The organism is Desertimonas flava, assembly GCF_003426815.1.
GTDB lineage: Bacteria > Actinomycetota > Acidimicrobiia > Acidimicrobiales > Ilumatobacteraceae > Desertimonas > Desertimonas flava.
This window is the reverse complement of the sequence record NZ_QKYK01000007.1, coordinates 1-55956: the sequence shown is the minus strand read 5'-3', so window position 1 is coordinate 55956 and position 55956 is coordinate 1. Positions and strand designations below refer to the sequence as shown.

Below are 55956 nucleotides of genomic sequence, written 5' to 3'. Positions count from 1 at the left end.
GCGGGCGATGATGCGCTCGCCGCAGGTGTACCTGATGGACGAGCCGCTCTCGAACCTCGACGCCGCGCTGCGCGTGCAGGTGCGCGAAGACCTGATCCAGTTCCATCGCGACACCTCGGCCACGGTCATCTACGTCACCCACGACCAGGTCGAGGCGATGACGATGGGTCAGCGCGTCATCGTCATGCACGACGGCGTGATCCAACAGAGCGGGCCGCCCGACGAGATCTACAGCCGTCCGGCCAACCAGTTCGTCGCCGCCTTCGTGGGCAGCCCGCGCATGAACTTCGTCCCCGCCACGGTGAGCGACGACGGTAATGCACGCGTGTTCACCGCCGGCGACCTTTCCTGGGCGGACCGCACGGCTGGTGATCGCGCCGAGTTGCCGACCGACGTGGTCGTCGGGTTCCGGCCCGAGTCGGTGCACGCCGGACCGGGTGGCGACGACTCGGTGACGTTCCAGCGCGTCGTCGACCTCGTGGAGCGCCTCGGGCACGAGGCGATCGTCCGCCTCGGCGATCGCAACGACCGGGTGCTCGCCCGCGTCGGTCCCGACGCCATCCCCACACCGGGCACGATGACGACATGGCATGTCGACCGGCGGTCGATCCACGTGTTCGGCCCCGACGGCGCGGCGCTGATGCACGGCACCGAGCGGGAGGACCGCAAGCTGCCGGCGACGGTCGTCGAGCTCGGCGAGCTGGACGACATCGCCCCGGTCGCCGAGGTGGTGGGCGAGTGACCCGGCCCTCAGGACGAGCTGCGGATGCGCGGGTTGGTGAAGCGCTCGACCACCGGCACGTGGTCGGTGGCGACCACGAAGCGCACGGCGTGGATGGGCTGATTGGCCGCGGTCCAGTTGAGCCGTTCCATCACCAGCACCGGCGCGTCGTCGTCGACCTGCAGCTGCTCGGACACGCCGACGGCGGCCGCCCGCTCGGCCCGGGTGGCGACGTCGCAGTAGGCCGTGGCGTACCCGTAGCCCTCGTCGAGGACGACCGACGCCGAGCCCGACTGCTCGAACAGCTCGGCCGCGTCGGGACACCACTCGAGATTGAACGCATCGGTCTCCACGCACAGCGGCCGGGACTCGGCACCCGACAGCGTCCGCACCCGCTCGACGATCCACCACTCCGGATCGCTCACCGTCAGCGTGCTGAACGGGGGCGGCTCGTACGCCGAGCGCACGACCGTGTCGATCGGCTCGATGCCCTGGGCGCGCAGCGACGGGGTCAAGCCGTCGAAGCCGAGCAGGCTGACGCGCCGGTGACCGGCCGCCACGAACGTGCCCGAACCGCGTCGCGTCGCCACCAGCCCCTCGCGCCGCAACACGTCGATCGCTTGCCGCACGGTCGGGCGCCCCACGCCGTAGAGGCGGGCGAGCTCGGGCTCGGACTCCAGCCGGCCACCCGGGGCCAGCTCGCCGCCGTCGATCCGCGCCATGATGTCGTCGCGGATCTGCAGGTAGAGAGGCAGTTCGTTGTGTCGTCTCAGCGGTCGGCGACGCGCGCTCATCGTGATCCGGAGTGTAGGACGAGCCGCGCTCGGTTGGCGACCATTGGTCAGCATGACATGACAGGTCGGCCACTCGGATGACCGCCGACGGTCCGATCCCGCGACGGGTCATCGTCACCGGAGCCCTCGGCGGGATCGGCGGCGCCGTGGCCGAGGCGTTCGCCGACGCCGGCGCCGATGTGCGCGGAATCGACGTTCGGGTCGCCGACCCGGCGGGACCCGTCGCCTGCGTCGCCCCGGCCGACCTCGCCGACGCCGCCGCGGCCGCAGCGGCCGTCGCGCAAGCCGCCGACGAGCTCGGGGGAGTCGACGTCGTGGTGAACGCGGCGGGCGCGTCGGGACGCTCCCACGGCGACGGACCCGTCCATCTCGTCTCCGACGAGGGATGGCGCTGGACGCTCGGAGCCAACCTCGACTCGACGTTCCACGTCTGCCGCGCGGCCGTCCCTCTGCTCTCGGCCGCCGGCGGCGGGGCGATCGTCAACGTGTCGTCGGTGCTCGGGCTCGGCGGCGACCGCGACTTCACCACGCACGCCTACGCCGCCGCCAAGGGTGCGGTGATCGCCCTCACCCGGTCGATGGCCGTCACCTATGCGCCCGATCGCATCCGGGTGAACGTCGTGTGCCCGGGACTGATCGACACGCCGATGAGCGCGCGGGCAGGCGCCGATCCGGCGATCCGCGAGCGCCTCGGCGAGCTGCAGCCGCTCACCGGAACGCTCGGCACGCCCGCCGACGTGGCCGGCGCCGTGATGTACGTGGCGACCGCGCCGTTCGTCACCGGCGCCGTGCTGACGTGCGACGGCGGATGGACGGCGCGATGAATCCGGCCCACCGATGCGTGACCGAAGGAGGACGGTGGCGATGACCGACGACCGAGTGCTCGACCCAGCGATCGTGGAGCGCTTCCGGCGCGACGGCTTCGTGGTCGTCGACGACGTGTTCACCGACGCCGAGATGGACGCCATGACGGCTGCGGTCGCCGCCGCCGTCGAAGCCGACATGCGGGAGGACACCCGCGCCCTCGCCGAGAAGTCGCGCTACGAGCAGTCGTTCCAGCAGTGCCTCTACCTGTGGGCGCGCTACCCGGACGTCGCGCCGTGGACGGCGCATCCCCGCCTCGCCGCCACCGCCGCGGCGTTGCTCGGCGCAGAGCGCGTGCGGATCTGGCACGACCAGGCGCTGTTCAAGGAGCCCGGCGGCCGCCCGACCGACCCCCATCAGGACCATCCGTACTGGCCGATCGCCGAGCCCGATCAGGTGACGGCGTGGATCCCCCTCGACGGCTCGACGAGCGAGGCGGGGGCGATGTCGTACTGGCCCGGATCCCACCGCCTCGGCCTCGACCTCTTCGTGAACATCTTCGGCGACACGGATCCCGACGACATCGGGCACCATCCGGCCCTCGACGGGGTGGACGCGGTGACGCTGGAGGTGCCGCGTGGCTCGGTGGCCTTCCACCATGGCCTGACGGCGCACCGTGCCTCGGGCAACAGCACCGGGCGGACCCGCCGCGTCCACACCGTGATCTTCACGGCGGACGGCGTGCACCGCAAGGAAGGCCTCGGCCATCCGTCGGTCGACATCGACGGCATCGCGCCCGGCGAGCCCATCGCCGGCGACCTCACTCCGGTGGTGTGGCCGGCCCCGCCCGCGCCGCCGGTCGCCCCGCCGACCGTCGTCGCTCAGCTCGAGCAGGCGCGACGGGCGCGCCTCGCCCAGCGACTGGGCAAGTGACTGGTCAGGTTGTCTTGACATGTTGCCCGATGACCGCGACAATCGTGCCGCACCGATCGCGCGGCGACGCCACTGCCGGTCCACGTGAGGAGCCCAGCCGATGCCCGACACCACGACCCCGCCCTCCTCGTCCGGTGGCGATCGCGAGCGGCGCGTGAGTGACATCGCCGCCGACTACGCCGCCAACGGGTACACCGTCATCCGGGGGTTCGCCGACGCCGCGACGTGCCGTGAGCAGCTCGAGGCCGCGGTCGAACTCAGCCGCGCCGACGACGACACCAAGTACGTGATCGCCGAAGGCAATCCGGCCGCCGACGCGAGCAACCCCGAGGACTTCGTCGCCAAGCTCTTCAAGCTCCACCGGCGCCGGCCCTTCGATCGCTTCGCCCACGACGACCGTCTGCTCGAGATCCTCACGACGATCATCGGGCCCGACGTCGACGTGTTCCTCAGCCAGTTCATCTTCAAGGCCCCCGAGGCGTACGGCCAGCCGTGGCACCAGGACTCCTACTACTTCCCGTTCGAGGCGAGCCACCAGGTGGGCGTGTGGCTCGCCGTCACGCGGGCGACGCTGGAGAACGGCTGCCTCTGGGTCGTGCCCGGAACGCATCAGGAGGCGATCTACGAGCACGTGCCGGACGATCGGCCGCACGCCACGCAGGCCTACACCAAGATCGTCGATCGGGACATGTCGACGGCCGTCCCGATGCTCATGGATCCCGGCGACCTGCTGCTCTTCGACAGCCACGTGATCCACTCGTCGACGGACAACGAGTCGACCGAGCTGCGCGCCGCGTTCGTGTGCCACTACGGCACCGCGGGCATCGCCGACCACGTTCCGCCAGGGGTCAACGTGTTCGACGGGGCACCGGTCGTCCGACACGGTGAGCACGTGCCGGCGTGATCCGTCTCAGCCGATGCATCTCGCTCGGGACGGTGTGGATGTTGCCCGAGTGGTCGAAGGGTCCGGTCGGCGATGTCGGGCCGGCCACGTTCGCGGCCGTCGCCAGCGGCGGATACGTGGGGATCCAGGTGTTCTCGCCCGAGCAGGTGCCGCCGGCGCGGGAGGCCGGCCTCGACACGTTCGGCATCGGTCGCGCCGACGACGCCGCCGCCCTGCGCGACTACGTCACGCGCTGGGAGGACGCCGGCGTCTCCGCGGTGTCGACGCATCTCGGCACCGGGTTCGAGACCGACGCCGAGGCTCGCCAGCTGATCGCCACGTTCGTCGAGCTCACGTCGGGATCGCCCACGCTGTTCACCGTCGAAACCCATCGGGCGACGGTCACCCAGGACCCGGCGCGCACCCTCGCCCTGCTCGCCGACGCACCGTCGATCGGCGTCACCGCCGACCTCGCCCACTGGTATCTCGGCTGCGAGATGACCTACGGCGGCTTCGACTGGAAGGTGCCGCGGCTCGCCCCGGTGCTTGCCCGCACGAGGATCGTGCACGGTCGGACTGCGACGAACGGTTCGGCGCAGGTCCCGCTCCCGACGGGCGACGAACGCCCCCCGTTCGTCGACCACTTCGCCGCGCTGTGGCGGGCGATGTTCGAGGCCGTCGTCGGCAGCGACGACGCACCCGACGTGATCCCGTTCATCGCTGAGCTCCTGCCGCCTCACACCAACTACGGCAAGCTCGTGCCGGGACCCGACGGCAGCCCGACCGAAGAGACCGATCGCTGGCTCGAGGCCGAACGGCTCTACGCCTTCGCCGACGCCATCCTCCAGGACGTGATCGATGACCTCGCCGGCTGACGCCTTCGTCGCCGCGTTCCGGGACGACGGCTTCGTGGTCATCCCCGAGCTCGCCGACGCGGCCACCGTGGACGAGCTCCGCGGCGCCTACGACGATGTCCTCGCCGACGGCCGGCACCACGGTGACCGCCTGCTCGGCGGGCTGACGAGACAGGTGATGCTGCCGCACCTCGCCCACGAGACGTTCGCGTCCAACGCTGCGCTGCAACGGACCCGGCCGATCGCCGCCGCCCTCCTCGGCGGCGACGTCGAGTTCTACTTCGACATGCTGATCGACAAGCCCGCCGGTCACCCCCACACCACGCCGTGGCACCAGGACATGTCGTACTCGGCCGAGCCCTTCGCCCCCGTCGGCACGCCGCTGACGATGCGCAACGTCCAGTTCTGGCTCGCACTCGACGACGTCGACGCAAACGGGGGAGGGATGCAGTTCATCGCCGGACGCCATCGAGGCCCGATGCTCGCCCACCACGTGGCCGCGGGTGATCCGACCGACAACGGCCGGCTGCTGGCCATCGTCGACCCCGACGAGTCGCTCGACCTGTCGGCGGCGGTCACCCCGGCGTTGCGGCCCGGCGACGCCACCGCCCACGCCTACGGCACGCCACACTTCACCGGTCCCAACCGGTCCGGTCACCAGCGACGCGCCTACATCTTCAACTTCCGCCTCAGCGGAGGCGACTCGTGAGTCCGCGGTCAGTGCGGTCAGTGCGGCTGATGGGCGCCGGCCACTCGCCGGGCGTGCTCGTCGTACGCCGCGTCGAAGGCGGCGGCCGAGCGCTCCTCGCCGACCAGGACGGCGCTCGTCAGCACGCGAGGCGTCATTCCGCCGGCCACGAGCAGCTCGGCGATGCGAGCCTTGACCGCGTTGACGATCGCCGCGCCGGCCACCGTCGACGCGGGCGCGACCGGCTCGTCGAGCCCGGGGACGCGCACGGCGGCATCGCCGACCGGCGTGCAGGTGTCGATCACGATGTCCGCCACCTCGAACAACTTCCGTCCCGACGGCGTCCGGGCCGCGGCGCGGCGCGAGTGCGCCACGCTCGTGAGGGCGACGACCGTCAAGCCCTGGGCGGCGGCGATCTCGGCCATCTCGACGGTCACCACGCTGGTGCCTCCCGACGAGATGGCCAGCAGGACGTCGGCGGGGTCGAACCGGAAGTTCCGGGCGATCTGCTCGGCCAGACCGGGGACGTTCTCGAGGAACATCGCCTGCCGCTGGCCGTTCGATCCGCTCACCTGGTGGTAGTTGGTCAACGACAGCTCGACGATCGGATGGAACCCCGGGAAGGATCCGTAGCGCGGCCACGTCTCCTCGATGAGCATCCGCGAGTGCCCGGAGCCGAACACGTGCACGAGGTGATCGTCGGCGATGGCCGCTGCGCACGTCTGGGCAGCCGCCTCGATCGCCGCGCCTTGCGACTGGCCGACGCGGTCGAGGATGGCGTGAGCAGTGTGCAGGTAGTCAGCGGCGATCCCGGTGACCACCTCGGTGGTCGGCGGCGAGGACGGTGCGGCGCTCGGCTGGCTGGTCACGGCGCGTCGAACAGTACAGGACTCGTCCGTCGCGCCAGCAGGCGGTCCCCGAGTCGCCGACCTGGTGGGTGGGCCCGATGACGCCGATCGCATCGGACGTGCTGTCCGAGATCGACGTCGACGCCTTCCACCGCGACGGGTTCCTCGTCCGCCGCGGGTTCCTGTCGGCGGAGCAGGTCGCCGCCCTCGTCGGCACCCTCGAGCGCGATGCCGCCCTCCACGAGCGGGCGATGCCTCGCCTCGACGGCGACGGCGGTGCCGTCGAGCTGTCGGTGTGGAACGAGCCCGGCGACGACTCGTTCGGCGCCCTGGCCCGGTCGGACCGCCTGGTCGGGGCCGTGACGCAGCTGCTCGGCGACGAGGTGTACCACTACCACTCGAAGCTCAACAGCAAGCGGCCGCGCTCGGCGGGGATGTGGGTGTGGCACCAGGACTACGGCTACTGGTACGAGAATGGGTGCCTGACGCCCGACATGCTCACCGTCGCCGTGCCGCTCTCGCCGATGTCGCGGGACAACGGATGTCTCGAGCTGCTGCGCGGCAGTCACCGTTGCGGGCGTGTCGACCACGCGAGGGTCGGTGACCAGCACGGTGCCGATCCCGAACGCGTCGCCGAGATCGAGGCCCGCTTCGAGAAGGTCGCGTTCGAATCCGAACCCGGCGACGTGATGTTCTTCCACTGCAACGTGCTGCACACCTCGGCCGGCAACGACACCGACCGATCGCGCGAGCTGCTGCTGGTCGCCTACAACACGAAGTCGAACGACCCGACACGACCTCACCACCATGCCGCGTACACGCCGATCGACGTGCTCCCCGACAGCGACATCATGGCCCGGAGCGGGGTCGTGATGGGCGAGCGGCGAACGTTCGTGCCCCGCCGGTCCGCCCGCTGATGCGACCGCCCACTCCGTCGAGCGAGCCGGCCGCTCGCACGATCCGCACCGGGCGCTGGCTCGGGCTCGATCTCGGCGGGACGCACGTCAAAGCCGCCGTGCTTCATGTCGGCGACGGCGGCCATGCCGAGACGATCTTCACCAGCCGGCGCGACACGGCCGCGGAGCGAGGTCCCGAGCACGTCGTGGCCGATCTGGTCGCCACGGGACGCGAGCTCGACGCCGCCCACGGCCCGCTTGACGGCGTGGGTGTCGGTGTGCCCGGCCTCTTCGACGCCGACTTGGGCACGATCGAGTTCGTGCCCAACCTTCCCGGCGCGTGGAGGGGTGTCCCGCTGGTCAGCCGGCTCGCCGCCGGGCTCGATCGGCCCGTGAGCATCATCAACGACGCCAGGGCGTTCACGCTGGCCGAGGCGACGATGGGGGCGGCCGAGCACTGCCGAACCGTTGCCGCCTACGTGTTGGGCACCGGTGTCGGCGGCGGCCTGATGATCGACGGCCGGCTCCTGTTCGGCCCGCACGGCCGCGCCGGTGAGCTCGGCCACTGCGTGGTCGACCCCGATGGTCCCGGCTGTGGCTGCGGCGGGCGGGGATGCCTCGAGGCGTTCGCCGCCGCTCCCCGCATCGCCGCATCGGCGGGTCGCCCGACGGCCGAGGAGGCGTTCGCCGCAGCCGCGGCCGGCGACCGGCGCGCCGCCGAGACCATCGCGCTGGTCTGCGACCGCTTCGCCCGGGCGATCGTCGACATCGTCAACGTCGTGCGACCCGACCGCGTGGTGGTCGGTGGCGGCGTGGCGGCGGCTGGCGACGCGCTGTTCGTGCCGCTGCGGGCGGAGGTCGCCAAGCGGTTGACGCTCGCCGACCCGGCAGACTTCGACATCGTGCCCGCCCGGCTCGGCCCGTGGGCGGGGGTGATCGGGGCGGCGCTGTGGGCCGCGTGTCACTGACCGCGCCCTGTCGTGCCCCGTCGTCGGACCTGCTCGTGGATCACGTCGCCGCGGCTGCGCGCTGCACGAACACGCGGCGCTCGCCGAGCACCACGCCGGCCCGGGCCTCGATCTCGCCGTCGGGCAGGACGTCGATCGGCGAGTACCCGGGGTGGTGATGGGCCCACACGGGATCGTTGCGGCGCGTGTTGTAGGCGATCAGCAGGAGCTGCCGTTCTGCGTCAGACGTGTTGCCGGCCGACGTGTGCAGCACGTTGCAGTGGAAGAACAACACGTCGCCCGGCTCGGCCTCGAACGAGGCGCGCGGGCAGCGCCGTTCGATCTCGGCAACCCGATCGGGGTCGGCGCCGTGCTGGTCGCCGACCCGACCATGATCGATCCGACCGCAGCGGTGGCTTCCGGTCAGCAGCTGCAGGCAACCGTTGGCCGACGACATCGGCGTGAGCGGGATGGCCACGGTGAGCATCTCGGGCAGCAGGCATCCGTTGCCGTACCAGTAGCCGTAGTCCTGATGCCAGACCCACTCGCCGCTGGTGTGAGGTCGCTTGACGCTCAGTTTCGAGTGGTAGTGGTAGACCTCGCCGCCGAGCAACTCGCGGGCGGCGCCGACGATGCTCGCCGAGCGAGCCACGGCGCCGAACGGGTCGTCGCCGGGATCGTTCCAGATCGACAGCTCGGCCGCCCCGCCGCGCCCGTCCTCTCGGGCGACGGCGCGCCGTCGCAGGGCGTCGTCGTCGGCCAGCGTCCGTGTCAGCGCCTCGATCTGGCCGGCGGACAGGAGCCGTCGCTTGACGACGAAGCCGTCACGCTCGAACGCCACCTGATCGTCGCGGTCGAGCATCGAGTCACTGCATTCGGTCATGTCGTCGACGGTACGGATGCGGGCTTTGCTCCGACATGGAGCAGACCGTGAAGCACATGGACGATGCTGCGGGAGCCTCCGACCCCGGCCACCACGTCGTGGTCGTCGGTCGCTCCGACATGAACCGTCGCTACCAGATCGTCCGTCGCGGCGGCGCCCGCAGCTGGCTGTTGACCTGGACGATGAACGGTGCCGGCGAACTGGCCCACGACGACGTGCAGACGGTCTCCGGTCCTGGCGATCTGGTGGTGCTCGCCCCCGATGTGAACCAGCGGTACCGGACCGCTGGCGACCGATGGGACTTCCTGTGGGCCCACTTCCATGCCCACCCGGCGTGGCCGCCCCTGCTGCGAACGTTCGAGCTCGGCCGCGGCCTGTTCCGGATGCACATCGCCGGTCTCGAGGACCGGGCACGGGTGACGGCGGCGTTCGACCGAGCGTCGAGGGATGCCCGCCCCGACGCCGTCTCACTCGTCGAGCCGCTCACTCGTCTGGACGATCCGTCGGCCGACGGCACCGAGCGCGTCCGCGCCGGCGGCCCCGAGTCCGCGGATCTCCTGCTCAACGCGATCGAGGAGGTCGTGCTCGTCGCCGTGCGTGCCGGTCGGACGACCGGCGAGCGATCGGACGCCGACGGCATCCTCGCCGCGCGACGGGCGATCGCCAGCGATCCGGCGGCGCCGCACACCGTGGCCTCGCTGGCCGCCGTGGCGGCGATGTCGCCCTCGCACTTCGCCCATCAGTTCCGTCGGCGGATCGGGACCACGCCGATGGCCGCGCTGCGCGACGAGCGCCTCGCCCTCGCTGTGCAGTTGCTCCGGTCGACCGACATGTCGATCGCTCAGGTGGCGCGGGCGGTCGGCTACCGGGATCCGCTGTACTTCAGTCGGGTGGTGCACCGCACGCTCGGCGCGGCGCCGTCGGATCTGGCCGACGCCGAGCGCCGGACAAGATGTCAAGACAAGCTACGGTAGGGCCGATGTCAGACCAGGTGAGCAGCTTCGGTGAATGGGGGGTCGTCGACGGACTCCCGGTGTTCCACGAGACGGTCAGCCCGACCGATCCCGTGTGCACGTGGGATCCGGTGATCGAGCCGACGACCAATCGTCACTGGGCGGCGTTCGGCAACCGGCGCTTCCAGGCCATCGCCGACAACCACGGCACGCTCGCCATCTGGGACACGGCCACCTCGTTCCAGTGGCTCACCGGCGCCCTCGGCACCGGCGTGACCACCGTCGACACCGGCGGCGGTTCGTGGGCGACCGACCTGTCGCGCTGGCCCGACGCATGGTCCGCCGAACCGCCCACCCGCACGTGGGGACCGACGTGGTTCACGGTCCGCGGCACGTGCGACGGGATCGACATCGAACGGTCGACATTCGCTCCCGATGGCGATCTGCCGTGGCTGGTCGTGCGCGTCACGGTGGCAACCAGTCGTGCCGCGGTGCTGACGGTCGCCGAGGAGTGGACGGTGCGTCGGAGCGCGGTGGCGCCGTTCTTCGGCGATCGCAGCGAGCAGACCGGCGACTCCGTCGAATCGATCCGCTCGGTCGCCGCCGGCGATCGCGTGCGTTTCGTCGACGACACCGGCGCGCCGCAGCTGTCGTTGGTGTCCTATCAGCCGCTGACGCGGATCGACGGCGGGGAGCCGCGCGTGGAGCTCGATCTCGCCGCCGGCGAGTCACGGACGTTGTGGTTCGCCATCGGTCGCGAGGAAGAGGCTCCGCCGCCGACCGACCCGGAGGCGGAGTGGGTGCGGTCGCTCGACGCACTGCGGGCTCGGCTGCCGGTCGCATCCTCCGGTCGAGTTGCCGCCCTGCAGCGCGAGGTCCCGTGGCACGCGGCGATGCTGACGGGTGGCGCGTGCACGGACAAGGTGCTCGGCAACCACACGCTCGATCAGGCGTCTGCGTACAGCTTCCGGCTCGGCTTCAACGGCGCGGCACGTGATCCGCTGCAACACGCCCTGCCCCTCGTGTACAGCGAGCCCGACCTCGCCCTGTCCGTGCTGCGCAACACGTGCTCGTGGGCCACGCCGGACGGCGAGCTGCCCTACGCCCTCGACGCGCAGAAGCAGCGCATGACGCTGCGCTACCGGCCGTCGGATCAGGCCCTGTGGTCGATGTGGCTGGCGAGCGAATACCTCGCGGCGACGGGCGACGTCGCCGCCTTCACCGAGGCGCTCCCGTTCCATCCCTCGTGCGATGCCGAGCCGGCGCCCCTCGTCGACCACCTCTCGCGGCAGTACCGGCACCTGATCGACGTGGTCGGGGTCGGAGCTCACGGCCACATCCGCATCCTCAACGCCGATTGGAACGACTCGGCCCTCACGCTGTCGCCGCTCCCGCGCGACGTGATGATGAACGAGGGCGAGTCAGTCCTCAACTCTGCGATGGCGGCGTGGGTGCTGCCGCGATTCGCCGGCTGCCTGCGCCGAATCGCGTCCGCTGCCGAGGGCGACGCTTCGACGATGCTCGCCCTGGCCGACGACGCCGACCGCCGCGCCGACGACTGGCGCGACCTCGTCGCCGGGGAGTGGAACGGCCGCTGGTTCCACCGTGCCCTCGGACCCGGCGCGGTTATCGGTGCCGACGACTGCTGGCTCGAGGTGCAGCCGTGGGCGATCCTCTGCGGTGCGGCGACCGAGGACCAGGCCGAGCAGCTGCTGGCGACGATCGACGCCACCATGCGCGACGACTCGCCGGTGGGATGCCGCCTCCGCGGGCCGCGACCGATCAAGGTGCCGGCCGAGCGTCTACCGGGCCAGGGAACGTCCGGTGGCATCTGGTACTCGATCAACATGACACTGGCGTGGGCGGCGCGCGACGTCGCCCCGGACCTGGCGTGGGACGAGCTCGACCGGATGACCCTGCACGCTCACAGCAAGGCGTACCCCGATATCTGGGAAGGAACCATCTCGGGACCCGACTCCTACAACACGCCCGAATCGTCTCGACCCGGCGCCACATGGGCCTGGCCGTCGTCGCACGTGGCGATGCAGAGCTTCCCCGTGACGAACCTGCACGCCCACGCTCAGGTGCTGCTCACGTATCTCCGCCTGCTCGGCGTGGAGCCGACGGCGGCCGGGTCGCTACGGGTCGGCTCGGCCGACGACCGCTTCACCAGTTCGACGTTCTCGCTCGAGGGCGGCGGCCACGGCTGGCTCCAGAGCACGGGTCCAGTCACCGTCGCCACGCCCCACGGCGAGGTGAGCGGCTCCGGTCGCGTGACGTTCTGACCGCCGGAGCGCAATGCTCCGAAGTGGTCGCGGCGGAAGCGTTGCCAGCTTTCGCGATCAGCTCCAGAACGCCGAGATCGGAACGGCGAGCACTCGATCGGCGAGTTCGAACGCGTCCGGCCCGGTGTGGAGCACTGCGCCCGCCGCGAAGCGGTCGCCGATCTTCTCGCGAAGCCACAGGAGGTGCTTCGCATCGGATCTGGTTGGGGATGCCGTCGCCTTGATCTCCAGTCCGAAGACCCTGCGCCCCGCACGTTCGATGACGAGATCGACCTCCTCGCGGCCGCCCTTCGTGCGGGCGTGGAGCACCCGAGTCCGGCCTTCGAACGCGGCGACTTCGCTGCGCAGCTGCGCGGCAACAAAGGTGTCGAGTGTTCTTCCGAGCAAGTCGTCGTCGGCGATGACGGTCTCGGCCGACGCGTCCAGCGCAGCAGCCATCAGCGCGCTGTCGATGACATAGCGCTTGGGCGTGTGGGTCAGTGTCGACAGCTGGTTGCCGGACCACGCCGGCACGCGCTCGGTGATGTAGAGCGCCTCGAGGAGCGCGTCGTAGGTGTCGGCCGTTCGGCGATTGATTCCCGCCGCGTCGTAGAGGGTCTTGTGTTCGGGGAGGCCGGCGGAGCTCGCGGCCAGGACCTCGAAGTACCGGTCGAGCTTGAGTTCGTCGAGCCGGGCGATCTGGCGACTGTCACGTGTGATGAGCTGTTCGACGTAGCTGTCGATCCACTCGAACGTCGAACGTTGAGGGTTGATGGCCACGGCGGGAAACGCCCCGCGGACGGCAAGCGAGACGTAGTCGCGAAGGTCCAGCGGTACTGGCGGTCTGGCAAACTCGGCCGGGTCGGTGCGAAGCAGGCGGTCGAGAAACGTCGGTTGGTCACTCCGCGGTCCGCTGGCGTGGAGCTCCCGCTCGGTCAGTCCGTACATCCGCAGCCGGATGAGCCGACCAGTGCCCGGCCAGAGGTCCGCCTCCACCTCGGCGCGCACACTGCCGGTGAGGATGAAGCGTCCGGGGCGCGGGTCGTCGTCGACGGATCGTTTGACCGCGCCCAGTACACCGGGTACCTCCTGCCACTCGTCGAGCAGGATCGGCTCGGGTCGGTCTCGCAGCGCCGCGTCGGGGTCGGCCCGAAACGCTCCGGCCTGGGCCGGTTGATCCAGGCGCACGACCTCGACCGCATGCCGTCTCGCTGTCGTGGTCTTTCCCGCCGCCCTCGGCCCGTTCAGCATCACTGCGGGAAAGGCTGCGAGCAATTCGGCGAGTCGGCGATCAGCGAAGCGCTCCAGGTATGTCGGTGTGGTCACCACCGAGCACGACTCTACCGTTTTGGTACGTGGTCGAGTGCCTATTTGGCACAGCGTATACTGCCGCTCTGGTACCGAACGTCCGCCGTCAGGGGGCGGCGAGGATCCGTACCTCGACGGCGCCGACGTTGCCGCCGGTGGAGGTGTCGACGTCGAAGCGGAACGTCTGGCCGGTGGCGTCGATCGGGGCGACGTTGGGTTCCGCCGCGGTGGCGGCGGGGAATGGTCCGAACGTCTCGCCGTCATCGACCGTGACCGTGAACGTCTCGGTGATGGCGGTTCCGTCGAGCATCGACCGGGTGATGAACTCGACGCCGGCGACCTCGCGGGGTTCGGCGAGCTCGATCGTGATGAAGGCGTCGTCGCCGTCGCCGGCGCTCGACCACTCGGTGAGTCCCGAATCGTCGATGGCGTTGGTCGCTGCGTAGCTGTCGCTGAACTCCGAGCTGACGTCGACCACGGTGCCCTCGAGTGAGAGGTTGGGCCCGCGCTCGGCGGCGGTGTCGGCTGGTGCTGCGTCCGCTGCTTCAGGGATGGTGAACGTGTCCATGTCGGACCGGTAGATGGTGCCGTCAGCGGTGAAGCCCTCGACGACGAAGTAGTAGGTGGTTCCGGCGACGGCGCCCGGCAGGGCGACGTCGTGGTCGACGATGCCGGTGCCGTTCATCGACAGGCTGTTGTTGAAGTTGCCGAGCTCTTCGGTCGGGCCCCACACGATGGCGCAGATCATCGGCTCGGTGGTGGTGACGTGGAAGATCGCCCGCTCGGGGTTCGTCGGGTCGGCCTCGAACACGAACTCGCCCGCCTGCACCTCGGCGAACGGTCGAACCACCGTCACCGCCTCGGAGGTCGCCGTCGGGCCGTCGTCATCGCCAAGTGGCGTGAGAGTCAGCGCCAATGCGGCCATGGCCAGAGTCACCACCCGCCCTCCACCATGCCCGCGCCTCGCGGTCATTCTCATCGGACCAGTCTGCCGCTCAGCAGCGGCTCGACGTCACTCGCTGTCCGTAACGTCGACGCCGACCCGGCTGACCCGGTCGAGACGTGGCCGTACGAAGCGCTCGTGACCGCAATCGAGCGGGGCTCGGTGCACGAGTGGTCGCGGATCGTCGCGGCGATCCGACGCGACCCGTGGGGCGACGTCGCCCGCTCCGTCGACGACTATCTCCGCGACGCAGATCGATCGGGCGTCGCCGAGCTGCTACGGCGCGCCGTGTCGAACTCTCGGGCGGCCGCGGAGGACGCTGATCGCGCCGCCGTCGCCGCGAGGATCAGCGAACTGATCGGCGCATCGGGATTGACGGCTGCGCGGTTCGCCGCACAGCTGGGCACGTCGGCGTCGCGCTTGTCAACGTATGCGACCGGCAAGGTCATGCCGTCGGCGGCGTTGCTGATGCGCATGGAGCGGTTGGTGACCGCGATGAGCGATCGGCCCGCTGAGCGACCCTCCCGCTCATCGCGCTGACCGGCCGAGGCGGCCCGTCGAGTCACTGCGGGTGGGGTTTCGCCGCTGGGTGACGTTCGGGGTCGCGCCGGTTGATGCCGTCGGAGATCTCGCTGTCGTCGACTCGGTGCACGGTGCCGGGCGCGTCGTGTTGGTCAGTGGCAGACCGCGTCACTCTGTCGTTGTGCCGCCGAGCCTGTCGCTCGTCCAACGCGAGAGGGGGTCCGATTGCGGGGGTTCGTAGCCGGCGGGTACGGCCGACGGAACGTGTTGGGCGGCGACCGACAAGAGGGTGTGGACGTCGGGGTTGACGAGCATCACCGAGCCCACTGCGACGGTGGGAACGGTCTCGTTGCCGCCGGCGGCCGCGCGGACTTGGGCCGCCGCTGATGGGTCCTCCCAGATGTTCACGCGGCGATGAGGGACGGCTCGAGCATCGAGCTGGCTGAGCAGCGATGCGCAAAAGATGCACCCGGGCCGCCAGAACACGACGATCTCGTCCGACGTCATCGCGCCGCCCCCTCGATGCAGCAAGGGGTGGTGAGTACGGCATCGTCGATGACGAGGCGCAGGTGTTCGATGGTCACGGGCTCAGCATGGCATCGTGACCGGCCGCAGCCACGCCCGGCGCCGACGCCCGTGGCTGCGTTCATGTCATCCCACAGCGCCCGGATGGTCGCTGCTGGATGACGCGAACGCCCGTCCACGGCGGCGGCGACCGATCTCCCGGAACACGAGCTCGCGGGCGTTCAGTCGGCCGGCGCGAGGTTGAAGATGTAGGCCCGCCGGGGACGTGTCGCCGAGCGGTTGGGCGGCGTGTAGTGAGGCGTGCCGTAGGAGTGGATCGTGCAGCCGCCGGCTCGGAGTGGTGCGGCGACGGCGGTGGACAGGTCGAGCTGCGCCGCCGGGTCGTCGAGGGCGAGCAGGCGTCCGGGGTCGTCGGGATCGCCGGAGGCCACGTGGTGCTGCAACAGCGTGTGCTGCCGCCCGGGAACGAAGTGCATGCAGCCGTTCTCGGTGTCGACGTCGTCGAGCGCCACCCAGAACTGCAGCGCGCCGAGGGGCACGGCGGCGCCGGCGGGCGCGAACGGCAGCTCGGAGTACGACGCGTCCTGGTGCCAGGGCGTCTCGTGCGGATGTCCCGGCTGCTTGAAGATCAGCATGTCGAACTCGCGCCGGACCGGTCCGCCGACCAGCTGTCGGGCGATCTGCACGCCGAGCCGGAACGCCGGGTTGTCGGCGAAGACGGGGTGCGTGTCGGCCGGGCGCATCACCTGGCGCGTGAGGCCGCCGAGCAGCCGGTCGCCGGGCGCTCCGCCACCGTCGATCAGCTCGTCGTAGGCGGCGCGCAGGACCGGCAGCGCGTCGTCGGGCACCAGCCGGTCGACGACGGTGAAGCCGTCGCGGTGGAAGCGGTCGATCTGGGACTGGTCGAGCACCGGTGTCATCGGTCGGTCGCGCCTTCCTCGGCGGGGTACAGGTGGCAGGCCACCGTGCCACCGTGGGGGGCAGGGCGCATCACCGGACGGACGGTCTCGCACGTGTCGTGGGCCTGCGGGCAGCGGCCGCGGAACGGGCACCCGCCCGGGCCGACCGCACCGGCCGGCCCGGAGGCGATCAGCCGGGCGCGCTCCGTGCGGCGCTGGCGCTGCCGCGCGGGGTCGGGGACAGGCACGGCGGCGACCAGCGACCGGGTGTAGGGGTGCGCCGGCTCGCTGGCGACGGCGTCGGCGTCGCCGACCTCCATCAGCTGCCCGCGGAACATCACGGCGATGCGGTGACTGAGGTGGCGCACGATCGTCAGGTCGTGGGCGATGAAGAGGTACGCCATGGCGAACTCCTCGCGGAGGTCCTCGAGGAGATTGATGATCTGCCCCCGAGTCGAGACGTCGAGGGCGCTCACCGGCTCGTCGCACACGACGAGGCGGGGGTTGACGGCCAAGGCGCGGGCGATGGCGATGCGCTGGCGCTGCCCGCCGGAGAACTGGTGCGGGTAGCGGTCGGCGTGGGTGCGGTCGAGGCCGACGAGCTCGAGCAGCCTCTCCGCGTCGCGGCCGTCGGGCCCGTCCGCGGCGACCGAGACCGCCTCGTCGAGGATCGTCCGCACCGTGAGCGCCGGGTTCAGCGACGAGTACGGGTTCTGGAAGACGACCTGGAGGTTGCGGATGATCCGCCCCCGGTCGGTCGGCGCGATGCCGGCGATGTCGTGGCCCTCGAAGTCGATGCGGCCCGACGTCGGCGTCACGAGGCCGAGCACGGCGCGCCCCGTGGTCGTCTTGCCCGAGCCGGACTCGCCGACCAAACCGAGCGTCTCGCCGCGGTCGATCGTCAGCGACACGCCGTCGACGGCGCGGAACACCGGGCGCGGGCCGACGAACATGCGCCGTGGTCCGGTGAACTCGACGACGAGGTCGTCGATCGTCAGCAGCGGCTCGCTCACCGGTCCACCTCGGTGCCCGGCACGAGGATGCAGCGAGCGGCCCGGTCGTCCTTCCGGCGCAGCTCGATCGGCCCGGCGGAGCACTCGGGCATGGCGAAGGCGCAGCGCGGCGCGAAGCGGCACCCGGGCGGGCGCCGATCGGGCGCCGGCACCGTGCCGGCGATCGTGCCCAATCGGCCGCGGCCGCCCTCCTCGGGCAGCGAGGCCAGCAGCGCCTTCGTGTACGGGTGCTGCGGCGAGGCGAAGAGGTCGTCGACCGTGGCGTGCTCGGCGATCTCTCCGGCGTACATCACGATCGCCCGCTGGCACAGGTCGGCCACCACGCCAAGGTCGTGGGTGACGAGCAGGATCGTCAGCTGGCGCTCGACCTGGAGGCGGCGCAGCAGCTCGAGGATGTCGGCCTGGACGGTCACGTCGAGCGCGGTCGTCGGCTCGTCGGCGATCAGCACCTGCGGGTCGGCGGCGAGGGCGGCGGCGATCATCACCCGCTGGGCCATGCCGCCCGAGAACTCGTGGGGGTAGGCGCCGGCACGCCGCTCGGCGTCGGGGATGCCGACCTGCTCGAGCAGCTCGACGACGCGCCGTCGCACGTCGCGGCGGGACAGGTCGGTGTGCAGTTCGATCGCCTCGGCGATCTGGTCACCGATCGTGAACGCGGGGTCGAGGCTGCTCACGGGGTCCTGGAACACCAGCCCGACGACGCCGCCGCGCACCCGCTTGAGCTCCCGTTCGGGGGCGCCGACGATCTGTCGCCCGTCGATGCGGATCGAACCGGTGGCGCGTCCCGGTGCCGGGACCAGTCCGAGCAGCGACATGGCGGTGATCGTCTTGCCGCAGCCGGACTCTCCGACGAGGCCGACCACCTCGCCGCGCTCGAGTTGGAACGACACGTCGGTCACCACGTCGAGGGTCTCGCCTCCGGCATCGAGGAAGGAGATCGTCAGGCCGGCGACGTCGACGATCGCCGTGTCGCTACCGGCGGACGGGGCCGGGGTGTTCGGTCGGGCGGCGCGGCCGGGGCGGGGCGGGCGCCGGAGGCCGGCCCCGAGCTGGTCGCGGATGCCGTCGCCGAGCACGTTGAGGGTGAGCACGACGGCGCTGATGGCGAGGCCGGGCGGCAGGACGAGGAACGGCTGGCGGTGCACGTAGCTGCTCGCCTTGGACAGCATGCCGCCCCAGCTCGGCCGCGGCGGCTGGATGCCCACGCCGAGGAAGCTGAGCCCGGCCTCGGCGAGCAGGGCGATGCCCATGGTGAGCGAGATCTGCACGATCAGCGCCGGGAACACGTGGGGCAGCACGTGGCGGCGGGCGATCGTGCGTGTCGGCAGGCCGAGCGTGCGGGCGGCGTCGACGTACAGCTCGTGGCGCACGTCGACGCTCACGGCGCGCACGATGCGCAGGATGCCGGGGCTGAGCAGCACGCCCAGCGTGAGCATGGCGGCGACGAGGCTGTTGCCGAACACGGCGACGACGGCGATGATCACGATGAGCCCGGGCATCGACATCAGCCCGTCGGTGATGCCCATCGTCCAGCGCTCGAGGCGTCCGCCCCGCAGGCCGGCCATGAGGCCGAGCGGGAAGCCGAGGACGACGGCCACGCCGACGGCGAGTGCCGACGCGAGGAGCGACACCCGCGCCCCGTGCAACAGGCGCGACATCACATCGCGGCCGAGCTCGTCGGTGCCCAGCCAGTGGTCGCCGGTCGGCGACGAGAAGGCGTTGGAGAGGTCGTTCTTGATCGGGTCGTACGACGTCAGCAGAGGGGCGAGCACGGCGGCGAGGACGAGGAGGACGAGGAAGGCGAGCGGGATCGCCGTCGTCGGCCGGCGCCACATGCGGCGCCACCGCACGGACCGCCCGGCTGCGGGCGAGTCCGGCGTCGGGGTCGGCGTCGACGTGGGGGCCGGCTCGACGGCGACCGTCATCGGGCCCTCGCCTTCGGGTTGACCCAGCCGTAGAGCAGGTCGATCACGAGGTTGACGGCCACGACCACCACGGCTGAGAGCACGACGATGCCCTGGATCATCGACAGGTCGCGGCGTGACACCGCAGTGATCGCCAGCGACCCGATGCCCTGGATCGCGAAGACCTGCTCGATCACGACGCTGCCGCCGAGGAGGGCGACGGCCTGCAGACCGATCACGGTGAGCAGGGGGATGGCGGCGTTCTTCTGGCCGTGCTTGAGCAACACCCGCTTGAAGCTCATGCCGCGGGCGAGGGCGGCGGTGATGTAGTCGCGCTGGAGCACCTCGACGAGGGCGCTGCGCGTCTGGCGAGCGATGGCGGCGCTCGCCGACGAGCCGAGGGCGATGGCCGGGAGGATGAGCGAGCGGATCCAGTCGACGGGGCTCTCGGTGAGGGCCACGTAGCCGGTCGGCGGCAGCCAGTGCACCCAGCGGGCGAACGCCGTGACGAGGAGGAGACCGAGCCAGAAGTTGGGGACCGACAGGCCGATCGACGCCAGCGTCGTCACGGTGCGGTCGAGCAGGCCGCCGGGGCGGACGGCGGCGATGTCGCCGGCGGTGATGCCGAGGATCAGGGCGACGAGCAGCGAGACGAAGGTGAGCGACAGCGTCGCCGGCAGGCGGTCGAGCACGGCCTCCGACACGGGTTGGCTGGAGAAGAGCGAGGTGCCGAGATCCCCGCGCACGGCGTCGCCGAGCCAGCTGAGGTAGCGCCCGGTGAGCGGTTCGTTGAGGCCCAGCTGCTCGCGGATCCGTTCCACCTGTTCGAGCGAGGCGGTCTCGCCGGCGATCGTGAACGCCGGGTCGCCGGGCACGAACTGGAGCAGCACGAACACGCCGAGCGACACGACGATCAGCAGCGGGATCGTGGTGAGCAGCCTCCGCACGACGAGTCGCAGCATGCTTCAGCTCCTCAGAACTGCTCGAGGCGTGCCGAGCCCGCGCCGAGGCGTGCACCTCACGGTTGGCGCCAGGCACCAACCGTGAGGCGACACCCCGGCGCGAGCTGCCGGCGTCACGACTCGGCGGACCAGCCGTAGATCGACGGGACGGCCTGGTTCGGGTACGTCTCGACGCCTGACACGTTGGGCCCGACGAGGTAGACGATCGACTCGAAGTGGGTCACGAGGAACCACGCCTGCTCGGTGACGTGCTGGTTGATCTCGATGAACTTCTCGAACATGGCGTCCTCGTCCGGCGCGGCGACCGCCTCCTCGAAGAGGGTGGCGATCGTCTCGTCGGCGGTGTGGTACGGGTTGAACGACGAGTCCTCGAGCAGGAACAGCTTCGTCATCTCGAACGGGTGACGGCCGCCGAAGATGACGTTCGGCATCGGGTGGTTGCCGTCGAGCCACGTCTCGATGAACCCGGCGTCGATCAGCTCGATGTCGAGGGTGATGCCGATCTCCGACAGGTACCCGGCGACCGCCTCGACATACGTCTGGCGGCGGGCGTTGGTGGTGACGGGGATCGTGAAGCTCTCGACGCCCGCCTCGGCCATCAGCTCGCGGGCGAGCTCGGGGTCGTACGGGTACATCTGGTTGACCTCGTCGGTGATCGCCGGCGACCCGGGCGGGAAGATCTGCGTCGTCGTCTCGCCGAGACCGAGACCCAGCGTCTCGAGGATCGCGTCGCGGTCGACGGCGTGGTTCATCGCCTGGCGCACGCGCACGTCGGCGAGCTCCGGGACGGCGGTGCCGTCGCGGTCGGCGAGCGAGAACCCGACCCAGCCGACGAGCTCGGTGAGCACGTCGAGTCCGGCCGACTCGGCCGGCGCCGCCTGCTCGGCGGTGGCCGGAGCCATGTCGACCTGGCCGGCGATCACCGCGTTGAGGCGGGCCTCGGCGTCGGTCATGACGGTCAGCTCGAGGCGCTCGGCGCGCGGGATCGAGGGATCCCAGTAGTCCGGGTTGACGTTGAACACGTACTTGTCGCCGGGTGTCGAGGCGCCCTCGTCGTAGAGGTACGGGCCCGAGCCGACCGGCACGAGGTCGAGGTCCTCGTTGTCGAGGGCGGCCGGGCTGATCATCATCGCCATCACCGACGTCAGCTCCATGAGCAGCATCGGGTCGGGCGCCGACAGTTGGATCTGCACCGTCGTCGGGTCGACGACGGTGACCGACTCGATCGAGCCGATCAGCGCGGCGCGGGGACCGGTCGACTGGAGGCCGCGCTCGATGTTCGCCTTGACGACGTCGGCGTCGAACGCCTCGCCGTCGCTGAACGTGACGTCGTCGCGGAGCTTCAGCTCCAGCAGCGTGTTGGTGTCGTCGACGTACTCCCACGAGGTGGCGAGCATCGGCACGATCTCGCCGTCGGCGGTCATGCGCATCAGCGTGTCGTAGGCCGGCTGCAGGTACTGCAGGAAGTTGCCGATCTCCGACATGTGCGGGTCGAACGTCTGGCGGTCGACGAGCGTGGCGACGCGGACGGTGCCCTGCGGCTCGACCGCCTCGGCGGCCGGTTCGTCGGGCGCCGACGCCGAGGCGGCGTAGCCCCCGAGCGCCGACGTCGCGACGGCGAGTGCGGCGAGCACGGCGGCGCGCCGGAACGGATGACGTGATCTGGTCATTGTGGTTCCCCCTGTGTGGTGACTTTGCTCTGGTTGGAGACGGATGCGCCGTCGACGGCGACAGTGACGGACGTGCGCAGGTCGCGGCTCGACGCGCCGAACGTGACGGTGATCGGACCGTCGTCGACCACCCACCGGTGGCCGTCGGGGTCCCAGCGGGCGAGCTCGTCGGCGCGCAGCGTGAACGAGGCGGTCGCCGTCGCTCCCGGCCCGACCTCGACGCGGGCGAATCCCTGGAGCTGGCGCACGGGGCGATCGGCGTCGCTCTCCGGCCACGACGCGTAGAGCTGCACGACCTCGACGCCGGCGCGGTCGCCGGTGTTGGCGACGGGCAGCTCGATCACGACCGTGCCGGGCCCGGAAGCGGCGACGGTTGGTTCGCCGTAGGCGAAGGTCGTGTAGCCGAGGCCGTGGCCGAACGCGAACAGCGGCTCGATGCCGTGCCGGTCGAAGTGGCGGTGCCCGAGGTGGACGCCCTCGTCGTACACGACGTGTGGGCCGTCGTCGGGTTCGCCCTCGGCCGGGCCGGCCGAATGGTCTGTATGGGCGGCGCCGTCGGCGAGGCGGGCCGGCCACGTGACGGCGAGCTTGCCCGACGGCGACGCGTCGCCGAAGATCACGCCGGCCACGCCGCGTCCGAACAGCTCGCCGGGGTAGCCGGCGTGGAGGATCGCCGGGGCGTCGTCGGCCCACGGCATCGCCACCGGCGAGCCGGCGTTGACGACGACGACGGTGCGCGGGTTGCGGGCGGCGACGGCGCGCACCAGCTCGTCCTGACGTCCCGGCAGCTCGAACATGTCGCGGTCGCGGCCCTCGGTCTCCCAGAACCCGTCGAGTCCGACGACCACGACGGCGGCGTCGGCGGCCGCCGCGGCCGCGACCGCCCGCTCGAACAGGTCGGCGGGGTCGGGGGGCGTGAGGCCGACGAGCATCCCACCGAGCGGGGAGTCGGTGTCGCGGTCGAACTCGACGACCAGCTCGACGGTGCGGTCCGTCTCGAGAGCGAGATCGACGACCGACTCGGCGCTGCCCCAGCCGTACAGCGTGACGCCGGCACCGTCCGTCGAGCTCGTCGCCACGACCTCCTGCCCGTCGACGAGCACGCGGGCCGAGCCGGCGCTGGCGAGACCCAGGCGGTGCACGCCGTCGTGCTCGGCACGGAACGTCGCCGTGAGCCGGGCCGAGAAGCGGCTGGCGTCCACCAACCCGGGCACCGTGCCGTAGAAGTGCTGCGACATCGAGCGCACGTGGCGAACGGCGACGGGCTCGCCGGCGCAGCCGAGACGGTCGAACAGCTCGAGGCAGGCGCCGTCCACCTCGCCGTAGCGGATGCGCGGCGCAGCGAGCGGGGTGCAGTGCTTGCCGATGCGGCAGCCCGGCTCGTACACCACCGATGTCGTCGCCGGGTGGTCGGCGAGGCCGGCGAGCGGCGAGATCTGCCTGATCGGCGTGACCCGGGCGCTGCCACCGCCCTGGATCTCACCGGGGTCGGCGTTGGGGCCGATCACCGCGACGCGCAGGCCCTGCGGGAGCGGCAGCACGCCCTCGTTGCGCAGGAGGACGAGGCTCTCGACCGCGGCGCGATGGAGCATGTCGTCGATCTCGTCGTCCGACGGGGCGTCGTCGGGCGGCTCGGCGTTCGTGGCCCGTTCGATCAGGCGCACGACGTTGGCGGCCGCCGCGGTGAGGTCGTCGTCGGTCAGCTCGCCCTGCTCCACCGCCTGCACCAGCAGCGGGCCGCGGCGTCGTGGCGGGCCGGGCATCTCCAGATCGAGTCCGGCCCGCAGTGCAGCGACGGTCGAGCGGGTGCCGCCCCAGTCCGACATCACCAGGCCGTCGAAGCCCCATTCGCCGCGCAGGATCGTGCCGATCAGCCAGGCGTGGTCCGACGTCGGGATGCCGTTGAGCCGGTTGTAGGCGGTCATCACCGCCCAGACGCCGGCCTCGCGCACCGCCGCCTCGAACGGGCGCAGGTACGTCTCGCGCAGCGTGCGCTCGTCGATGTCGGAGGAGACGACGTGGCGATCGCGCTCGGACTCGTTGCCGACGAAGTGCTTGACGCACGCGCCGACGCCGTTGCGCTGGAGCCCGGCGATGTAGGCGACGGCGAGGCGGCTGGTGAGGTGCGGGTCCTCCGAGAACATCTCGAAGTTGCGGCCGCCGAGCGGCGAGCGCGGGAGGTTGACCGTCGGCGCGAGCAGGAGCCCGGCGCCTTTGCGGCGGCACTCGGCGGCCAGCGCCCGGCCGACGTCGCGGACGAGCTCGACGTCCCAGGTCGCGGCGAGCGTGCTGGCCGACGGGAAGCACACCGACGGATCGCCGTCGTAGATGTGGCCGCGGACGCCGTTGGGTCCGTCGCTGACGCGCAGCGCCGGCAGCCCGAGCTCGGGGACGTCGACGGTGTGCCAGGTGTCGGCGCCCGAGCTCAGCGCGATCCGCCGCTCGCGCAGCAGCTCGCTCACTCGCTCGTCCTCACCGATTCGCACACTTCCCCCATTCACTTTCAGACCTGTAAGCGTATTAGGGTTCTGAAAGTGAGGTCAAGGGGGCGGGTGCCGCGGAGGAGGTGCCCCACCACCGCAGGAGGGACCGCAACGCGCCGACACCGACACCGACACCGACAGCGGCATCGAGGAGCACCGTGAGCGTCGAGAGCACCCAGGAACGACGGGCGAGACTGAAGCAGGCACGGCGTCAGGAGATCCTCGACGCGGCGATCGAGCTGTGGGCGACCAAGGGCTCGCGCGGGACCGGCCTGGCCGAGGTCGCCGAGCGGGCGGGGATGACCCACGCCGGGGTGCTCCACCATTTCGGCTCGAAGGCCAATCTCCTGCTCGCCGTGATGGCCGAGCGCGACCGGCGCGACCGGGCGATCCTCCAGCCGTACTTCGACCGGGCCGACATCACCGACCTGTGGAGCCACTACCCGGAGGTCGCCAGGGCCAACGAGCGCGAGATCGGCCTCGCCCAGCTGTTCGTCGTGCTGATCGGCGAGAGCATCACGCCGAACAACGTCGGTCACGAGTACCTGCAGGACCGCTACCGCATCGTCCGTGACCGCACCCAGAAGATCCTCGAGACGGCGCGCGAGCGCGGCGACATCGACCGGTCGGTCGACTGCGCGGCGATCGCCTCGCAGATCGTGGCGTTCATGGACGGCGCCCTGATCCAGTGGCTGCTCGACCCGCAGCCGGGCCAGCTCGTCGCCCGGTACGAGACGTACTTCGGCCAGCTGGCCACGACGATCAGCCTGAAGACGACCGGCACCCGGCGGCGGAAGGCGGCAAAGTGAGCCGCCCGAACTTCGTCATCGTCGTGGCCGACCAGCTGCGCGCCGACGCCCTCGGCGCGTTCGGCCGCATCGACGCCCGGACGCCCGAGCTCGACGCCCTCGCCGCCCGCGGGACGACGTTCACCAGCGCCTTCGTGCAGCACAGCGTGTGCTCGCCGAGCCGGGTGTCGTTCCTCACCGGCTGGTACCCACACGTGCGCGGCCACCGGAGCCTGTACCACCTGCTGCGCCCGGACGAGCCCAACCTCCTGCGGGCCCTCAAGGAGGGCGGCTACCACGTCACCCACGTCGGCGAGCGCGGCGACACGTTCGCCCCGGGCACCACCGAGGTGAGCTGCGACGAGTACGGGTACCTCGAACGGCCGACGCCGACGCAGTGGGGCACACCGCAGGACGGGGAGCCACGCACCTACTACACGGGTCGCACCGACCCCACCGGCGTGCTCCACGTCGACGAGGCGGCCGTGCGCACCGTCGAGACGTGGCTGACCGAGCCGCCGCGCGAGCCGTGGGTGCTGTACGTGCCGTTGTTCTTCCCGCACCCGCCGTTCGGCGTGGAGGAGCCGTGGTTCTCGCTGCACGACCGCGCGTCGATGCCCGAGCCACGGCCGCGACCGACCGGGTACGAGCCGCTGTACATGCAGGCGCTACGCGACCGCTTCGGGCTCGAGCGCGTCGACCCCGGCGGCTGGCGGGAGATCGGTGCCACCTACGCCGGCATGGTGTCGCGGCTCGACGCCCACGTGGGCCGCATCGTGCGGGCGCTCGACGCGTCAGGCGCCGGCGGGTCGACGGTCGTCGCCTTCTTCAGCGACCACGGCGAGTACCTCGGCGACTACGGCCTGATCGAGAAGTGGACGTCGGGCCTCCACGAGTGCCTGCTGCGGACGCCGCTGCTGCTCGCCGGACCCGGCGTGCCGGAGGGGGAGCGGCGCGACCCCCTCGTCGAGATGGTCGACCTCGTGCCCACCGTCGCCGAGCTGGCCGATCTGGAGCTGCGGCACACGCACTTCGGTCGCAGCCTGCTGCCGTTGCTGGCCGACGAGGATGCGGCGCACCGCACGCACACGTTCGCCGAGGCCGGCTTCACGATCGAGGAGGAGCCGCTGCTCGAGCGGGCGCCGTGGCCCTACGACATCAAGGCCGGCATGCAGCACGAGGATCCGTTGATCGCCGGCAAGGCGGTCGCCGTGCGCACCGCCGAGTGGGCGTACGTGTGGCGCCTCTACGAGCCGCCCGAGTTGTACGACCGCGTCGGCGATCCCGGTGAGCTCGTCAACCGCGCCGGCGACCCCGACGTCGCCGAGGTCGAGGCCGAGCTGCGTGACACCGTGCTGCGCTGGATGGTCGAGACGGCCGACGTCGTGCCGTGGGAGGAGGACCCGCGCCGGCCCGCCGTCGAGCTGCCCGTTCCGGGTCAGGGCCGACGATGACGGCGCCTGCCGGCTCGGTCGGCGATCGCGCTCGTCAGGCCTGGCGGCGCGCCGGCATCCCAGTCGCCGCCTCGAACAGCTTGACGACGGCGCACGAGTCCTCGTCGCGGTGGTCGTCGAGGGCCCGGCGGTTGAGCTCGTCGACGGCGCGGCCGACCACGAGCGGCACGCCGGCCCGCTCGGCCACCTCCACGGCGAGCCGGTTGTCCTTGTGCATCAGCCCGACGGTGAACGTCGGCGTGAAGTCGCCGTCGACGATGCGCGGGGCGATGTCGCGGAACATCGGGCTCACCGAGGCCGCTCCGGAGTCGGCGACGACGTCGACGAAGACGCCGGGGTCGAGCCCCGCCGCGCTGCACACGGCGAGCGCCTCGGCGGTGATGCCGTTGATCGCGCCGAGCATCAGGTTGTTCATCAGCTTCAGCACGCTCGCGCTGCCCGACGCCCCGACGTGCACGACGCGCTGGGCGATCGTGCCCTCGAGGACTCCGGCGGCGCGGCGCACGGCGTCGGCGTCACCGCCACAGGGGATCGTCCACACACCCGCTCGCTCCGGCCGGCCGAGCACCGGCGCGTCGAGGTACGCCACGCCGGCCGCGGCGAGCGTCGCCGCCGCGGCACGAGAGGTCTCGGGGTCGACGGTGCTGAGGTCGGCGACGATCGAGCCGTCCCGCATCGAGTCGCGCAAGGTGGCGGTCACCTCGGCCACGTCGTCGGGGCCGCGCAGCGACAGCAGCACGAGGTCGGCGTCGGCCGCTGCCTCGGCGACCGACCCGCTCGGCGACGCGAAGTCGGCGAGGGCGGTCATCGCCTCGGCCGACACGTCGAAGCACCGCACGCGGTGGCCCGCGGCGGCGAGCGCCCGCACCGCCGCCGATCCCATCCGTCCCACACCGATCACCGCGATCTGCTCCACAGCTGCTCCCTTCGTGCCGACGGCCGAGCATGACAGCACCGATCGGCAGGCCGCAACCGACCGGTCGCGCGCAGCCCGCCGGCATCGACCGAACCCGAGGAGACGAACGAGATGAGCAAGCCAGTGCGCCTCGAGTACGGCGACGGCCACGTGAACGTCGACCTGCCCGACACCGCGGTCGTCGTCGGCCCCGAGCTCGGCCACGTCGAGCCGCCTCCGCTCGACGATCCGGTCGCCGCCACCCGCGCCGCGATCGGGGCACCGCTCGGCTGCGAGCCGATCGCCGGTCTCGTCGGTCCGGGGTCGACGGTGACGATCGCCGTACCCGACCGGGTGAAGGGCGGCGCCCACGCCACGGCGCACCGCCGGGTGACGCTGCCGATCGTCCTCGACCAGCTCGAAGCGGCCGGCGTGAGAGCTGCCGACATCAACGTGGTGTGCGCGATCGGCCTGCACCGCAAGAACCGGCGCGACGAGCTGGAGTCGTACCTCGGCGCCGAGACGCTCGCCCGCCTGCCCGCCGCCAACGTCGTCAACCACGACGCCGAGGACCCCGACGGCATCGTCGCCCTCGACGACTCCGAGTGCGGCGACGTGGTCGAGGTCAACCGGCGGGTCGTCGAGAGCGACCTCACCGTGCTGATCAGCCACGCCGCCGGCAACCCGTACGGGGGGTTCAGCGGCGGCTACAAGATGCCGGCGACCGGGCTCACGACCTGGCGCTCGATCCGCTGCCACCACAGCCCGCGCAGCATGTACCGCGACGACTTCGTGCCGATCTCGACCGACAGCCACTTCCGCGACCAGCTGCGGGCGATCGGCCAGCGGATCGAGTCGGCGATGCCGCGCCCGTTCTTCACGATCGACGCCGTGCTCGACAGCCGCTCCCGCCAGCTCGGCGTGGCCGCCGGGCGGATCCCCGACGTCGAGCAGGCGACGTGGCCGCTGGCCGGCGCCCGCACCGAGATGACCGTGCCCGGCGACCCTGCCGACGTGCTGATGATCGGCATGCCGCGCAGCTTTCACTACGGCAACGGCATGGGCTCCAACCCGATCCTGCTGGCGCAGGCGATCGGGGCCTCGCTGGCTCGGGCGAAGCGGGCGCTGCGGCCCAACCCCGTGGTGATCGCCACCTCCGTGTGCGACGGCTGGTTCAACGAGCACGAGTTCCCGTGCTACCGGGCCGTCTACGACCTGCTGCAGACCGTCGACCGCCCGTCGGACATGGTGCGCTTCGAGGACGAGGTGGCGACCGACCCCGAGTGGGTCTACCTCTACCGGTTCCACCACGGCTACCACCCGTTCCACCCGTTCTCGATGGTCTACATGGGCGGTCTCGCCCGCGAGCTCGCCGCCGCCGTCTACGTCGCCGGTGCCACGTCGCCGGGCTACGCCCGCGGCATGGGCGCCATCCCCGTGCCGTCCGTCGATGCCGCCCTCGCCGAGGCGGCCCGGCACGTCGGCAACGACCCGAAGGTCCTCGTCGTCCCCGAGCTGTCGAAGCCGGCGTTCCACCTCACGGCCGCGCGCGCCTGACCGAGCGGGCCACGCCGCGGGCCGCTACCGACCGGCGGGGTGGCGCACGGGTCGGACGCGGTCGGCGAAGGTGCGGAGGCCGGCAGCGTCGACGGGCGAGGTTCGTCCGCCGCGCTGTCGATGGGCACGGGGCGAGTGGCCGTAGTGGTGACGGAAGCGCCGGGAGAAGTAAAGGGGGTCGTCGTAGCCGCAGGTTCGGGCGATCTCCGTCACCGTGAGGTTGGTGCGGAGCAAGAGCTCGTCGGCGACGTCGAGGCGAGCCAGTTCGAGGGCGGTGGCGAGGCTGACGCCGGCGTGGCGCTTGCACAGCCGGGTGAGGTGCTCGGCGCTGACACCGGCGACGTCCGCCAGCTCGCCGAGCGAGATCGCCCGGACCCGGCGCGACCATTCGTTCCGCACGTGGTCGAGTGCCGTGGCGAGCGGCTCGGGCTCCGCGGGCGGGGCGAGGTCGGGTAGCGAGCCGGCGACGAAGATGCGCAGCACGGTGGCCACGGTCCGTTCGACCTCGTCCGGCGTGGCCCCCGGGGTCGCCGCCAACCAGACGAGGTAGTCGAGCAGGGCCGGCAGAGGACTCGGGGCGATGGCATGACGCCTCACCGACGGCCAACCGTCGCTGTCCGGTCGCGGTGTGAGGTCGAAGTGGACGTACCCGTGGATCGTCGGCTCGTCGGCGATCCAGCGCAGGTGGTCACGCATACCTGGCCGGGCCAGCAGCAGTACCCCCGGCTCGAGCGTCACTCGCTCGTCGAGGTCGAGGTGCTGCCACTCGGCGCGGCCTCGCACGACCCAGACAAACTCGAAGTCGCGCAGCGTGCGCGGCCCGAAGGTGGCGCCCGGCGGATACGTGAACAGGGCCGGACGCACGTTGACGGTGACCCGGCCGATGTCAAGATCATCCAGGTTTTCGTGTGTCTGGTCTCTGGTAGTGCGGCCGATCTCGCGGGATCCTAGTCAGATGGTGACCACATCGACCGCGCCCACTCAGTCTCCGGCGAACGTGCGGCCCACCTCGGCCGACGCCGGCTCCGACCGGGCGGCCGACTACCGACGCGACGGCTTCGTCATCATGCCCGGCGTGCTGACCCGTGACGAGGTCGACGCTCTCCTCGACGAGGGGACGCGCATCGTGCGGGGCGAGCTCGGCCCGGTCGAAGGCCTCGCGCCGGCCGACCCTGGGGAGCCCGACGGCGAGGTGATTCGTCGGTACGCGTGCATCCACTTCCCGCACAAGCTGTCGCCGGTGATGCACGAGGCGCTGGCGCATCCGCGCATCGTCGAGGTGCTCAACACGCTGATCGGCCCCGACGTCAAGGCGATGCAGTCGATGTTCTTCACCAAGGGCGAGGGCAAGCCCGGGCAGGCGTGGCACCAGGACGAGTACTTCATCCCGACGCGGGACCGCTCACTGACGGCTGCGTGGATCGCCCTCGACGACGCGTCGATCGACAACGGCTGTCTGTGGGTCCTGCCCGGCTCGCACGCGCCCGGCGTGATCTACCCCGCCGGCGAGCATCACGACGAACGCTTCGACCAGTCGGTCGAGGCCTACGGCTTCCCCCACGCCGACGCCGACGCCGTCCCCGTCGAGCTCGCCGCCGGCGACGTGTTGCTGTTCGACGGGCATCTGCTGCATCGCTCCCTGCCCAACACGGGTCGGGCCGGCATGCGCCGTGCACTCGTCAACCACTACATGAACGCCCACTCGATGCTGCCGTGGGGTCCGCCGCCCCCCGACGTCCACGCCGGCCGCTGGGACTACCGCGACATCGTGGTCGTGTCCGGTGAGGATCCGTACGCGTTCAAGGGCACCGTCGACGCCTCCCGACCCCACGTGCGGGCGGCAGTTCAGCCCGGTGGCACCGACGGCTGAGCGTGGCGTCCGACCCGCGTCAGAACTGGGCGACGCCGCCTCGCTTGACGTACTCGGCCCGGTACTCGAGGGCCAGCTGCTTCTGCCGGGACTTCGACAGGAGCTTGCCGGCGAGCTGAAACGTGCCGTGCTCTTCCTCGTCGAGGTGGTCCCGCACCTCTTCCGACAGCTGGCTGGCGAGCTCGGCGAACGTCTCGGTCGTCGGGTCGACGCCGCGCAGCTGTTCCACCAGCTCCTCGGCCTTGTGGTGATCGGCCAGCGCGTGCCGGCTGACGGACAGTCCGGCGTCGTCGAGGAGCAGCGGGACGTAGAGGTGCCGCTCCTCGGCGGTCGCGTGGGCGTCGAGCTCCTTGGCCAGGGCGAGGAACGCTGCCCGCCGGTTGTCGGCCGACGCCCGACCGTGCGTCATCTTTCGGGTCAACGAGCGCTGCACCTCGTGGCTCGACCGCAGGTCCTCGAAGATCGTCATCTCACTCCTTCAGCGTTCGGCATCGGGTCGCCCCGGTCGGTGACCGTACTGGAACGCCGGGGGCACGAGCGGTGTCTGCTCTGAATGAGCGAGCGCATTTGCTCTATGAACGAGAGCATTGCAGTGGCCGTCATCTGAACGGCTCGGGCGGAGCGACACCGCCGTCACGTCACACGGCGGGTGGCGACGCGCTCGTCGATCGTCGAATCGCAGTATCGGTCCGGGGAGCGGGCGTCGCCCACACGGGCGGCGCGCCGGCGACGTTGAGCATGATGGAGTACAGCGACGTGGTGGCCGTGACGAACAGGCGATTGCGCTTGAGTCCGCCGAACACCAGGTTCGAGACCGGCTCGGGCAGCACGAGCTTGCCGAGGAGCGTGCCGTCGGGATCGATGCAGTGCACGCCGTCGCCAGTGGCGGCCCAGATGCGGCCGAGAGCGTCGAGGCGGATGCCGTCGAGCACACCGGAGTCGTTGGTGTACATCACCTCGCCGGTGGCGAGGTCGTCGCCGGTCACGGCGAGGCGACGGATGTGGTTGCGCCGCGTGTCGGCGACATAGAGGGTGGACTCGTCGGCGGAGAAGGCGAGACCGTTGGGCCGCTCGAAGTCGTCGGCCACGACGGCGAGGTCCCCGGTCGCCGGATCGAGGCGGTAGACGTGGCAGCCGTCGAGCTCGCTCGGGGCAGGGTGGCCTTCGTACACGGTGTCGATCCCGTACGACGGGTCGGTGAACCAGATGCTGTCGTCGCTGCGCACCACGGCGTCGTTGGGACTGTTCAGGCGGCGGCCCTCGTGCTCGCTGGTCAACACCGTCCACGAGCCGTCGTGCTCGAGGCGGCTGACGCACCGAGGCCCTTGCTGGCAGACGACCAGCCGGCCGATGCGGTCGAGCGTCTGACCGTTGGCGTACCCCGCCGGCTCGCGCACCACCGTGACGTCGCCGGTGCGTTCGTCCCAACGGAGCGTGCGGTCGTTGGGGATGTCGTTGACGAGCACGTAGCGCCCCGCCGGCACGTAGACCGGACCTTCGGCCCACCGGCACCCGAGATGGATCTTCTCGACGACGCTGTCGCCCCCGTAGCGATCGAACCGCGGGTCGCAGGACTCGAGGACTGCCGGGATGGTGGACGTGGTGCTCATGGGCGGGTGTTCCTCCTCCGCAACGCCGTCGTGTGACGGCCCCGACACTCGCGCCGCTCGAGGGTCACGCGCCAGCTCGACGCGCTACTGGAACTCGCCGGCGTAGAGCGCGGCGCAGAAATCGGCAGGTGGCATGACGAGGATCCCGTCGTCGGTGCGCCGAGGGCGCGGCTCGAGGCAGACGATCACTCGCTGTCCGGTCTCGGGGTGATCGCGGGAGAGCTCGCGGAGTCCACGCAAGTGCGTGTTGGTGACCCGCTCGGTCGCTTTTGCGTCGACGGCGAGCCGAAGGTCGTCGACGACGAAGTCGACCTCGATGCCACTCGGCAACCGCCAATACGAGAGGGTGGCGTACTGGTCGGTGTAGGCGCTCCAGGCCGTCAGCTCGTGGAAGAGCCAGTTCTCGAACGCCTTGCCGTAGAGCTCGCCGCCGCGTTGGACCGTGCCCCGACGGGCGAGATGGCCGGCGACGCCGACATCTGCGAAGTAGAACTTCGGCGCGGCGATGACCCGGCGCTTCGGTCGCTTCGTGTACCCGGGCAGGAAACGCCCGACCAAGGTGTCGACGAGGATGTCGAAGTACGCCTTGACGGTCGGGCCCGACACGCCGCATTCCCGGGCGACGTTGGAGAAGTTGACGAGCTCGGCGTCGCAGAGCCCGGCGACGTTGAGAAAGGTCGAGAACGCCGGCACGTTGCGCACCAGCGCCTCCGCCGCGATCTCTTCGCGCAGGTACGTGGCGACGTAGGCCTCGAGACGCCGACGCGGTCGATCCGACCCGTTGAGATGCGGCAGTGTCCCGTGATTGAGCATGCGGTCGAGGTCGAAGTCGCCGGCGAGCTCATGCGCCGTCAGGCCGTGCAGCTCGAGGGTGATCGCCCGGCCGCCCAAGAGGTTGGCGCCTCCGCGCCGGACCTTGCGAGCGCTGGAGCCACAGAGCGCGAATGTCGTGCCGCTGTTCTCGATGAGCCAGTGCACCTCATCGAGGAGTTGGGGAACCTTCTGCACCTCGTCGATCACGACGTGGTCTGCCGGCCGGGCCGCCAGCTCCTGGCGGAGCCGCTCCGGTCGTTCCACGTAGCGCCGGTATTCGTCGGCCTTGAGGAGGTCGACCCAATGGGCCTGCGGATAGGCGCCCCGCAACAACGTCGACTTGCCGGTTTGTCGCGGACCCCACAAGAAGAACGAGTTCTCTCCCGCGCCTGGAAGTCGCAGGACTCTCTCAAACATCAACTTTAGATTATCATGCATATCTAAGGCAGCAGCAGTCATTCGTACGGCTGCGGGAGTCCTGAGAATGTCCGGTCGTCGTCGACCGAGAGGTTGCCGGCCGCGTCAGCCGGCGAGCTGGCGCTCGAGACGGTCGAGCACCTCGTAGCACGGGAGCACCTGGGCGACGCTGCTGTTCGGCTCGCGTCCCTCGGTGATCGCCGCGAAGAACTCGCGGTCCTGCAGCTCGATGCCGTTGGTGGAGACGTCGACGCCCGACACGTCGATCGGCTCGTCCCGCCCGTCGACGAGGTCGTCGTAGCGGGCGACATAGGTGCCGGTGTCGCCGATATAGCGGAAGAACGTGCCGAACGGCCCGTCGTTGTTGAACGACAGCGACAGCGTGCAGATCGCCCCCGTCTCGGCGCGCAGCTGGATCGACATGTCCATGGCGATGCCCAGCTCGGGATGGATCGGACCCTGCATCGCGTGGGCGTCGACGATCGGGCTCTGCGTCTGGTAGGCGAACAGGTCGACGGTGTGGGCGGCGTGGTGCCACAGCAGGTGGTCGGTCCAGCTGCGCGGCTGGCCGAGCGCATTGGTGTTGGTGCGGCGGAAGAAGTACGTCTGCACGTCCATCTGCTGGATGGCGAACTCGCCGTCGCTGACCCGGCGATGGATCCACTGGTGGCTCGGGTTGAAGCGCCGGGTGTGGCCAACCATCGCCACGAGCCCGGTGCGTTCCTGGGTCTCGGCCACGCGGCGGCCGTCGGCGAGGGAGTCGCAGAGGGGGATCTCGACCTCGACGTGCTTGCCCGCCTCGAGGCAGGCGGTCGCCTGCTCGGCGTGCAGCTGCGTGGGCGTGGCGAGCACGACGGCGTCGACGTCGTCGCGGGCCAGGCTCTCGGCAAGGTCGGTGGTGACGTGGTCGATGCCGTAGCGCTCGGCGACGTCGCGTGTCGGCTCGAGGGTGCGGCCGACGACGGACACGACGCGGGCACCGTCGATCTGCGCGATGGCGTCGAGGTGCTTGATGCCGAAGGCCCCGGCACCGGCCAGCGCGACGTTGATGGTCATGAAGCCTCCGCGAGGACGAGATGGCCGACGGCCGTGTTGCTCGCCGGCACATGGTAGAAGCGGTGCTCGACCGACGGCGGTGCACCGCCGGCGAGGTCGGCCATGGCGCCGCGGGCGATCAGCCACATCACCAGCTCGATGCCCTCCGAGCCCGCTTCGCGGAGGTACTCGATGTGCGGCTTGGCAGCAAGCGCTTCGGGATCATCGATCAGCTGGTCCATGAAGGCGTGGTCGAAGGCCGAGTTGATCAACCCGGCGCGCGGGCCCTGAAGCTGGTGGCTCATCCCGCCGGTGCCCCAGATCTGCACGTTGAGCGGCTCGTCGTACGACTCGATCGCCCGGCGGATGGCCTTGCCGAGCGCGAGGCACCGCCGTCCCGACGGCGGCGGGTACTGCACGACGTTGACGGCGAAGGGGATCACCGGGCACGGCCAGGCGTCGGGCTGGCCGAACAGGAGCGAGAGCGGCACGGTGAGGCCGTGGTCGACGTCCATCTTGTTGACGAGCGTGAGATCGAAGTCCTGCTCGATGACGGACTGGGCGATGTGGGCGGCGAGCTCGGGGTGGCCGACGACGTCGGGCACGGGCCGGCGCCCCCAACCCTCGTCGGCGACGGCGAACGACGGCGCGAGGCCGATGGCGAACGTCGGGATGATCTCGAGGCTGAAGGCGGTGGCGTGATCGTTGAACACGAGGAACACGACGTCGGGCGTGTGCTCGCGCATCCACGTCTGCGACGGTTCGTAGCCGGCGAACAGCGGCTGCCAGTACGGCTCGCCCGTCCTGCCCTGGTCGAGGGCGGCGCCGATCGCCGGGACGTGCGACGTGTACACCGACGCCGAGATCCGCGCCATCAGTCGCCCCACTCGCTGGTGTAGCGATTGCCCTCGATCGGCCGCCCTCCGGCCACCATCATCGCCCGGTACTCCTCCTCGCTCATGCCGGTCATCGACCCGGCCATCTGCTGGAAGCTCAACCCGTCGGTGGCGCCGATCTTGGCGAGGAAGTAGATGTTGCCGCCGAGGCCGATCATGCGGTTCATGTCCCGGTCGAGCACGGCCTGCTTCTGCTCCTCGGTCATCGGCCACTCGTCGAGGTAGGCCCGCTCGTCGGCCTTGAACCGCTCGCGGTTGACCACCTGCATCAGCGACATGCAGAACTGGTTGAGCCAGTACCCCTGGCGGGACCGGTCGGCGTCGAACACCGTGGTGCCGGGGATGTCCGTGTACGGCTTGTCGATCATGCCGATCCCTCCGATCGGTCGGCGCCTCCCAGGCCATCGTGGAGACGCGGGGCGGGACTCATCTGACCGCCACCGGGCTGCCGCCACGCGCCCACCACAGGCTGAGCCCGGCGAGCGTGCCGAAGCCGAGATAGGCGGCGGCCATCGGCGTCGCCGACCCGTCGATGGTGGCGGCCACCAACGACGACATGATCGCCGCGCCCATCATCGACATCGTGCCGATCAGGCCCGATCCCGTGCCGGCGAGGGCCGCCAGCGGCTGCATGGCGAGGCTGTTGGCCATCGTCAGCACGAGGGCGTGGAGGGCGTTGAGCAGCCACAGCAACGCCAGCCAGACCCAGAAGTTGGGATGCCCGTCGGCGCGCACGGTGACGGCGAAGAACACCCCACCGAGCACCACGTACGACCCGACCACGCCGCCGATCAGCCTCGCCGTGCCGTAGCGCGGGGCGAGGCGGGACATGCCGAGGTTGACGGCCGCCTGGATGACCGCGCCGAGCGCGAAGCACACGGCGAACAGATGCTCGCGGTCGAACACGTCGTCGAAGATCAGCTCGGACGAGCTGAGGTACACGTAGAACGCCGTGAACTCGAACATCAGCACGAGCCCGTGACCGAGCGCCCAGCGAGAGGCCAGGATCGTCCGGCCGCTCTGCGCCGTGCGGGCGAACGTGAGCGGCAGCCGGCGGTCGTCGGTGAGCGTTTCGGCCACCGTGGTCGTCCACAGCGCGATCGCCACGGCGATCCCGGCGGCGAACACGAAGATTCCCTGCCACGGCCCGATCGCCAGCAGCCCTTCGCCGAGCAGCGGGGCCACCGCCGGCGACAGCTGGAAGAACAGCATCACGAGCGACACGACCCGGGTCATGGCGTCGCCCGAGAACCGGTCGCGGGCGATCGTCAGGCTCATCGCCCGTGGCGACGCGGCGCCCAGGCCCATCACGAAGCGACAGATCACCATCACCGTCACGCTCGGTGCCAGCGCCGAACCGACCGCGCCGAGGGCGAACAGTCCGAGCCCCGCCGTCACCGCCGGCTTGCGGCCGAAGCGGTCGGCGAGCGGCCCGTAGAAGATCTGGCCGGTGCCCAGCCCGAAGAGGTAGATCGTGACGATCAGCGACAGCCGCGTCGAGTCCTCGGGCAGGTCGTAGGCGACGCGGATGTCGCTCAGGCCCGGCAGCACCACGTCGATGCCCATCGCGCTCAACCCGGCGAGCGCGCCGAGGAAGGCGATCAGGCCGCGTTCGCCGTGCCGTGACCGCTGCGACGTCGGCGTTGGTGTCGACACCGACATCGGACGATCGCCCACCGGTCACCGTGGCGCGGTCCCGGCGTCGCGGATCAGCCGGGCCACCTCGGCGCGGAGCTCGACGAACTCGGGCGTGGCCTTGGTGTCGATCTGGTCGCGGGGCCGGGGGATGTCGACGGCGATGTCGGCGATCACCCGCGAGGGCCCGGCCGAGAGGACCAGCACCCGATCGGCGAGGTACACGCTCTCGTCGATGTCGTGGGTGACGAACAGCACCGTCTTGTTCCGCCGGGCCCAGACGTCGAGGAGCATGTCCTCGAGCGAGGCACGGGTCTGCGCGTCGACCGACGCGTACGGCTCGTCCATCAGCAGCATCGACGGCCGGTAGGCGAGCGCCCGGGCGATGGCCACGCGCTGCTGCATCCCACCCGACAGCTGGCGCGGGTACTTGCGCTCGTGGCCGGTGAGCCCGACGTCGGCGAGCGCCTGGGCGACGCGAGCCGAACGCTCGTCGCGCGGCAGGCCGGCGTCGCGCAGCGGGAAGTCGACGTTCGCCGCCACCCGCAGCCACGGATACAGCGAGCGGCTGTAGTCCTGGAAGACGAGCGTGAGGTCGTGCGGGACCGACGAGATCACCTCGCCGTTCACAGCGATCGTGCCCGACGACGGCCGCATGAGACCCGAGACGCAGCGCAGGAGCGTCGTCTTGCCGCAGCCCGACGGCCCGACGATGGAGACGAACTCGCCCGCGCGGACGGAGAAGGAGATGCCGTTCAGCGCGGTGTACTCGTCCTTCGTGCCGCGCCCGTACAGATGGTGGACGTCGGCCACCTCGAGCAGGGCCGGCGCGAGCGGCTCGGGATGGTCGTTGGCGATCGGGGTGGCCATGTCGTCTTTCGTCTCGGAGAACTCGAGGCTCACACGTTGCTCCATCTCAGCACCCGTCGTTCGACGGCGACCAGCAGTCCGTTGAGCAACGTGCCCACCAGGCCGAGCACGACGATGCCCGCCCAGAGCTCGACGTAGCGGTACTGCCGCGACGATTGCAGGATTCGGAACCCCAGTCCATCGGTCGCAGCGAAGAGCTCGGAGATCACCATCAAGATCACGGCGATCGACATCGAGATGCGCAGGCCGGCGAAGATCTTCGGCGCGGCTGCGGGCAGGATCACGTGGGTGATGCGGCGGCGCCAGCCGATCTGCAGCACCGCGGCCGTCTCGAACTGCTGGGGATCGATCGCACGCACGCCGTCGATCGTGTTGAGGAGGATCGGCGGGAACACGCCGACGGCGATCAGCACCACCTTCTGCACGTCCTCGATGCCGAGCAGGATGATGAACAGCGGCAGGAACGCCGGCGGTGGTACGGCCCGCACGAAGTGGACGATCGGTTCGACGTACTCGCCGAAGCGGCGGGACCGTCCGATGGCCACACCGATCGCCACCGACCCGGCGGCGGCCAGACCGAAGCCGAGCAGCAGGCGCTTGAGGCTCGGCCCGAAGTTCTCGCTCCACGACTCGCCGAAGTTCTTCAGCCAGTCGTTCCACACCGATTCGAACACCGTGTCGGGCGTGGGGAAGAACAGCGAATCGGCCCGGGCCGTCGCCCACCACCAGAACGCCAACAGCGCGCCGAGCGCGGCGAGCCGGACGAGCACGTCGGTGGCGTGGGTGCGGAGCCACCCTGCGGGCCGGGTCCCGGCTCCGCTCATGTCGTCGCCGCCTGCGCGGTCCAGGCGAAGCGCCAACGCTCGATCGCCCCGAACAGGAGATGCATCGCCAGGCCGATCAACCCGGTGACGATGGTGAACGCGTAGGACAGCTTGAGGTCGCCGAAGCTGCGAGCGAGCTCGAGCTGGATGCCGAGGCCGTTGGCGCCGCCGGCGACGATCTCGGTGCTGACGGCGAGAATCAGGGCGACCGACGCGGCGATGCGGATGCCAGTGAAGATGAACGGCGAGGCGGCCGGCAGGTGGACCCGGCCGAGCGTCTTCACCCACCCCATGCCGAACACGCGCGCCGTGTCGGCGCCGACCGAGTCGACGTGGTGCGTGCCGTAGATCGTGTTGAACAGGATCGGCCACACGCACGCGTAGACGACGAGGGCCACCTTCATCTCGGTGCCGCGGCCCCACACGAGGATCGCCAAGGGAATCAGGGCGACCGACGGGATCGGCCGCAGCAGCTCGACGATGGTGATCGCCGCCTTGTACGCCCACGTGGACAGGCCGAGCACGAGCCCGACCGGCACCGCCACCAGCGTGGCGATGCCGAGACCGATCAGGCAGGCCTGCATCGTGGCCCAGAACGCCGACCAGAACTCGCTGCGGCCGAGCAGCGACACCGTCTCGCGGATGATCTCCGATGCCGGCGGCAGGTAGTCGGGCGTCACCAGCTCGGCCCGCGTCAGCAGCTCGAGGGCGACGAACAGCACGATCACGCCGACCGCTCCGCGGACCCACGATCCGGGGATGCGGAGCGGCCGGCGTGACGTCATTCCCGACTCACCGGCGTCAGCCGGCGACCGTGCTCGCCGGTGTGTCGGCGGCCATCGTGTCGGCGGCCATCGTGTCGGCAGCTGTGCCGTCGGAGGCACCGTCGGTGACCGAGCTCGGCGGCGGGTTGTCGATGATCATGTCGGCGACCGACACCTCCTCCTCGATCAGCCCCTGCTCGAACATGAAGTCGGACACGATCTGGAGGTACTCGACGTCGAGGCCGGCCACCATGTTCGGGTAGTTGAGCGCCGCGGCGAGCTCGGGCGTGGCGTTCGTGTAGGTCTGCACGATGGCGGCCAGCGCGCCCTCCTCGTTGACGGCGATGTCGGTCGCCTCGGCGAAGGCGGCGTTGAAGGCGGCGAGCGTGTTGGGGTTCTCGGCCGCCCAGTCGGACGTGACGAACCAGCCGGCGACCGGGAAGTTCTCGAGGCGGGCCGAGAACATGTCGACGATGAGGTTGGCGTCGAGCGTCTGGCGGGCGATCGTGCCGAACGGCTCGACGACGGCGATGACGTCGACGTTGCCGGTCTCGAGCGCCGCCACCATGTCGGGGAAGCCGATCTCGACGAGCGTCACGTCGTCGAGGGAGAGGCCGGCGTCGACGAGGTGGGCCTCGACCGCCATCTGCACGATGTTGTCGAGCGTGTTGACGGCGATCGTCGCGCCGGCGAGGTCGGCGGGCTCCTCGATCCCCGAATCGGGCATCGAGTAGAGGCCGGCGAACAGGTCTCCCGAACGGACGGCCTCGGACGAGATGAGGATCGGCAGCCCGGCCTGGACGGCGGCGATGCCCGTCGGGTAGCCACCGAAGGCGAGGTCGATGTCGCCGGACTGCAGCGCCGGGATGGCGGCGGCACCGCCGGCGGCGAACTCGGTGGTGACGTTGAGGCCGTAGTCCTCGAAGATGCCGCGTTCGAGGCCGATGAAGACCGGTGCGACGTCGGCGATCGGGATGAGGCCGATCGTCAGGTCGGTCTGTTCGAGCTCGCCGATCTCGGGAGCGGGAGCTTCGGACCCGGCGGACTCGGTGCCAGCCGCTTCCGTGCCGGCGGGTTCGGTGTCGGTGGGCGGTGCCGTCGTGGCCGCCGCCGTGCCGGCCGCGGTGACGGCGGTGAGCAGTGCAGCGGTGAGCAGCACGAAGCCCCTGCGCGATCTGATCATGGTTCCCCCTGTGTCTCTGTGACGGCCGGTTGGCCCCCAGACGGCGAGCGCCAGACGCTGTCAGAAAGTCACCCTAGACAAGCGCCGAACGATTGTCCACAATCTTGTAGACAACTTCGGCCGACCGACCCGTCGAGCCACGAGAGGGAATCGATGTCACGACTCAGCCCACCGTTCCGTGCCGACCACGTCGGCAGCCTGCTGCGTCCGCCGGCGGTGCTCGAGGCCCGCCGGCGGTGGGCGGCCGGCGAGATCGACGCCGCCGAACTGCGTGGCGTGGAGGACGAGGCGATCGCCGCGATGATCGTCGACCTCGAGGCCACGGGGATGCGCAGCATCACCGACGGTGAGTTCCGGCGGGCGTGGTTCCACCTGGATTTCCTGGAGCAGCTCGACGGCGTCACGGTCAGCGGCATGATCCCCGCCAGCTCCGACGCCGGCGAGACCGTGCACCAGGCGCCGCCGAAGATCACCGTCACCGGCAAGCTGCAGCACCGCCATCCGATCCAGGTCGACGACTACCGCTTCCTCGCCGCCCACACGTCGCAGACGCCGAAGGTGTCGATCCCCTCGCCGACGATGGTGCACTTCCGCGGCGGCCGCGGCGGCATCGACATCGAGTCGTATCCCGACCTCGACGGCTTCTTCGACGACCTGGCCCAGTGCTACCGCGACGAGATCGACGCGCTCTACGCCGCCGGTTGTCGCTATTTGCAGCTCGACGACACCAACCTCGCCTACCTGTGCGATCCGGTGATGCGGCAGGGTGCCGTCGACCGCGGCGACGATCCCGACGAACTGCCGCGCACCTACGCGGCGCTGATCAACCACGCCCTCGCCGGCCGCCCCGACGACCTGACGGTGGGCATCCACCTGTGCCGGGGGAACTTCCGCAGCAAGCACTTCGCCAGCGGCAGCTACGAGGCGGTCGCCGAGGTGCTGTTCAACGAGATCGACGTCGACGCCTACTTCCTCGAGTACGACGACGAGCGGTCGGGCGATTTCGCCCCGCTGCGGTTCTTCCCCGCCGACAAGACGCTCGTCCTCGGGCTCGTCACGTCGAAGACCCCCGAGCTCGAGGACCCCGACGAGCTCAAGGCGCGCATCGACGAGGCCGCCGCCTACGTCGATCTCGACCAGATGTGCCTCAGCCCGCAGTGCGGATTCTCGAGCACGGTCGAGGGCAACGAGATCACCGAGGCCGACCAGTGGGCCAAGCTCCGGCTGGTGGTCGACGTCGCCGGTGACGTGTGGGGATGAGCCGCCGGCGCGTGCTGGCGATCCCCGGGCTGCTCTCCGACGAGTACGTGTGGCGGTGCCAGGTCGCCGCGCTGGACGGGCTCGCCGACGTGGTGGTCGCCGACGGCAGTGATCACGACGACCTGAGTGGCATGGCCCGCGCCGCACTGCACGTGGTGAGCGCGGACGACGAGCCAGTCCACGTGCTCGGCCACTCGATGGGCGGCCGCGTCGCGCTCGAGGTGTGGCGGCTGGCGCCCGAGCGCGTGAGGACCCTGGTGCTGCTCTCCACGGGCGTCCACCCCGTGGCACCCGGTGAGTGCGAAGGACGCCAGGCGATGCTCGACCTCGCGGCCGAGGGCATGGGCGCGCTCACCGACGCCTGGCTGCCGCCGATGGTGCATCCCGACCGCCGCGGCGACGAGTCGTTGATGGCCCCGCTGCGCGAGATGGTCGGCCGCTCCGATCGGGCCCGTCACGCCCGGCAGATCACCGCCTTGCTCCGGCGTCCCGACGTCACCTCGCTGCTCGGCACCATCACCGTGCCGACGCTGGTCGTCGTCGGTCGACAGGACGAGTGGAGTCCCGTCGACCAGCACGAGGACATCGCCCGCCGGATCCCCGGCGCGGTGCTCGAGGTGGTCGAGGGCGCCGGGCACTTTGTCACCGTCGAGCAGCCCGACGTGGTCGCGGCGCTGCTCGTCGACTGGGTGACCCGGCACGGGGGAGCGCGATGAACGGCATCCGCTGCATGCTGATGCGCGGAGGCACGTCGAAGGGCGCCTTCTTCGTCGCCGACGACCTTCCCGCCGACGAGGCCTCACGAGACAGCGTGTTGCTCCGCGTGATGGGATCACCCGACGTCCGCCAGATCGACGGCGTCGGCGGGGCGACGCCGCTCACCAGCAAGGTCGCCGTCGTGGGGGCCAGCGCCCGCGACGGCATCGACATCGACTACCACTTCCTCCAGGTCGGAGTCGACCAGCCCACCGTGAGCGACCGCCAGAACTGCGGCAACCTGCTCGCCGCCACGGCGCCGTTCGCCATCGAGCGCGGCCTCATCGAGGCGCCCGGTGGGACCGAGGCCGCGGTGCGGGTGTACATGGTGAACACCGATTCGGTGGCGACGGTGACGGTCGAGGTGCGCGACGGCCGCCCGGAGTACCGCGGCGGCACGGCGATCGACGGCGTGCCCGGCACGGCGGCGCCGGTGCGCATCGACTTCGAGGACGTCGCCGGCGGGACGTGCGGCGCCCTGCTGCCGACGGGGAACGCGGTCGACGTGATCGACGGCGTCGAGGTGACGCTGATCGACAACGGCATGCCGGTCGTCGTGATGCGGGCGAGCGATCTCGGCATCGCCGGCACGGAGTCCCCGGCCGAGCTCGAGGCCGACGCCGCCCTGCGCGGCCGCCTCGAGTCGATCCGGCTCCGAGCCGGGCACCTGATGCACCTCGGTGACGTCGCCGACACGACGGTGCCGAAGCTCACGATGGTGTCGCCACCGACGGCAGGCGGCGACGTGTCGACGCGCACGTTCATCCCGCACCGATGCCACGAGGCGATCGGCGTGTTCGGCGCCGTGTCGGTGGCGACGGCGGCGCTCCTGCCCGGTACGCCGGCGGCGTCGGTCACCCGGCCGGGAGCGGGCTCCGGCGGGACGCTCGTGTGCGAGCACCCGAGCGGCTCGCTGACCGCGACGATCGACGTCGATGCGTCGGGCCCCAGCCCTGTCGTCCGCCGCGCCGGCATCGTCCGCACCGCCCGCAAGCTGATGGACGGCACCGTGTTCCCCACCGAGTACAGAGACACCGAGTCATGAGCGCGGGCGAGCCCAAGGCGATCCCCGGACCGCACCCGGATCCGCACGCGCCTACCCGGTGGACGCCGCCGGCCGGCGCCACCGACGCCCACTGCCACATCTTCGGGCCCGCCGCGCGCTTCCCGTTCGCCGCCGACCGGGCGTACACCCCGCCCGACTCGGGCATCGACGACTTCGAGCGGCTGCAGGAGCGCCTCGGTCTGTCGCGAGCGGTGTTCGTGCAGGCGTCGTGTCACGGCACCGACAACGCGGCGATGGTCGACGCGCTGCGACGCGGCGCCGGCCGCTACGCCGGGGTGGCGATGATCGACGACTCGTTCACCGACGCCGACCTCGCCGCCCTGCACGACGCCGGCGTGCGCGGCACCCGCTTCAACTTCGTCGCCCACCTCGGCGGGGCGCCCGACCTCGACACGTTCTGGCATCTCGTCCACCGCGTGCAGCCGTTCGGCTGGCACATCGTGTTGCACTTCGACGCCAAGGACCTGCCCGAGCACGCCGAGCTGCTCGACCGCATGCCGTGCCCGTACGTGATCGACCACATGGCGCGGGTCCCGACAGCCGGTGGTCTCGACCAGGCGCCGTTCCAGGCGCTGCTCGAGCTGATGCGTGACGACCGGGCGTGGGTGAAGATCTCCGGCGCCGAGCGGCTCACCGCCGACGGACCGCCGCCCTACGACGACGTCGTGCCGTTCGCCCGGGCGCTCGTCGCCGCCGCACCCGATCGCGTGCTGTGGGGCACCGACTGGCCGCACCCCAACGTGCGCCACATGCCCGACGACGGCGACCTCGTCGATCTGCTCGTCGACTTCATCCCCGACGAGACCCTCCGCAGGCAGGTTCTCGTCACCAACCCCGAACGCCTCTACGACTTTGCCTGACACGGCGGCGAACGGTGAGCTCAGACGGCAGGTATCCGTCGTCTCCGCTCACGCATCGCCGGCGCTGTGGTAACGGATGGTGCCAGGCACCATCCGTTACGCGTCCGTGCGTCGCGGCGCGCTTGCGGGCACCATCCGTGACGCGTCGGACGTGGCGGCGAACTGTGAGCCATGGCGCCAGGATTCTGCTCTCTCGGCTCACACTTCGCATGGCGACGGTCGCCGATGAGGCGGGCGTTCGCCGAACGGTGAGCGCTCCATGCAGGTATCCGTCGTCTCCGCTCACGCATCGCCGGCGCGGTGGTAACGGATGGTGCCAGGCACCATCCGTTACGCGTCGGTGTCAGGTGAGGGCGTTGGCGAGGGCTTCGACGGCGAAGGGGGCGACGGTGTCGCGTGCCGACCAGATGACGACGTCGACGCCGGATTCGAAGAACGGGGCGGCGTGGTCACGGAGGGCCGACGGATCGTCGCCGGAGGCGAAGGCGAGGTGGATCGAGCGGGTGATGGTGGACTGGTCGCGGCCGACGTCGTCGCAATGGCGGCGCAGCTCGGCGTCGTGGGACAGCCAGTCGTCGGGGTCGGTGGGGAACGTCATGTCCCACTGGTCGGCGAAGCGCGCCGCCGTGCGCAGCGTGCGCCGCTTGCCCTTGCCGCCGACGACGATCGGGATGTGCTCCTGTACGGGCCGCGGTTCGCACCACGCCTTCTCGAGCTGGAACCAGGTGCCGGTGAACGTCGTCTCCTTCTGGCTGAGCATCGAGGCGATCACCTCGATGCCCTCCTCGAAGCGATCGGACCGCTCGCGAAGCGTGCCGAGCGGGATGCCGTAGGCGTCCGACTCCATGAAGTTCCACCCCGCACCCATGCCGAGCGCGAACCGGCCACCGGAGATGTGATCGAGCGTCGCCGCCATGTTGGCGGTGACCGCAGGGTGCCGGTGATGCATGCCGTTGACCATCGAACCGATGCGCAGGCGCGACGTCGCCTGGGCCAGCGCGCCGAGGATCGTCCAACCCTCGAGGTTGGGTCCGTCCCACGGTTCGGCGAGCGGATAGAAGTGATCCCACACCCACGCCGACTCGAACACTTCGAGCTGATCGGCGCAGCGCCACAGATCGAGCAGTTCGGTCCACGTGATGTGGTGGGGTGGCGTCTTGATCGCGTAGCGGGCCATTCGTCCGTTGTAGCCCGGGAGTAGGATTGTTGACAATATGGCCGCCGTCAGCGACGCCCTGCGCAACGACATCCTGAACGGTGAGTTCCCGCCCGGCGAGCGGCTCATCGAGCTGCAGCTGGCCGAGCGCTACCGCGTCGGGCGGGCGGCGATCCGCTCGGCGATCGTCGAGCTCAGCGCCGAGGGGCTGGTCGCCCACGAGACCAATCGTGGTGCCACGGTGCGGCGCATCTCGCTCGCCGAGGCCATCGAGATCGCCGAGGCGCGCGGCGCGCTGGAGTCGCTGCTCGCCCGGCGGGCGGCCGAGCGGGCGACCGACGCCGAGCGCGAGGAGTTGGCCGGGATCGTGACCGAGATGCGCGCGGCGGTGGCCGGCAATCGCCAGACGGCGTACTCGGAGCTCAACCGCGTGCTGCACCGGCGCATTCGCGAGATCAGTCGCCACGAGACGGCCGCCGAGTTGGTGGGGATCCTGCGCAATCGCGGCGCCCACCACCAGTTCCGCTTGGCCACGATGCCCGGGCGGGCGTCCGACTCGCTCCCGCAGCACGCGGCCATCGTCGACGCGATCATCCGCGGCGACGGCGACGCGGCGGCCGAGGCGATGCACGGCCACCTGCTCTCCGTGCAAGACGTGCTCCGCTCCTGGGCCGAGCACCACTGACGCTGGCCGACCGCCTGGTCGCGGCCGCCGCGATGAGTTTTGGCGGCGCATACCGCTGGCCAGGCTCATCGCAACGGGTGCGGTGCGGTCAGTCGATGTACTCGACGCCGAGCTCGGTGAGCTTGGCCCGCAGGCCGTAGATGTCGACGCCGAGCTCGCCGGCGGCCAGCCGCTGCCTCGTCGCCGCCTCCTTGGCGAGGCGCGCCCGCGTCTGGTCGAGCGCCCACGCCGCCTCCGGCACGGGGACGACGACCACGCCGTCGTCGTCGGCACACACCACGTCGCCGGGACCCACCGTCACGCCGCCGAGCACGACGGGCACGTTGACCGAGCCGGGCGTGGCCTTCACCGTGCCCTGGCACGACACGTGTTGTGCCCACACCGGAAAGCCCATCGCCCGCAGCTCCCTCGTGTCGCGCACGCCGGCGTCGATCACGAGGCCGCGCACGCCGCGGGCGGCGAGCGACGTGGCGAGCAGCTCGCCGAACATCCCGTGCGTCGACGGCGCGGTGTTGACCACCACGAGGACGTCGCCGGGCTGGCACACCTCGACGGCGGCGTGGATCATGATGTTGTCGCCGGGGTGGCTGAGCACGGTGATCGCCGACCCGGCGATCCGGGTGTCGCGCTGAATGGGGGTGATGTGAGGGCCGACGTAGCCCCGCCGCCCGATCGCCTCGTGCACGGTCGCCGTGCCCGCTTCGCCGAGCTCGTCGATCACCGACGGGTCGGCGCGTTCGATCGTGCGGACGACGACGTGGCGGTTCACGGCAGCTGGGCTCCCTCGGTCGGCGCCGGCAGCTGCAGGCGGGGGTAGACGCGACGCACGTTGCCTTCGAAGATGTCGCTGCGCTGCTCGTCCGACAGCGCGGCGCGGTCGATGTAGCGCTTGGTGTCGTCGTAGAACTCGCCGGTGTCGGGGTCGGTGCCCTTGACCGCGCCGACCATCTCAGACGCGAACAGGATGTTGCGCGTCGGGACGACGTCGACGAGCAGGTCGACGCCCGCCTGGTGGTACACGCAGGTGTCGAAGAAGACGTTCTCCATGAGGTCGCCGAGCGACGACCAGCCGGCGTCGAGGTTCTCCTCGGCCATGCCCTTGAACCGTCCCCAGTGGTACGGCACGGCGCCGCCACCGTGGGGGATCACCCAACGCATCGTCGGGAAGTCGCGGAAGAGTCCCGACGTGAGCGCCTGCATGAACGCCGTGGTGTCGGCGCCGAGGTAGTGCGACCCGGTGGTGTGGAAGTGCGGGTTGCAGGCCGCGCTGACGTGGATCATCGCCGGCACGTCGAGCTCACACAGCGCCTCGTACAGCGGCCACCACTCCCGGTCGAACAGCGGCGGGCCGTTCCACAGCCCACCCGACGGGTCGGGGTTGACGTTGCACCCGACGAACCCCATCTCCTCGACGCACCGCCGCAGCTCGCGCACCGACGAGGCGACGCCGGCACCGGGGGACTGGGGGAGTTGGCAGACCGGCACGAACTGGTCGGGGTAGAGGTCGCACACCCTGCGGATGAGGTCGTTGCAGTGCTCGGTCCAGAAGCGGCTGGTGTGCTCGTTGCCGATGTGGTGGCCCATCCACGAGGCGCGAGGCGAGAACAGCGTGACGTCGATGCCCCGCTCGCGCTGCAGCCGCAGCTGGTTCGGCTCGAGCGCGGCCACCAGCTCGTCGTCGGAGATCGACAACGACCCGCGCGTGCCGACGTGGTCGGGATCGGCTGCCAGCGCCGCCTTCTGGGCGTCGCGATAGGCGCCGAGCTGCGCCGGCGCCGTGGTGAAGTGGCCGTGGCAGTCGACGATCATGCTCGAAGCATGATGGCGCTGCCCTTGCTCGATTGTCAACAATCTTGTAGACCATTGCTGTGTCGCTCGCCACCGACGTCGTCATCATCGGAGCGGGCCCGGCGGGGACACTCTTGTCGCACGCGCTCCATCAGGCGGGAATCGCGTCGGTGGTCGTCGAGCGGGCGAGTCGCGACCACGTGCTCGGGCGGGTCCGCGCCGGCGTGCTCGAGTGGGGCACGGTCGAGTACCTGCGCCGGCTCGGTCTCGGCGAGCGGATGGACCGGGAGGGGCACGTCCACGGGGGGCCGGCGATCGCCTGGGGCGGGCGCGATGTGCTGACGATCGACATCCACAAGTACGTCGGTTCGAACTTCATGTCGTACGGCCAGACGATGATCCAGGAGGACCTGTACCTCGCCGCCGATCGGCGCGGCGCCGAGATCTTCTTCGAGGCGTCCGATGTCGAGCTGCACGACGTCACCTCGGCCCGACCGTCGGTCACGTTCAGTCGTGATGGTGAACGCCAGCGCGTCGAGGCCGACTTCGTCGTCGGCTGCGACGGCTTCCACGGCGTCTCCCGTCTCACCGTCCCGGCGTCGGTGCTGCGGACGTACGAGAAGGAGTATCCGTTCGGCTGGCTGGGGATCCTGTCCGAGACGCCGCCGCTGGAGGACGTGGTCTACGCTCATCACGAGCGCGGCTTCGCCCTCGCCTCGCGGCGCAACCCGATGCTCAGCCGCTACTACGTGCAGTGCCCGCTGACCGACTCGGTCGACGACTGGCCCGACGATCGCTTCTGGCCCGAGCTGCTCACCCGACTCGGGCCCTCCGTGGCCGCCGGCGTGGTGACCGGGCCGTCGATCGAGAAGTCGATCGCCCCGCTGCGCAGCTTCGTCGCCGAGCCGATGCGCTACGGCAACCTATTCCTCGCCGGCGACGCCGCCCACATCGTGCCGCCGACCGGCGCCAAGGGTCTCAACCTCGCCGTGTCGGACGTGTACTACCTCGCCCGTGGCTTCGCCGCCCACTACGCCGACGGCGACGACCACTATCTCGACGGCTACTCCGACATGGCCCTGCGCCGGGTGTGGGGGGCGGTGCGATTCTCGTGGTGGCTGACGACGCTGCTGCACCGGTTTCCCGACCAGACCGACTTCGACCTGCGGGCCCAGGAGGCCGAGCTCGACTACCTGGCCTCGTCGCCCAACGCCCAAGCGGCGATGGCCGAGCAGTACGCCGGCCTGCCGTTCGAGGACTGACCGCCCTGCCGGAGGTGAACACAGCCCGCAACTGCTGCGGGTCGTGAACACAGCCCGCACCGGGACGGGGTGTGTGGTGAGCGTTGGCCGCAGCCGGTGCGGGTGGTGAAGACGGCCGGCCGGGGCGGGGAGGTTGTGGTGAGCGTTGCCCGCAGCATGTGCGGGGAGTGAACACAGCCGGCGGGGTCGGGAGGTGTGCGGTGAGCGTTGCCCGCAGCTGGTGCGGGTGGTGAACACAGCCGGCGGGGCCGGGAGGTGTGCGGTGAGCGTTGCCCGCAGCTGGTGCGGGTGGTGAACACAGCCGGCGGGGCGGGGAGGTGTGCGGTGAGCGTTGCCCGGAGCAGGGGCGGATGGCGAACACAGCCGGCGGGGCCGGGCGGTGTGCGGTGAGCGGTGCCCGCAGCAGGTGCGGGGAGTGAACACAACCGGCAGGGGCGCTACCCGGTGAGGCCGAGCATCCTGATGGCGTTGGCCTTCATGACGAGCGGGCGGACCTCGTCCTTGATCTCGAGGTCGGCGAAGCTCGCCATCCAGCGGTCGGGCGAGATCACCGGATAGTCCGAGCCGAACAGCACCTTCTGGCGCAGCGGCCCGTTGATCGCCCGCACCAACTGCGCCGGGAAGTACTTCGGCAGCCAGCCGGACAGGTCGATGTAGACGTTGGACTTGTGGGTCGCCATGGAGATCGCCGCGTCCTGCCAGGGCACCGACGGGTGGGCGAGGACGATGGTGAGCGACGGGAGGTCTGCGGCGATGTCGTCGAGGAGCATCGGATCGCTGTAGCGCAGCTTGATCCCACGACCGCCGGGCAGCCCGGCGCCGATGCCCGTCTGGCCGGTGTGGAACACCGTCGGCAGCCCGGCCTCGGCGATCGCCTCGTAGATCGGGTAGTAGCGCACGTCGTTGGGTTCGAAGGCCTGCAGGCTGGGATGGAACTTGAAGCCTTTGGCGCCGGCGGCGACGAGGGCGCGGGTTCGTGCCGCGGCGTCGTCGGCGAGGGGATCGACCGAGGCGAACGGCACGAGGATGTCGGCGTGGTCGGCGCAGCGCTCGATGATCTCGAGGCTCGACAGCGCCGGGTGGCCGAGGGCGGTCGTTGCGTCGACGGTGAACACGACGGCGCCGATGCGCCGGTCGCGGTAGTAGGCGGCGAGGTCGTCGACGGTCGGCGTGCGGTTGTCGGTGCCCTTGAAGTAGGCGGCCGATGCGTCGAGCAGCTCCTGATCGAGCGCGCAACATCCGTGGGCGTCCTGCTCGACGTGGACGTGCGTGTCGATGGCGACGAGGGCATCGAGGTCCCAGCTCATCGACGCCGCTCCTCGGGCAGGTGGGCTGCCGCAGCCTTGGCGACGATGAGCTGTTCCAGCAGCCGGTCGCGGTCGTCGGTCATCGCCGCCTCGTCGATCCCGGCCAGCTCGGCCTCGACGCCGGCGACGACTGCGGCCTTGAGCTCGGGGGTCCACGCCGGGGTGCGCATCGTCTCCCACCACTCGACCATCGGGGGGCCGAGGTGCTCGACGACGTGGGCGATGCCGCCGTCACCACCCGACAGGTGCTGCGTGGCGAACGGCCCGAGCAGCGCCCAGCGCAGTCCGGGACCCGAGGCGATCGCCCGGTCGATCTCGGCCACCGACACGACGCCCTGCTCGACGAGCCAGTAGGCCTCACGCCACAGCGCCGCCTGGAGGCGGTTGGTCACGTGGCCGGGAAGCTCGGCGCGGATGTGGATCGGCGACTTGCCGATCGACGAGTACCGGTCCATCGCGTCGCCGATCACCGCGTCCGACGTCGCCGCACCACCCACGACCTCCACGAGGGGAACGAGGTGCGGCGGGTTGAACGGATGGCCGACGAGCACCCGCTCGGGGTGGTGTGCACACGCGCGCTGCAGCTCGGTGGGCATCAACCCCGACGAGCTCGAGGCGATCACCACGTCGCCTCCGGCGGCCGCGTCGATCTGGCGGTAGAGATCGAGCTTGAGGTCGAGACGCTCCGGCGCACTCTCCTGCACGAACGCCGCGCCGTCGACGGCATCGGCGAGGCTCGCCGCCATGCCGACGAGATCGGGCGACGCGCCGTCGGCGACCAGCCCCTGCCGTTCCAGCGACGGCCAGCAGCGATCGATGGCCGCCCGCAGCGCACCGGCGGCGTCCGGCCGCGGGTCGGTGGCCCGTACCTCGTGGCCGTGGGCGGCGAACAGCGCCGCCCAGCTGGCGCCGATCACCCCCGTCCCGACGATGGCGACGTGCGCCATCAGCGTGGCCCGCGTTCGTCGTGCGATGAGCGATGAGGCCGCCAGCCGGCCCGGTCGCTCATCGCGTCCGGGACGCCGCGGCGGGCGATGAGCGATGAGGCCGCCACGTGGCCCTGGCGCTCATCGCGCGGATGCCATCGGTCGGACATCAGCGCCCCTGCACGGCCGCGAGGCAGTCGTCGAGCACGTCGGGGTTGGCCATCGCCTGGCGTGACACCACGGTGGCGATGTCGGCGCCCTGGAGGATCTTCTTGACCGGCAGCTCGAGCTTCTTGCCGGTCAGGTTCCGGGGCACGCCGGCGACGGCGACGATGGTGTCGGGCACGTGCCGCGGTGACAGGTCGTCACGCAGGGCGGTGCGGATCGTCCGGGCGAGCTCGTCGTCGACCCGATGGCCGTCGGCGTGGTCGGTCTGCACGAGCAGCACCAACTCTCCCATCCCGCCGGACGGATCCTCGAGGTGCACGACCAGGCTGTCGGCGATCTCGGGCAATTGCTCGACGATGCGGTAGATCTCGGCCGTGCCGATGCGGACGCCGCCGCGGTTGAGCGTGGCGTCGGAGCGGCCGGTGACAACGCTCGTGTCGTGGTCGGTGAAGCGGACCCAGTCGCCGAAGCGCATGACGCCGGGGTAGTGCTCGAAGTAGGTCGCCCGGTAGCGGGACATGTCGGCGTCGTCGCCCCAGAAGCGCACGGGCATCGACGGCATCGGTTCGGTGATGACGAGCTCGCCGAGCTCGCCGACGACCGAGTTGCCCCGCTCGTCGAACGCGTACGCCGCGACGCCGAGGCACTTGGCCGAGATCTCGCCGGCGTAGACGGGAACGATCGGGTAACCCTGGAGGAGACCGGTGCACACGTCGGTGCCCCCGCTGCCGACGTACAGCGGGGCGCGGTCGCCGAACTGCTCGTGGGCCCACACGAAGCCTTCCGCCGGCAGTGGCGAGCCGGCGGCCGCGAGCAGGCGCAGCGAGCTCAGGTCGTAGTCCTTCGCCGGGGTCGAGCCCTGCTTGGCGCAGTTCATGATGAACGCCGGACCGAGGCCCATCATCGTCGGTCGCGTCTGCTCGGCGATGCGCCACTGCGTGTCGAGATCGGGGGCCATCGGGTTGCCGTCGATGCACACGATCGACGCGCCGGTCAGCAGCGCCGACACGAGCGCGTTCCACATCATCCACGCCGTCGTCGTGAACCACATCAATCGGCTGCCGGGTCCGAGGTCCCAGCTGAGGGCGTGGTTCTTGTAGGCCTCGAGCGTGATGCCGCCGTGGCCGTGGACGATCGCCTTGGGCAGGCCGGTCGTACCCGAGGAGAACAGCACGCACAGCGGGTGGTCGAAGGCGACCGGCACGGCGTCGATCGCCGTCGCTTCGCGTGTGAACTCCTCCCATGGCTCGGCGCCGTCGACGACGCGACCGTTGTACGGCAGGGCGACCGTGTGGCGCAGCGACGGGATCGCCGCCCGGACGGCGGCGACGCGTTCGCGGACGTCGATGTCGCGGTCGCCGTAGCGGTAGCCGTCGACGGTGAGCAGCACCGTGGGCTCGAGCTGGCCGAAACGGTCGATGACGGCCTGCGGGCCGAACTCGGGTGCCGCCGACGCCCAGATCGCGCCGAGGCTCGCCGTGGCCAGGAACGCGGCAACCGTCTCGGGGAGGTTGGGCATGTAGGCGACGACCCGGTCGCCGTGTTGCACGCCCGACCGCACGAGGCCGGCACGGATGCGGCCGATGAGGTCGACGAGCCCGGCGTTCGTGTAGGTCACCGTGTCGCGTGTCTGGGAGACGCCGATGACGGCCACGTCGTCCTCGCGGCCGTCGACTGCGCGCAGGAACTCGCCCGCGTAGTTGAGGCGGGTGCCGGGGAACCACTCGGCACCCGGCATCTCCCGCCGGCCGAGCGTCGGGCCGACCGGCGTGGTCGATCGGGCACCGAAGTAGTCCCAGATCGATCGCCAGAAGGCGTCGATGTCGGCGACCGACCATCGCCACAGGGCGGCGTAGTCCTCTGCCTCGATGCCGCGTTCGGTCGCCAGCCAGTCCATGTAGCGGCCGATGCGCGACGTGCGACGCACGTCGGGGCCGGGCCGGTACAGCACCTCGCCGTCGGTCACCGTCACGGCGTCGCCCCAGGGGTCGTGGTCGTTGCTGCCACCTTGCTGGCGCGGCCGGCGAGGAACTCACGCAGCAGCGCCTTGGCCTCGTCGGATCCCTGGCTCACGGCCGCCATCAGCGACTCGACGAACAGTCCCTCCTGGGCACCCATGTCCGCGATTCGGGGCAGCGCTTGGAGGACTGCGTAGTTGGTGACGGGTGAGTTCTCGGCGATGCGGGTGGCCAGCTCGATGGCCCGGTCGAGGCCGCCGCCGTCCGTGGCGAGGTACTGCGAGATCCCGAGGTCGTGGCCCTCGGTGGCGTCGAGCACCCGTCCGGTCAGCATCATGTCCATCATCCGGTGGACACCGATCAGCCGGGGCAGTCGCACCGACGCCCCGCCGCCGACGAAGATGCCGCGGCTGCCCTCGGGCAGGGCGTAGAAGGCCGACGGCTCGGCGACGCGGATGTGCGTGGCCAAGGCCAGCTCGAGGCCGCCGCCGATCACCGCACCACAGAGCGCGGACACGACGGGGATCTTGCCGAACTGGATGGCGTCGAACGGGCGGTGCCAGCTGCGGCTGTGCAGCACGCCCTCGAACACCGAGGTCTCGGTGAGCTCGGACAGGTCGAGGCCGGCGCTGAAGTGCGGTCCCGACGACGTGAGGACGGCGGCGGCGACGCCGTCGGGCGGATCGCCGAAGAACGATCCGAGGGCGAGCACGGTCTCCATGTCGAGGGCGTTGCGCTTGGCCGGCCGGTCGAGCATCACGACGGCCACCGGCGGGCGGATGTCGACCATGACGTGCGCGCTCAGGCGCCCTGGTTCCCCCATCGGCTCAACGGTAGGCACACCAGGTTGGTATGTCAACCGGGTGAATATATGGGCCCAGGCGGCGACTGTCTGTCAGAGTGGCCCGATGGGCGAACAGACGGCGAGCTACCTCATCGGTCGGACCGATCGACTCATCCGCACCCAGCTCGAAGCGGTCCTCGCTGACACCGGCGTGAGCCTCACCGAGTTCACCGCGCTCTCCGTGCTGGCGAATCGTCCCGGCCTCTCCAACGCCAGGCTCGCCCGGCGCTCGCTGGTCACGCCCCAGGCGATGCACAAGGTGGTCCGCTCCCTCGAGGCCGCCGGGCTGGTCCTCCGGTCTCCGCTGCCCGAAGGCGGCCGGCAGCTCGCCACCACGATCACCACGGCCGGCTCCCGGCTCGTGGCCGAGGTCCTGCCGCGAATCGCCGCCGCCGAGGACCGCACGCTCCACGCGCTCGATGCTGCCGAGCGCCGCGAGCTCGTGCGCCTGCTGACCCTCGCCACCACGGAGCCGCCGCCGTAGGCGGTGGCGGCGGTAACAGATGGTGCCAGCCTGCCCGCCAGCGGTGAGTGCAACACCTTGAGCCTTGGAGGTGTTGGTGATGGCACGGAGTCGTGTTCCTGATCGGGTTCGCCGGTTGATGGTGCTGA

General features: G+C 70.8%; 54 protein-coding genes (1 of these 54 only partly in view). 22 read left to right on the top strand and 32 right to left on the bottom strand.

Annotated features, from left to right (window positions below):
- Positions 1–742, top strand: the 3' portion of a protein-coding gene (locus DN771_RS10520; protein ID WP_116997328.1) for an ABC transporter ATP-binding protein. 437 nt of this gene lie to the left of the window's left edge; 742 of the gene's 1179 nt are visible here — the last part of the coding sequence; the start codon falls outside the window, past its left edge; it ends in the stop codon at positions 740–742.
- 8 nt (positions 743–750) lie between these two features.
- Here DN771_RS10520 and DN771_RS10515 read toward each other — a convergent pair whose 3' ends face one another.
- Positions 751–1515 (bottom strand): GntR family transcriptional regulator, encoded by a 765-nt coding sequence (locus DN771_RS10515; RefSeq protein ID WP_162941788.1) that lies wholly within the window; start codon positions 1513–1515, stop codon positions 751–753.
- A gap of 77 nt (positions 1516–1592) precedes the next feature.
- Between DN771_RS10515 and DN771_RS10510 the strand changes: the two genes are divergently transcribed.
- From DN771_RS10510 to DN771_RS10490, 5 genes are all read left to right on the top strand, one after another.
- A complete protein-coding gene (locus tag DN771_RS10510; protein WP_116997326.1) occupies positions 1593–2339 on the top strand; it encodes an SDR family NAD(P)-dependent oxidoreductase in 747 nt (248 codons plus the stop codon).
- A gap of 40 nt (positions 2340–2379) precedes the next feature.
- Positions 2380–3252, top strand: coding sequence for a phytanoyl-CoA dioxygenase family protein (locus tag DN771_RS10505; RefSeq protein WP_162941787.1), 873 nt, complete (start codon positions 2380–2382; stop codon positions 3250–3252).
- Positions 3253–3352: 100 nt separating this feature from the next.
- Positions 3353–4156 (top strand): phytanoyl-CoA dioxygenase family protein, encoded by an 804-nt coding sequence (locus DN771_RS10500; protein ID WP_116997324.1) that lies wholly within the window; start codon positions 3353–3355, stop codon positions 4154–4156.
- Positions 4153–5010, top strand: coding sequence for a hypothetical protein (locus DN771_RS10495; protein WP_116997323.1), 858 nt, complete (start codon positions 4153–4155; stop codon positions 5008–5010). Before DN771_RS10500 ends, DN771_RS10495 begins: the two co-directional genes overlap by 4 nt.
- Positions 4994–5698, top strand: a complete 705-nt coding sequence (locus tag DN771_RS10490; protein ID WP_116997322.1) for a phytanoyl-CoA dioxygenase family protein — start codon at positions 4994–4996, stop codon at positions 5696–5698. The genes DN771_RS10495 and DN771_RS10490 overlap by 17 nt, the downstream gene beginning before the upstream one ends.
- 17 nt (positions 5699–5715) lie before the next feature.
- On the opposite strand, the gene DN771_RS10485 is transcribed toward DN771_RS10490, so the two are convergent.
- Positions 5716–6546 (bottom strand): sugar isomerase domain-containing protein, encoded by an 831-nt coding sequence (locus DN771_RS10485; RefSeq protein ID WP_205528528.1) that lies wholly within the window; start codon positions 6544–6546, stop codon positions 5716–5718.
- Between the two features lie 77 nt (positions 6547–6623).
- On the opposite strand from DN771_RS10485, the gene DN771_RS10480 reads away from it, so the two are divergent.
- Together DN771_RS10480 and DN771_RS10475 are read left to right on the top strand one after the other, a co-directional pair.
- Positions 6624–7442: a phytanoyl-CoA dioxygenase family protein gene (locus DN771_RS10480; protein WP_116997320.1), complete on the top strand. Its 819-nt coding sequence runs from the start codon at positions 6624–6626 to the stop codon at positions 7440–7442.
- Positions 7442–8389, top strand: coding sequence for an ROK family protein (locus DN771_RS10475; RefSeq protein WP_116997319.1), 948 nt, complete (start codon positions 7442–7444; stop codon positions 8387–8389). Before DN771_RS10480 ends, DN771_RS10475 begins: the two co-directional genes overlap by 1 nt.
- 40 nt (positions 8390–8429) lie before the next feature.
- Here DN771_RS10475 and DN771_RS29445 read toward each other — a convergent pair whose 3' ends face one another.
- The gene (locus DN771_RS29445) at positions 8430–9251 is read right to left on the bottom strand and encodes a phytanoyl-CoA dioxygenase family protein (protein ID WP_162941786.1); all 822 of its coding nucleotides are present in this window, start codon (positions 9249–9251) and stop codon (positions 8430–8432) included.
- A gap of 56 nt (positions 9252–9307) precedes the next feature.
- Between DN771_RS29445 and DN771_RS10465 the strand changes: the two genes are divergently transcribed.
- Together DN771_RS10465 and DN771_RS10460 are read left to right on the top strand one after the other, a co-directional pair.
- A complete protein-coding gene (locus DN771_RS10465) occupies positions 9308–10225 on the top strand; it encodes a helix-turn-helix domain-containing protein (RefSeq protein ID WP_227462312.1) in 918 nt (305 codons plus the stop codon).
- 5 nt (positions 10226–10230) lie between these two features.
- Positions 10231–12489, top strand: a complete 2259-nt coding sequence (locus DN771_RS10460; protein WP_116997317.1) for a GH36-type glycosyl hydrolase domain-containing protein — start codon at positions 10231–10233, stop codon at positions 12487–12489.
- A gap of 57 nt (positions 12490–12546) precedes the next feature.
- Here DN771_RS10460 and DN771_RS10455 read toward each other — a convergent pair whose 3' ends face one another.
- Positions 12547–13794, bottom strand: a complete 1248-nt coding sequence (locus tag DN771_RS10455; RefSeq protein WP_116997316.1) for an ATP-binding protein — start codon at positions 13792–13794, stop codon at positions 12547–12549.
- Positions 13795–13882: 88 nt separating this feature from the next.
- Positions 13883–14713, bottom strand: coding sequence for a discoidin domain-containing protein (locus DN771_RS10450; RefSeq protein ID WP_162941784.1), 831 nt, complete (start codon positions 14711–14713; stop codon positions 13883–13885).
- 144 nt (positions 14714–14857) lie between these two features.
- On the opposite strand from DN771_RS10450, the gene DN771_RS10445 reads away from it, so the two are divergent.
- Positions 14858–15259: a helix-turn-helix domain-containing protein gene (locus DN771_RS10445; RefSeq protein WP_227462307.1), complete on the top strand. Its 402-nt coding sequence runs from the start codon at positions 14858–14860 to the stop codon at positions 15257–15259.
- Between the two features lie 150 nt (positions 15260–15409).
- Here the strand turns inward: DN771_RS10445 and DN771_RS10440 are convergent, their stop codons facing one another.
- From DN771_RS10440 to DN771_RS10410, 7 genes are all read right to left on the bottom strand, one after another.
- Positions 15410–15748: a glutaredoxin domain-containing protein gene (locus DN771_RS10440; RefSeq protein ID WP_116997314.1), complete on the bottom strand. Its 339-nt coding sequence runs from the start codon at positions 15746–15748 to the stop codon at positions 15410–15412.
- 239 nt (positions 15749–15987) lie between these two features.
- Positions 15988–16686, bottom strand: a complete 699-nt coding sequence (locus DN771_RS10435; protein WP_116997313.1) for a phytanoyl-CoA dioxygenase family protein — start codon at positions 16684–16686, stop codon at positions 15988–15990.
- Positions 16683–17678 carry an ABC transporter ATP-binding protein gene (locus DN771_RS10430; protein ID WP_116997312.1) on the bottom strand — a complete coding sequence of 332 codons (996 nt, stop codon included), beginning with the start codon at positions 17676–17678 and terminating at the stop codon, positions 16683–16685. Before DN771_RS10430 ends, DN771_RS10435 begins: the two co-directional genes overlap by 4 nt.
- Entirely contained in the window at positions 17675–19603 is a 1929-nt protein-coding gene (locus DN771_RS10425; RefSeq protein ID WP_116997311.1) for a dipeptide/oligopeptide/nickel ABC transporter permease/ATP-binding protein, read from the bottom strand. Before DN771_RS10425 ends, DN771_RS10430 begins: the two co-directional genes overlap by 4 nt.
- Positions 19600–20544 carry an ABC transporter permease gene (locus DN771_RS10420; RefSeq protein WP_116997310.1) on the bottom strand — a complete coding sequence of 315 codons (945 nt, stop codon included), beginning with the start codon at positions 20542–20544 and terminating at the stop codon, positions 19600–19602. Before DN771_RS10420 ends, DN771_RS10425 begins: the two co-directional genes overlap by 4 nt.
- A gap of 113 nt (positions 20545–20657) precedes the next feature.
- Positions 20658–22214 carry an ABC transporter substrate-binding protein gene (locus tag DN771_RS10415; RefSeq protein ID WP_116997309.1) on the bottom strand — a complete coding sequence of 519 codons (1557 nt, stop codon included), beginning with the start codon at positions 22212–22214 and terminating at the stop codon, positions 20658–20660.
- On the bottom strand, positions 22211–24676 hold the full coding sequence (locus DN771_RS10410; RefSeq protein ID WP_162941783.1) for a beta-glucosidase: 2466 nt from the start codon (positions 24674–24676) through the stop codon (positions 22211–22213). Before DN771_RS10410 ends, DN771_RS10415 begins: the two co-directional genes overlap by 4 nt.
- 179 nt (positions 24677–24855) lie before the next feature.
- On the opposite strand from DN771_RS10410, the gene DN771_RS10405 reads away from it, so the two are divergent.
- Together DN771_RS10405 and DN771_RS10400 are read left to right on the top strand one after the other, a co-directional pair.
- Complete coding sequence (locus DN771_RS10405; protein ID WP_162941782.1) at positions 24856–25506, top strand: TetR/AcrR family transcriptional regulator; 651 nt, start codon at positions 24856–24858, stop codon at positions 25504–25506.
- A complete protein-coding gene (locus DN771_RS10400) occupies positions 25503–26939 on the top strand; it encodes a sulfatase family protein (protein WP_116997306.1) in 1437 nt (478 codons plus the stop codon). Before DN771_RS10405 ends, DN771_RS10400 begins: the two co-directional genes overlap by 4 nt.
- A 34-nt stretch (positions 26940–26973) precedes the next feature.
- Here DN771_RS10400 and DN771_RS10395 read toward each other — a convergent pair whose 3' ends face one another.
- Positions 26974–27855 (bottom strand): NAD(P)-dependent oxidoreductase, encoded by an 882-nt coding sequence (locus DN771_RS10395; protein WP_162941781.1) that lies wholly within the window; start codon positions 27853–27855, stop codon positions 26974–26976.
- Positions 27856–27966: 111 nt separating this feature from the next.
- Between DN771_RS10395 and DN771_RS10390 the strand changes: the two genes are divergently transcribed.
- Positions 27967–29391 (top strand): lactate racemase domain-containing protein, encoded by a 1425-nt coding sequence (locus tag DN771_RS10390; protein ID WP_116997304.1) that lies wholly within the window; start codon positions 27967–27969, stop codon positions 29389–29391.
- A 24-nt stretch (positions 29392–29415) separates the two neighbouring features.
- On the opposite strand, the gene DN771_RS10385 is transcribed toward DN771_RS10390, so the two are convergent.
- Positions 29416–30255 (bottom strand): helix-turn-helix transcriptional regulator, encoded by an 840-nt coding sequence (locus DN771_RS10385; protein ID WP_116997303.1) that lies wholly within the window; start codon positions 30253–30255, stop codon positions 29416–29418.
- A 91-nt stretch (positions 30256–30346) separates the two neighbouring features.
- On the opposite strand from DN771_RS10385, the gene DN771_RS10380 reads away from it, so the two are divergent.
- Positions 30347–31261 (top strand): phytanoyl-CoA dioxygenase family protein, encoded by a 915-nt coding sequence (locus DN771_RS10380; protein WP_116997302.1) that lies wholly within the window; start codon positions 30347–30349, stop codon positions 31259–31261.
- 19 nt (positions 31262–31280) lie between these two features.
- Here DN771_RS10380 and DN771_RS10375 read toward each other — a convergent pair whose 3' ends face one another.
- The 11 genes from DN771_RS10375 to DN771_RS10325 form a co-directional block, all read right to left on the bottom strand.
- A complete protein-coding gene (locus DN771_RS10375; protein WP_116997301.1) occupies positions 31281–31730 on the bottom strand; it encodes a hemerythrin domain-containing protein in 450 nt (149 codons plus the stop codon).
- A gap of 169 nt (positions 31731–31899) precedes the next feature.
- Positions 31900–32871: an SMP-30/gluconolactonase/LRE family protein gene (locus DN771_RS10370; RefSeq protein WP_116997300.1), complete on the bottom strand. Its 972-nt coding sequence runs from the start codon at positions 32869–32871 to the stop codon at positions 31900–31902.
- An 84-nt stretch (positions 32872–32955) separates the two neighbouring features.
- On the bottom strand, positions 32956–34101 hold the full coding sequence (locus DN771_RS10365) for an ATP-binding protein (RefSeq protein WP_116997299.1): 1146 nt from the start codon (positions 34099–34101) through the stop codon (positions 32956–32958).
- A gap of 105 nt (positions 34102–34206) precedes the next feature.
- Positions 34207–35157, bottom strand: a complete 951-nt coding sequence (locus tag DN771_RS10360; protein ID WP_116997298.1) for a Gfo/Idh/MocA family oxidoreductase — start codon at positions 35155–35157, stop codon at positions 34207–34209.
- Positions 35154–36011, bottom strand: a complete 858-nt coding sequence (locus DN771_RS10355) for a class III extradiol dioxygenase subunit beta (RefSeq protein WP_116997478.1) — start codon at positions 36009–36011, stop codon at positions 35154–35156. Before DN771_RS10355 ends, DN771_RS10360 begins: the two co-directional genes overlap by 4 nt.
- Positions 36011–36400, bottom strand: coding sequence for a protocatechuate 4,5-dioxygenase subunit alpha (gene ligA, locus DN771_RS10350; protein ID WP_116997297.1), 390 nt, complete (start codon positions 36398–36400; stop codon positions 36011–36013). The genes DN771_RS10355 and ligA overlap by 1 nt, the downstream gene beginning before the upstream one ends.
- Positions 36401–36458: 58 nt before the next feature.
- On the bottom strand, positions 36459–37709 hold the full coding sequence (locus DN771_RS10345; RefSeq protein ID WP_116997296.1) for an MFS transporter: 1251 nt from the start codon (positions 37707–37709) through the stop codon (positions 36459–36461).
- 3 nt (positions 37710–37712) lie between these two features.
- Positions 37713–38582, bottom strand: a complete 870-nt coding sequence (locus DN771_RS10340) for an ABC transporter ATP-binding protein (protein ID WP_205528527.1) — start codon at positions 38580–38582, stop codon at positions 37713–37715.
- Entirely contained in the window at positions 38567–39361 is a 795-nt protein-coding gene (locus tag DN771_RS10335) for an ABC transporter permease (RefSeq protein ID WP_116997295.1), read from the bottom strand. The genes DN771_RS10340 and DN771_RS10335 overlap by 16 nt, the downstream gene beginning before the upstream one ends.
- A complete protein-coding gene (locus DN771_RS10330; protein WP_116997294.1) occupies positions 39358–40146 on the bottom strand; it encodes an ABC transporter permease in 789 nt (262 codons plus the stop codon). Before DN771_RS10330 ends, DN771_RS10335 begins: the two co-directional genes overlap by 4 nt.
- Before the next feature lie 16 nt (positions 40147–40162).
- Positions 40163–41308 carry an ABC transporter substrate-binding protein gene (locus DN771_RS10325; protein ID WP_116997293.1) on the bottom strand — a complete coding sequence of 382 codons (1146 nt, stop codon included), beginning with the start codon at positions 41306–41308 and terminating at the stop codon, positions 40163–40165.
- Positions 41309–41461: 153 nt separating this feature from the next.
- Here DN771_RS10325 and DN771_RS10320 point away from each other — a divergent pair, with 153 nt between their 5' ends.
- The 4 genes from DN771_RS10320 to DN771_RS10305 are packed head-to-tail and all read left to right on the top strand — an operon-like array spanning position 41462 to position 45250.
- The gene (locus tag DN771_RS10320) at positions 41462–42568 is read left to right on the top strand and encodes a 5-methyltetrahydropteroyltriglutamate--homocysteine S-methyltransferase (RefSeq protein WP_116997292.1); all 1107 of its coding nucleotides are present in this window, start codon (positions 41462–41464) and stop codon (positions 42566–42568) included.
- Positions 42565–43284, top strand: a complete 720-nt coding sequence (locus DN771_RS10315; RefSeq protein ID WP_116997291.1) for an alpha/beta fold hydrolase — start codon at positions 42565–42567, stop codon at positions 43282–43284. Before DN771_RS10320 ends, DN771_RS10315 begins: the two co-directional genes overlap by 4 nt.
- Entirely contained in the window at positions 43281–44369 is a 1089-nt protein-coding gene (locus DN771_RS10310; protein WP_205528526.1) for a 4-oxalomesaconate tautomerase, read from the top strand. The genes DN771_RS10315 and DN771_RS10310 overlap by 4 nt, the downstream gene beginning before the upstream one ends.
- Positions 44366–45250 carry an amidohydrolase family protein gene (locus DN771_RS10305; protein WP_116997290.1) on the top strand — a complete coding sequence of 295 codons (885 nt, stop codon included), beginning with the start codon at positions 44366–44368 and terminating at the stop codon, positions 45248–45250. The genes DN771_RS10310 and DN771_RS10305 overlap by 4 nt, the downstream gene beginning before the upstream one ends.
- A 343-nt stretch (positions 45251–45593) precedes the next feature.
- On the opposite strand, the gene DN771_RS10300 is transcribed toward DN771_RS10305, so the two are convergent.
- Complete coding sequence (locus DN771_RS10300; RefSeq protein ID WP_162941780.1) at positions 45594–46427, bottom strand: TIGR03560 family F420-dependent LLM class oxidoreductase; 834 nt, start codon at positions 46425–46427, stop codon at positions 45594–45596.
- Between the two features lie 37 nt (positions 46428–46464).
- On the opposite strand from DN771_RS10300, the gene DN771_RS10295 reads away from it, so the two are divergent.
- A complete protein-coding gene (locus tag DN771_RS10295) occupies positions 46465–47091 on the top strand; it encodes a GntR family transcriptional regulator (protein ID WP_116997475.1) in 627 nt (208 codons plus the stop codon).
- An 88-nt stretch (positions 47092–47179) separates the two neighbouring features.
- Here the strand turns inward: DN771_RS10295 and DN771_RS10290 are convergent, their stop codons facing one another.
- Together DN771_RS10290 and DN771_RS10285 are read right to left on the bottom strand one after the other, a co-directional pair.
- The gene (locus DN771_RS10290; protein WP_116997288.1) at positions 47180–47860 is read right to left on the bottom strand and encodes a 4-carboxy-4-hydroxy-2-oxoadipate aldolase/oxaloacetate decarboxylase; all 681 of its coding nucleotides are present in this window, start codon (positions 47858–47860) and stop codon (positions 47180–47182) included.
- Positions 47857–48900, bottom strand: coding sequence for an amidohydrolase family protein (locus DN771_RS10285; RefSeq protein WP_116997287.1), 1044 nt, complete (start codon positions 48898–48900; stop codon positions 47857–47859). Before DN771_RS10285 ends, DN771_RS10290 begins: the two co-directional genes overlap by 4 nt.
- 53 nt (positions 48901–48953) lie before the next feature.
- Here DN771_RS10285 and pobA point away from each other — a divergent pair, with 53 nt between their 5' ends.
- The gene (pobA, locus tag DN771_RS10280) at positions 48954–50141 is read left to right on the top strand and encodes a 4-hydroxybenzoate 3-monooxygenase (protein WP_116997286.1); all 1188 of its coding nucleotides are present in this window, start codon (positions 48954–48956) and stop codon (positions 50139–50141) included.
- A gap of 437 nt (positions 50142–50578) precedes the next feature.
- On the opposite strand, the gene DN771_RS10275 is transcribed toward pobA, so the two are convergent.
- The 4 genes from DN771_RS10275 to DN771_RS10260 form a co-directional block, all read right to left on the bottom strand.
- Positions 50579–51448 (bottom strand): amidohydrolase family protein, encoded by an 870-nt coding sequence (locus DN771_RS10275; RefSeq protein ID WP_116997285.1) that lies wholly within the window; start codon positions 51446–51448, stop codon positions 50579–50581.
- The gene (locus DN771_RS10270; RefSeq protein ID WP_116997284.1) at positions 51445–52395 is read right to left on the bottom strand and encodes a 3-hydroxyacyl-CoA dehydrogenase NAD-binding domain-containing protein; all 951 of its coding nucleotides are present in this window, start codon (positions 52393–52395) and stop codon (positions 51445–51447) included. Before DN771_RS10270 ends, DN771_RS10275 begins: the two co-directional genes overlap by 4 nt.
- Before the next feature lie 148 nt (positions 52396–52543).
- Positions 52544–54514, bottom strand: a complete 1971-nt coding sequence (locus DN771_RS10265) for an acetoacetate--CoA ligase (RefSeq protein ID WP_205528524.1) — start codon at positions 54512–54514, stop codon at positions 52544–52546.
- Positions 54511–55323: a crotonase/enoyl-CoA hydratase family protein gene (locus DN771_RS10260; RefSeq protein WP_116997283.1), complete on the bottom strand. Its 813-nt coding sequence runs from the start codon at positions 55321–55323 to the stop codon at positions 54511–54513. The genes DN771_RS10265 and DN771_RS10260 overlap by 4 nt, the downstream gene beginning before the upstream one ends.
- An 85-nt stretch (positions 55324–55408) precedes the next feature.
- Here DN771_RS10260 and DN771_RS10255 point away from each other — a divergent pair, with 85 nt between their 5' ends.
- Positions 55409–55828, top strand: coding sequence for a MarR family winged helix-turn-helix transcriptional regulator (locus tag DN771_RS10255; protein ID WP_162941779.1), 420 nt, complete (start codon positions 55409–55411; stop codon positions 55826–55828).
- Positions 55829–55956 lie beyond the last annotated feature (128 nt).

Excerpts from the sequence above, each read along its gene's own strand:
- DN771_RS10435 (WP_116997313.1), bottom strand. The coding sequence starts at position 16,686 with ATGACACCGGTGCTCGACCAGTCCCAGATCGACCGCTTCCACCGCGAC.
- DN771_RS10380 (WP_116997302.1), top strand. The coding sequence starts at position 30,347 with ATGGTGACCACATCGACCGCGCCCACTCAGTCTCCGGCGAACGTGCGG.
- DN771_RS10270 (WP_116997284.1), bottom strand. The coding sequence starts at position 52,395 with ATGGCGCACGTCGCCATCGTCGGGACGGGGGTGATCGGCGCCAGCTGG.
- DN771_RS10330 (WP_116997294.1), bottom strand. The coding sequence starts at position 40,146 with ATGACGTCACGCCGGCCGCTCCGCATCCCCGGATCGTGGGTCCGCGGA.
- DN771_RS29445 (WP_162941786.1), bottom strand. The coding sequence starts at position 9,251 with ATGACCGAATGCAGTGACTCGATGCTCGACCGCGACGATCAGGTGGCG.
- DN771_RS10415 (WP_116997309.1), bottom strand. The coding sequence starts at position 22,214 with ATGACCAGATCACGTCATCCGTTCCGGCGCGCCGCCGTGCTCGCCGCA.
- DN771_RS10360 (WP_116997298.1), bottom strand. The coding sequence starts at position 35,157 with ATGACCATCAACGTCGCGCTGGCCGGTGCCGGGGCCTTCGGCATCAAG.
- DN771_RS10310 (WP_205528526.1), top strand. The coding sequence starts at position 43,281 with ATGAACGGCATCCGCTGCATGCTGATGCGCGGAGGCACGTCGAAGGGC.
- DN771_RS10315 (WP_116997291.1), top strand. The coding sequence starts at position 42,565 with ATGAGCCGCCGGCGCGTGCTGGCGATCCCCGGGCTGCTCTCCGACGAG.
- DN771_RS10480 (WP_116997320.1), top strand. The coding sequence starts at position 6,624 with ATGACGCCGATCGCATCGGACGTGCTGTCCGAGATCGACGTCGACGCC.
- DN771_RS10340 (WP_205528527.1), bottom strand. The coding sequence starts at position 38,582 with ATGGAGCAACGTGTGAGCCTCGAGTTCTCCGAGACGAAAGACGACATG.
- DN771_RS10375 (WP_116997301.1), bottom strand. The coding sequence starts at position 31,730 with ATGACGATCTTCGAGGACCTGCGGTCGAGCCACGAGGTGCAGCGCTCG.
- DN771_RS10325 (WP_116997293.1), bottom strand. The coding sequence starts at position 41,308 with ATGATCAGATCGCGCAGGGGCTTCGTGCTGCTCACCGCTGCACTGCTC.
- DN771_RS10465 (WP_227462312.1), top strand. The coding sequence starts at position 9,308 with ATGGACGATGCTGCGGGAGCCTCCGACCCCGGCCACCACGTCGTGGTC.
- DN771_RS10490 (WP_116997322.1), top strand. The coding sequence starts at position 4,994 with ATGACCTCGCCGGCTGACGCCTTCGTCGCCGCGTTCCGGGACGACGGC.
- DN771_RS10440 (WP_116997314.1), bottom strand. The coding sequence starts at position 15,748 with ATGACGTCGGACGAGATCGTCGTGTTCTGGCGGCCCGGGTGCATCTTT.
- DN771_RS10275 (WP_116997285.1), bottom strand. The coding sequence starts at position 51,448 with ATGAGCTGGGACCTCGATGCCCTCGTCGCCATCGACACGCACGTCCAC.
- DN771_RS10420 (WP_116997310.1), bottom strand. The coding sequence starts at position 20,544 with ATGCTGCGACTCGTCGTGCGGAGGCTGCTCACCACGATCCCGCTGCTG.
- DN771_RS10300 (WP_162941780.1), bottom strand. The coding sequence starts at position 46,427 with ATGGCCCGCTACGCGATCAAGACGCCACCCCACCACATCACGTGGACC.
- DN771_RS10355 (WP_116997478.1), bottom strand. The coding sequence starts at position 36,011 with ATGGCGCGGATCTCGGCGTCGGTGTACACGTCGCACGTCCCGGCGATC.
- DN771_RS10365 (WP_116997299.1), bottom strand. The coding sequence starts at position 34,101 with ATGTTTGAGAGAGTCCTGCGACTTCCAGGCGCGGGAGAGAACTCGTTC.
- DN771_RS10285 (WP_116997287.1), bottom strand. The coding sequence starts at position 48,900 with ATGATCGTCGACTGCCACGGCCACTTCACCACGGCGCCGGCGCAGCTC.
- DN771_RS10390 (WP_116997304.1), top strand. The coding sequence starts at position 27,967 with ATGAGCAAGCCAGTGCGCCTCGAGTACGGCGACGGCCACGTGAACGTC.
- DN771_RS10370 (WP_116997300.1), bottom strand. The coding sequence starts at position 32,871 with ATGAGCACCACGTCCACCATCCCGGCAGTCCTCGAGTCCTGCGACCCG.
- DN771_RS10320 (WP_116997292.1), top strand. The coding sequence starts at position 41,462 with ATGTCACGACTCAGCCCACCGTTCCGTGCCGACCACGTCGGCAGCCTG.
- DN771_RS10510 (WP_116997326.1), top strand. The coding sequence starts at position 1,593 with ATGACCGCCGACGGTCCGATCCCGCGACGGGTCATCGTCACCGGAGCC.
- DN771_RS10425 (WP_116997311.1), bottom strand. The coding sequence starts at position 19,603 with ATGACGGTCGCCGTCGAGCCGGCCCCCACGTCGACGCCGACCCCGACG.
- DN771_RS10295 (WP_116997475.1), top strand. The coding sequence starts at position 46,465 with ATGGCCGCCGTCAGCGACGCCCTGCGCAACGACATCCTGAACGGTGAG.
- DN771_RS10505 (WP_162941787.1), top strand. The coding sequence starts at position 2,380 with ATGACCGACGACCGAGTGCTCGACCCAGCGATCGTGGAGCGCTTCCGG.
- DN771_RS10500 (WP_116997324.1), top strand. The coding sequence starts at position 3,353 with ATGCCCGACACCACGACCCCGCCCTCCTCGTCCGGTGGCGATCGCGAG.
- DN771_RS10515 (WP_162941788.1), bottom strand. The coding sequence starts at position 1,515 with ATGAGCGCGCGTCGCCGACCGCTGAGACGACACAACGAACTGCCTCTC.
- ligA (WP_116997297.1), bottom strand. The coding sequence starts at position 36,400 with ATGATCGACAAGCCGTACACGGACATCCCCGGCACCACGGTGTTCGAC.
- DN771_RS10260 (WP_116997283.1), bottom strand. The coding sequence starts at position 55,323 with ATGGGGGAACCAGGGCGCCTGAGCGCGCACGTCATGGTCGACATCCGC.
- DN771_RS10460 (WP_116997317.1), top strand. The coding sequence starts at position 10,231 with ATGTCAGACCAGGTGAGCAGCTTCGGTGAATGGGGGGTCGTCGACGGA.
- DN771_RS10475 (WP_116997319.1), top strand. The coding sequence starts at position 7,442 with ATGCGACCGCCCACTCCGTCGAGCGAGCCGGCCGCTCGCACGATCCGC.
- DN771_RS10255 (WP_162941779.1), top strand. The coding sequence starts at position 55,409 with ATGGGCGAACAGACGGCGAGCTACCTCATCGGTCGGACCGATCGACTC.
- DN771_RS10335 (WP_116997295.1), bottom strand. The coding sequence starts at position 39,361 with ATGAGCGGAGCCGGGACCCGGCCCGCAGGGTGGCTCCGCACCCACGCC.
- DN771_RS10305 (WP_116997290.1), top strand. The coding sequence starts at position 44,366 with ATGAGCGCGGGCGAGCCCAAGGCGATCCCCGGACCGCACCCGGATCCG.